Consider the following 57671-nt stretch of genomic DNA (forward strand, 5'->3'; position numbering starts at 1 on the left):
GGCGGCCGCCTCATCCGCGGCTGGGAGGAGGGCTGGCTCGACATGCCGCTCGAGGTCGGCGACGCCCTGGGCTCCGCGGTGCTGGGAGCCGCGGCCGGGCAGACGGTCGTCGCCGACTCCACGACCGTCCTGCTCTACAAGCTCGCCCGCGCGGCGATCGCCCGCCAGGCGGAGCAGGGGCGCGACGAGATCGTCGTGGACACCGACAACTTCCCCACCGACCGGTACGTGCTGGAGGGCATCGCGGCCGAGACCGGCAGCACGCTCCGCTGGATCGACTCCGACCCCGGGAGCGGCGTGGGCCCCGACGACCTCGCCCCGGTGCTCGGCGAGCGGACGGCGCTGGTGCTGCTCAGCCACGTCGCGTACCGCTCCGGGTTCCTCGCCGACGCCGCGGCGATCACCGCGCAGGCGCACGAGGCCGGCGCGCTGGTGCTCTGGGACGCCTCCCACTCCGTCGGCTCGGTGCCGCTCGAGCTCGACGCGTGGGGCGCGGACCTCGCGGTCGGCTGCTCCTACAAGTACCTCAACGGAGGCCCGGGGGCGCCCGCGTGGGCGTACGTCGCCTCCCGGCACCAGGGCTCGCTCGCGCAGCCGGTGCAGGGCTGGATGGGCGTCGCCGACATGTTCGAGATGGGCCCCGGCTACCGTCCGGCCGAGGGGATGCGGCGCTTCCTCAGCGGCACCCCGCCGATCACGGGCATGCTCGCGATGCAGGACATGATCGCGCTGATCGCCTCGGTCGGCATGCCGGCGGTGCGCGCGAAGTCGGAGGCGATGACGGCGTACGCGCTGGAGCTGGCCGACGCGTGGCTGGTGCCGCGCGGGGTGCGGGTGGCGACTCCGCTCGACCCCGCCCGACGCGGATCGCACGTGACGATCGCGCACGAGTCGTTCGCCGGCCTGGTGCCGCGGCTGCAGGCGGAGGGGATCGTGCCCGACTTCCGCCGACCCGACGGCATCCGGATCGGCCTCTCTCCGCTGTCGACAACCTTCGCCGAACTGGAGCTGGGCCTGGCCGCCGTCCGCGACTCCCTCACCTGACCCTGCCCTCCTCCTGCCCCCCCGGCCCGACTGAGGGAACCCCGAACCGTCGAGGGAACCCCGGGCAGCGGGTTCCCTCGACGGCTCAGGGTTCCCTCGGCGGGAGGGGCAGGGGGTCAGCGGGCGGCGCGGGTGCGGCGGGTGTTCTCGCGCTGCAGGGCCTCGACGAGCTCGGCCTTCGTCATGCGCGAGCGGCCGGAGACGTCCAGGCGCTTGGCGAGGTCCATCAGGTGCGCCTTGGTGGCGTTCGCGTCCACTCCGCCCGCCGTCTCGCCCCCGGGGGAGCGGCCGTGGCCCTCGGCGCGGGAGTCGGAGGGGCCGCTCTCGGCCTTGCGCTCCCAGTGGTCGCCGACCTTCTCGTACTCGTGCTTCAGCGCGGCGAAGGCGGTGCGGTGGGCGCGCTCGCCGTCTCCGTAGCTGTCGACGGCCGAGTCGTGCGCGGCCGACCAGAGCTTCTGCGCGTGCTCATCGGAGCGCTCGATCGTGGACGGGATCTGTTCCTCGCGGGGCATGGCGGCCTCCCTCTCGTCCTCCGACGCTACGTCGGGTCGGAGGTGCCGGTCACCCCGTTGACGGCGCGTGGCGGGGCGCCCGGGTCCCCGGAGCGCACTCGGGAGGCCGCTGCCGGTGTTCTCACCGCGACGACGCCGATGATGGGGCGATGTTCATCCCGACCAGAGCCGCCGGTCTCGAGGCGCTCGACGACTTCGTCGCCCGCGCCGGCTCCGCTTACGCCCGCGACCGCAACCACGACCTCGGACCATCCAGGGACAACGTCTCCGGGCTCTCGCCCTACGTCCGCCACCGCCTCGTCACCGAGCGGGAGGTCGTCGCCGCGGTCCTCGCGCGGCACCGCCTGACCGCAGCGGAGAAGTTCGTCCAGGAGGTGTTCTGGCGCACCTACTGGAAGGGCTGGCTCGAGCAGAACCCGGAGGTCTGGCGCCGCTACCGCCGCGAGGTGGCGGAGTCCTCCGCGGGCGATCCTCCGCCCGGGTATCTCGACGCGATCGGCGGACGCAGCGGCATCGACGCGATGGACGCGTGGGTGAGCGAGCTCGTCGAGACCGGGTACCTCCACAACCACGCCCGCATGTGGTTCGCGAGCATCTGGATCTTCACCCTCGGACTGCCCTGGCAGCTCGGCGCCGACTTCTTCTACCGGCACCTGCTCGACGGCGACGCCGCGTCCAACACTCTGTCGTGGCGGTGGGTCGCCGGCCTGCAGACCCCGGGCAAGACCTACCTGGCCTCCGCGTCCAACATCGCCCGCTACACCGAGGGGCGCTTCTCGCCGAGCGGCCTCGCCACCACGGCCCCCGCGCTCACGGAGGAGCCCTTCCCGCCGCGAGCACCGCTCAAGCAGGACGACGTCGTGGGGACCGTCGGCGCCCGCCCGGGCCTCCTGCTGCACGAGGAGGACCTCGAGGCGGAGAGCCTGCTCGCCGAGCAGCCGGGTCTGGCCGAGCGCCTCGTGGCGAGCGCCGTCGCCGGGGACGCGGGCGGGCGCTCGCCCTCCGGAGTCTCGGACGCCGTCGCCGCCTTCACCGCCGCGGCGCTCGCCGACGCCGCCGAGCGCACCTCCGACGCGAGCGGCCGGCCGGCGCGGGTGCTCGCGGACGCGCGTCCCGGGACGGTCGTCGACTGGGCGGTGTCCGAGCGGATCGACACCGTGGTGGTCCCGTACGCGCCGGTCGGGCCCGTCGGAGAGCGAGTGGAGGCGCTCCGCTCGGCTCTCGCCGACGAGGGGATCGCGCTCGTCACCGTGCGCCGCCGCTGGGACGGTGCCGCGTGGCCGTCGGCGTCGCGGGGGTTCTTCCCGTTCCGGAAGCGGATCCCGGCGCTGGTGCGCGACCTGGTCGAGCCCGCCGACGCGGCCCGCCTGTTCTGAGCCCCGTCCCGCGGAACCTGCCTGGTCCCGCGGGACGGGTGCCGCTCAGCCGAGCAGGCGGTCGCGGAGGAAGTCGCTCGCGAAGCGGCCCGCGGGGTCCCACTCGGAGCGGAGGGTCCGCCACTCGTCGAGGTGCGGGTAGAGCGGCGCGATCTCGTCGGCTCCGGCGAGGAAGTGCTTGCCCCAGTGGGGTCGGGCACCGAGCGGCAGCAGCGCGCCCTCGACGGCGGGAAGCACGGCGTCGACGCCGGCGCGGTCCTTCTTGAAGGTGAAGTGCACGCCCACGCTGTCGCGGCCTCCGGCGGGGGAGAGCCACTGGTCGTCGCCGGCCATGGTGCGCAGCTCCGTGATGAGCAGGACGTCGTCGATCCGCTCGCCGATCGCGCGCAGCGCCACGATCGCCTCGCGGACGTTCGCGCGCGGCACCATGTACTCGCTCTGGATCTCGTCGCCCGCGCTCGGCTCGCGGTCGAGGCGGAAGTGCGGCAGGCGCTCGGACCACGGTCCGACGGAGCCGCCGAACGGGTTCAGGTTGGAGTCGACTCCCTCCGAGACGGCGAAGAGGCTCGCGGAGGCGGCGACCGCGCCCAGGTGCGTCGCATCGACGTCGGCGACGGACCCCGCCGCCACCTTGGTCTTCAGCCACAGCTGCTCCACCGTCGGCGACGACCAGTGCGTCATGAGGCTGACGCTGTAGGCGGAGGAGGTGATCGCGTCGAAGTCGTCGAGCACGCGCTCCCAGGGCAGGTCGACGAACGCGTCCTGGCGGACGTCGAAGGTCGGCTGGATGTCGAGGGTCACGCGGGTGACGATGCCGAAGGCGCCGAGGCCGACGACGACGCCCTCGAAGCCCGGCTCCCCGCGGCGGATCGTGCGCAGCGAGCCGTCGGCGGTGACGAGCTCGAGGGCCGAGACGGCGGAGGAGAGGTTCGCGTTGCGGTCGCCCGAGCCGTGGGTGCCGGTCGCGATGGCGCCGGCGACGGAGATGTGCGGGAGCGAGCCCATGTTGTGCAGGGCGTAGCCGTTGCTGTGCAGGTGCGCGGCGACGACTCCGTAGCGGGTGGCGCCGCCGACGGTGACGGTGCTCGCCTCGGCGTCGATCACGGGGTCGGAGGCCAGGCGCCCCAGGTGCAGCAGTGCGCCGGGGGTGTCGGGCAGGGAGTTGAAGGAGTGGCGGCTGCCGAGGGCGCGGACGCGCTCGTTCTCGCGGACGAGGCGCTGCACCTCCTCGACGGACTCCGGCTCGATGATGGCGGCGGCGCGGTACTCGTAGGTGCCCGCCCAGTTGCTCCGTGAGGTCATCGGTCCATTCTGCCGGGGTTCTCGGGGATTTTGTTGTTGATTGCAACGAATGGGGGGAGATGCGAGTGCGGAGGGCGCGGGCGGTGAGGTACTGCTCGGTCCCCCGCGGGCGGGTCGCGGGGTGTGTGCGGGTGGGTGCGGACGGGTCACGTGGGCGTGCCCGGGTGAGGGCGTGGTGCGGCGTGGTCGGGCGCCCCGCTCCGCGAGATGCCACGCCCCAATCCGCGAGATGCCACCTCCCGTGCCGCGAGATGCCACTTGTGCGGGCGACACGCCGAGCCGAGCGGACTCAAGTGGCATCTCGCGGGTAGCCGGGTGGCATCTCGCGGGCGACCTCGTGGCATCTCGCGGGGGGAGAAAGCGCGTACCGGGCGCGCGGAGGGTCGCGTGGGCGTGCCCGGGTGCGCGGAGGGTCGCGTGGGCGTGCCCGGGCGCGTGGAGGGTCGCGTGGGCGTGCCCGGGCGCGGGAGCGGCGCGGAGTGCTCGGAGCGGAGAGAGCCGGAGACCCCACCGATCGCGGTGCGCGAGCCCGCTGTCGCCGGCGCTTCTTCCCTCCACAGGCGGGGTGATGGCTCCGTTGTCCCGATCCTGGTCGTGACCCCCGGCCCGATGTCGGTGGTCGCTGGTTCAATACGAGTATGAGAAGTTCGGGTGACGCGGCGCAGGAGGGTGGGGCGGTGCAGACGCTCGACGCGGTGCGGGCCCTCGCCGGTCTCGCGGCAGGGCTCGCCCGCTCCTCGGCACCGGTGCTGCTCGCGAGTGCCGTCGCCCTGCACACGGCGTACCGGGCGGCACTGCTCGTGCCGGAGTCGTTCGCGCGGGGGAGCGGCCTCTCGCGGAGCGAGGCGGGCGACCTCGTAGAGCGCTCGATCCGAGCCGAGTTCGCGATGGCGCTCGGCATGTCGGAGCGCGCGGCGTCTCGACGACTCGAGCACGCTCGGCTCCTCATCGAGGACCTCCCCGCGACCCGTGCCCTCCTGTCCGAGGCTCGGATCCTCTGGGAGGCCGGCGAGGTCGTCTGCGCTGCCGCCGCGTCCCTTCCCGCTTCGACGCGCGCGGCTTTCGACGAGCGGGCGGCCGCCGCGGCGCTCTCGCAGACGCCGACCCAGCTCCGCCGGACCGTGGCGCGACTGCGCGACGAGCTGCACGAAGAGCCGTTCACCGAGCGCCACGCCCGCGCCCGCGAGGACCGGAGCGTGTGGCTCGGCGCCGAGGCCGACGGCATGGCCACGCTCTGCGCCCTGCTGCCGGCCCCGGTCGCGCTCGGCGCCTACAACCGTCTCGACCGCATCGCCCGCTCTCTCCGCGACGGAGCGGACGCGGCGGGGATCGGGCTCGGGTTCGGCGCGACTGCGAAAGCGAGTGGGAATGCGAGTGCGGGTGCGGGTGCGGGTGCGTGTGCACATGGCGGTGCTGGCGCCGGTGGCGATGTCCGGGTGGCCGTCGGCGCGGGGGCGGACGCTGGTGCTGGTGCTGGTGCCGGGCTCGGCGCGGAGACGGGTGGTGGCGCCGTTGGCAACGCTGGCATCTCCCTCGGCGACGGCCGGACGCTCGCGCAGCTCCGGGCCGACGCCCTCGTCGATCTGCTCATCGACGGCGACATCGCCGGCGACGGATCCACGGGCGAAGGAGCGAGCGGAGTCCCCGCCTCCGTGTGCGGAGTCCGCGCGGACGTGCGCCTGACCCTGGCCGCGAGCACCGCGGTCGGCCTCGACGACGCGCCGGCCGACCTCGACGGGTACGGACTCGTCCCCGCCGACGTCGCCCGGGAGCTCGTGCGCACGGCGGCCTCTTTCACGCGGGTGCTGACCGATCCGGACACGGGAGCGGTCGCGTCGGTCGGCAGGACCGTCCGCGTCCCGCCCCCTCGGATGCGCCTCCAGCTGCAGCTGCGGGACCGGACCTGCCGGTTCCCCGGCTGCACCCGCCCGGCCTCGACGGCCGAGGCCGACCACACCCTCGAGTGGCGGAACGGAGGCGAGACCGCCCTCGGCAACCTGGCCTCGCTCTGCGTCGCGCACCACCACGTCCGCCACGGCGACCGCTGGACCTACGTCCTCCGTCCGGACGGCACCGTCGTCTGGACGACCCCCACCGGCCGGCGGATCACCGACCGACCGCAGGCGCTGCCCGGAGCCCCGCTGATGCCGACGCAACGACCGACGGCGCACTCATCTCGAGAATCGTCGCCGGAACCGCCGCCGCAGCCGCCACGATCCTCATCGTCGCGGTCGTGGTCATCGCGGCCGGGGTCATCGCGGTCGTCGTCACCTCGACCGTCGCCCTCGCTGCTGTCCCCGACGCGGCCGAGATTCGTGGACGCGCCTCCGCCGTTCTGACCCCCAGCCCGACCTGCGGGGCCGATCGACACTCTGCCCGATCCGCGGTGCTGCGACTCTGTGCCTGGTGACGCGCGGGCGCCTCCGCGCAGTCCTGCCTCCAGGGCCGCGGGGCCTGTCGGTGAGCTCGCAATTCGTCGAGCCTCGAGCCCCGCAGCCGGCGTGCCGGCGTGCCGTCGTGCGTCGGTGCCCCCGTTCCGGCTGCCGGACGCCCCCGCCGCACAGGAGAGCCGTCGAACCGAGGACATCGCGACCGAACGACCTCCACATGACTCGCGTTCTCCGGCGTCCGCCGCGTCCGTCGCCCCCTGCCCCGTCCGGTCATGAGCGCCAGGCCGCGGCGACCGCTCCACGCCGCCCGTGCGGCCGCCCGCGCTCAGCGGATGCCGCTGCGAGCGAACCCCTGCACGAAGTAGCGCTGGAAGCACAGGAACAGCAGCACCATCGGCAGCACCGAGACCAGCGCCAGCGCCATGCTCGCGCTGTAGTCCGGCGTCGACTGGCCCTTCAGATAGAGCAGCCCGATCGGCAGCGTGAACAGCTCGTTGTCCTTCAGGGCGATCAGCGGCCAGGCGAAGTCGTTCCAGCTGCCGAGCAGAGTCAGCAGGATCAGGACGGCGATCAGCGGCTTCGAGAGCGGCAGCACGATCTGCAGGAACACGCGCAGGTGGCCGGCGCCGTCAATCCGCGCCGCCTCGATCAGCTCCTCCGGGATGGAGAGGAAGAACTGCCGGGCCAGGAAGATCCCGAAGGCCGCCGCCGCGCCGGGCAGGATCACCGACCAGTAGGTTCCGTAGATCTGCAGCCCGGTCACGAGCTTGAACTGCGCGACCATGATCGCCTGCACCGGGATCATCATCGTGGCCAGTGCGAGCAGGAACAGCAGGTTCCGCCCGGGGAAGCGCAGCCGTGCGAAGCCCCAGCCGGCCAGCAGGTTCACCACGACGGTGAACACCGTGACGAACGCCCCGATCACGACCGAGTTGACGAACCACTCGCCCACGGGGAATCGAGCGAACACCGTCGTGAAGTTCTCGAACGAGATCTCGCTCGGCCAGAAGCGGGGCGGGCCCGGCGCGAACACCTCGCCGCGCGGCGAGAACGCGATGACGAGCATCCAGTACAGCGGGAAGAACACGATCGCCGAGGCGACGATCGCGACGACGAGGCGGACGACGAGTCCGGAGCGGGAGCCGTCGCGGCGGGAGGGGCGCCGGCGAGGGGTCTCGCGGGCGGTGGCCGCGGCGACCGCGGCGGGCGTGGTGACGGTGGAGGACGACATGAGGGCTCCTAGTCGACGAGGTCGCGCGTGCGGCTCGTGCGCCACTGCAGGTAGGTGAAGGCGAGGGAGACCAGCAGGATGACGACACCGAGCGCGGCGCCGTAGCCCTGCTCGCGGACCTGGAAGCCGTTGCGGTACGCGTAGGTGCCGAGCACCGAGGTCGAGAAGCCCGGGCCGCCGCCCGTCATCACGAAGACGATGTCGAAGACCTGGAACGAGGCGATCACGTTCATGATCAGCAGGAAGAAGGTGGACGGGCCGACCAGCGGCACCGTCAGCGCGCGGAACTGCTGCCAGCGCGTCGCTCCGTCGATCCGGGCGGCCTCGTAGAGCTCGGGCGAGACGCTCTGGAGGCCCGCCAGGTAGATCACCATGTTGAAGCCGATCCGCAGCCACACCGCGGTCAGCATCACCGAGATCATCGCCGCGGAGCCGTCCGACTGCCAGGCGACCGGCGAGGCCCCGAGCGAGCTCAGCACCTTGTTCACGATGCCCGAGGACTCGCTGAAGATCGTGACCGCGATCATCCCGGAGGCGACGCCCGAGATCACCAGCGGCAGCACGATCACCGTGCGGAAGATCCCGCGCGCGGGCAGCACGGAGTTGAGCAGCACGGCCAGGCCGAGCCCGCCCGCGAGCTCGAGCGGCACGGTGACCGCGGTGAAGAGGAGCGTGTTGCCCAGGCTCTGCCAGAACACCGGGTCGGCGCCCATCCGCAGGTAGTTCGCGAAGCCGACCCACTCCGGAGTGCCGAAGCCGCGCGACTCCTGGAACGAGAGCTGGATCGCCCAGAGGATCGGCACGAACAGGAACAGCGCCATCAGGAGCAGGTTCGGGCCGACGAAGCCGAGGCCGGCGAGGGCCTCGCGGGTGCGGGCCGACCGCGGCCGGGTGGAGGAGCCCGCCCGGCCGCGGAGGGTGGTGGCGGTCATCAGCTGGTCGCCTGCTGGATGGCCGCGTCGAGGCCGGAGAGGGTCTCCTCGGTGCTGCGTCCGCCGACGAACGCCTCCTCGAGCTGGTCCTGCATCGCGACCGAGATCTTCGCGAGGAACGGCGAGGTGAGCTGCTGCACGTCGCGCGGCGTGATCGTCGCGGCCTGCTCGACGAAGACGGGCATCACGTCCGGGCGCACCGCGAAGTCGATCGACGCGGGGTCGATGTCGGACCGGGTGGGCAGCTCGTTCGTCGCGGCGCAGAACTCGGCCATGGTGTCGGCCTGCGTCATGAACGAGAGGAACTCGGTCGCGAGCTCGGCGTTGTCGGTGTCGGCGGTGGCGACGAGGGCGTTGCCGCCGAGGTCGGTCGCGCCGCGCTCGTCGACGGGCATCGGAGTCGCGGCCCACTCGAAGTCGGCCAGGTTGTCGATGTCGGGGACGAGGAACGAGCCGGCGAAGGCCATCGCCGTCGTCTGCTCGGTGAAGAACGAGTCGGCGTAGGTGGCCGACTTGACCGAGCTGGTCGGCGGGACCCAGGAGTTGTCGAAGAAGCTCTTCGTGAAGTCGAGCGCCTTCGCGCCGGCCTCGGAGTCGATGGCGGGGGTGGTGCCGTCCTCCTCGAGCAGGGTGCCGTCGGCCTCGAACAGCCAGCTCAGCCAGCGGGGCGTGCCGCCGAGCTGCCAGTTGTAGGCGAAGGGGTACTGCTCGGCGGGCAGGCTCGCGCGGAGCTTCGCCGACACGTCGGCGAACTCCTCCCAGGTCCACGCCTCGTCGGCGGTGGTGGGGATGTCGGTGACGCCGGCCGCCGCGAGCAGCTGCGTGTTGACCAGCAGCGCAGAGACGTCTGTCTGGTGCGGGACCCCGTAGGGCTTCCCCTCGAATGAGACGGCCTCCTGGAACGCGGGCGTGAAGGAGTCGAAGTCGTCGATCCGGTCGGTCAGGTCGAGCAGCTGCTCCTGGCTGGAGTAGACGCCGAGGTTGCCGTAGTCGACGCGGAACACGTCGGGTGCCTCGCCCGACGACAGCTGCGCGTCGATGTTGCTGAACATCTGGTCGTAGGGCACGACGTTGAGCTCGACGCTCGCGCCGTCGTTCTCGGCCTCGAAGTCGGCGATGAGCGACTCGAAGGCCGCCTGCTCCGACTCGCTCGCCCAGGTGGTGAAGGTGATGGAGTCGCCGTCGGCGGAACCGCCGCCGCCTCCGCCTCCGAAGCCGCTGCAGCCGGTGAGGGCGGCGGTCGACGCCAGGACGGCGGCGAGGGGGATGAATCGTCTGCGCATGGGTGGTCTCCTGCTGTGAAGGGTCGGACGGGGGCGGGGTCGGGTGGCCGCGTCAGGCGGGGCGGCGGAGGGCGGTCTCGACGAGCGAGACGAGGCCGTGGGGGCCGAGCTGGCCGGCGAGCAGGTCGAGCGGAGTGGGGACGGGCAGCGCGGAGGCGGCGCGGCCGAGGCGGGAGGCGGGCACGGGGGCGGCCTCGCGCTCCTCCGGCCCCGGGTCGGCGAGTGCCAGCGCGACGGTGGCGGCCACGTCCTCGACCGCGCGCACGCAGCCGAAGCGGATGATCCGCTCGTCGTCGATCAGGGCCTCGCCGTAGCCCGAGCGGAACGCCGAGCGCTGTCCGTCGGTGATCGGCCGCGAGTAGATGACGCCCAGCTCGATCAGCAGGAGGTCGACCTCGCGCGGCGCGACCGTGGCCTCGTCGAAGTCGATCAGCCAGGGGCGGCCGGCCTCGTCGATCACGACGTTGCCGGGATGAGGGTCACCGTGGAGGGGTACGCGGGAGGTGGGTGTGCGGGTGCGCTTCAGCCGCCGCTCGGCGAGGGCGAGGGCGTCGAGGCGGGAGCGGTGCTCGTTCCACACCGCGGTGAGGCGCGGATGCGCGTCGTCGGCGGTGAGGCGCTCGTCCGTCTCGGCGAGCAGATCGGCCGGCCGGCGTCGGAGGCGCCGGATCCCCCGCCGGACGGGCGGGGCGACCGCCGGCGGCTCGGCGTCGTGCACGGAGCGCAGCACGGCGCCGAATCCGTGCCAGTCGAGCGCGTCCTCACCGGTCTCGACGGCGTCCTCGCCGAGGATCCACGGCGCGAGCGAGACGCGCTGGCCGGCGTCCTCGGTCCAGGGCAGGCCGTCGGAGGCGCGCCGCGGGCTCGCGATGCCGCGCACGCCCGCCTCCCCGAGGCCTGCGGAGAGCGCAAGGCCGAAACGGCCGTCGCGGCGCGAGGCCTTCACGCTCCAGAGGGCGCCGTCGGCGTCGGAGGCGCACCAGACGCGGGCGCCGTGGTCGAGTCCGCCGACGACCGGCTCGAGGTCGACGAGTCCGACGCCGAACTCGCGGCGCACCAGCGTGCGCGCCCAGGCGCCCGCCTCCTCGATCGTGTCCATCAGCCTCATGCTGGCGGGCCGACGCCCCGCGGACACGTGCTTGCGCGATCGCGTTTCTTGCGTATGCGTGCGCGCAGAGCGCGGGCTGAGACGGGCTCTCAGCCGTGCGAGGTGAGGGAGGAGGGCTCTCTACCGGGCCGGGCGGGCGCTCCGGCGACCGATGCTGCTGCCGGTGACGGCTCGTCCTCCGGACCGTCCGAGGAGGAACCACGCGAGCGATCCCAGGAACGGGGCGAACACGACGGCGACCGTCTACAGGCCCTTCGTGAGCGGGTCGTGGTCGGACCGGAGGATCTGCAGGACCGCGAGGACGGCGACTCCGACGTACGCCGCCCCGCACAGAGCGACGAGGAGGTGGTGGTGAGCAGTGGGATGTCCATCGCTTCACGCTACGCGCGCCTCGGCGCTTCCGGATCCTGCGCGAGGGGAGGCGTCCGCTGCGCCGATGCCAGGGCAGCGGTGGTCAGCGGGGCGGGGCCCCGGTGATCGTCCGCGGACCGTCGGCGGGGAAGAGGGCGATCCGCGCCTCGACTCCCTGCTGCCGGATCGTGAGCACGGGAGCCGTCAGCGCCCGACCGTGGTGGTAGCCCGTCACCGACTCAGGTGTCTCCCCTCCGGTGAGGGGCAGGAACGCGATCGGCGAGAGGTCCGCGTCGGCGCGGAACAGCGAGAGCGCCCTCGCCGTGACGACGGCCAGCAGTACGGCGTCGGACTTCGCCGCCCGCAGCGAGGCGAGGTCGACCGCAGCGCCGGCGATCGCGAGCGTCCGCAGCGAGGACAGAGTCTCCGGAGTGTTCAGCACCGCGGTGACGCCGCCGTCGGGATGCTCGGCGCGCAGCCTCTCGAGGCTCGGCCGGGACCACCGCTCCTCGAGGCGCCGCCGAAGACGGAAGCCCAGCACCGCGACGATCACGGCGACCACCGCGAGCACCACGCCCCAGCCTCCGTAGAGCTCGGAGGCTCTGGCCGCCGACCATGCGGCTGCGACCCCGACGGTCACCGCGAACACCGTCTCGCTCCCGAGCGACCGCAGCCGGGTGGACTGCACCTCCTGCGTCACGAGCGCTCCTCCGGGCCGGGATCCTCGAGCGGGATCACATCAGCGCATGATCGCACCGGCGCCTGCGGGCCGGGCGCGGATCCGCGGCGGTGCGGGGGTGCGGAGGTGCGAGGGTCGGAGACACCGCTCGGGCGATCCGACCCCGGTGAGAGACACCGCCGGTCATCGGTCTCGGGACCGCGGCAGCGTCACGCGGAAGCGAGCGCCGACGGGCCCAGCCTGCGCGACGAGGTCGCCGCCGAGCGCCCGCGCGAGTCCACGCGCGATCGGCAGGCCGAGCCCCGAGCCGCCGTCCGCGCGGTTGCGGGCGTCGTCCAGGCGGACCAGTCGGTCGAACACGCGCTCGCGGTCGGCCTCGGCGATTCCGGGGCCGTCGTCGTCCACGGTGATCGTGACGGAGTCGGCACCGGCCTCGACGGCCACGTCGATCCGGGAGTGGGCGAAGCGGGCGCCGTTCTCGAGGAGATTGCCGAGCACCTGGGCCAGCCGGTCGGCGTCGGCGCTGACCAGGAGCGGCTCGGCCGACCGGTGCAGCTCGATCGCGAGGCCCGGCCGGCGCAGCTCCTGGCGCTCGATCGCGGCCTCCGCGACGCCCGCCGGGTCGAGCGGACGCGTCTCCAGAGCCAGGCCCTCGTCGAGCCGCGCCATCAGCAGCATGTCCTGGATCAGGCGGCCCGCGCGCAGCGACTCCCGCACGACGTGCACCGAGAGGCGCTCGCGCTCCTGCTCGCCGCCGTCGGCGCGGACCAGGGCGTCGGCGGCGGCCTGGATCCCCGCGACCGGCGTCCGCAGCTCGTGCGCGGCGTCCGAGACGAAGGCGCGCATCCGCTGCTCCGCCGCGAGGGCCGTCGCCTCGGCCGCGAGGGCGCTGCGCTCGGCCTGCTCGAGGTCGTCGAGCATCTCGTCGAACGCGGTCGCGGTGCGGCCGAGCTCGGTGCGCGGCCGGGAGGGACGCAACCGCCGCCCGCGGTCGCCGTGCGCGATGTCGCGGGCCACGTCGGTCATCCGCTCGAGGGGCCGGAGGGTCGCGCGGACCACGACGATCAGCGCGAGCGCGGCCAGCAGGAGGAACACGGCCGACGCGGCGAGCAGGATCCCGTTCAGCTGCGCGAGCGTGCTGCCGACCGAGCCGGCCTCGCTGGTGAGCTCGAGCCGGGTGCCGTCGCTGAGGGTCGACTCGAGGGTGATCAGCTCGTCGTCGCCGGTGACGCTGCTCGAGACGACGGTGACGGCGGCGGAGGCGGCCCGGGGCGAGACGGCTCCGGAGGAGGAGCTCGTGCCGGGCGGCGACGGCGGCTCGCCGAGCTGGTCGGCGGCTCCCGGTCCGCGGCGCAGCTCCTCCGGACTCGGGCCGGCCACGACGTCCTCGCCCTCGGGACTCGTGATGCGCACCGAGACGCCCTGCGCCGAGAGCCGGGAGGCGAGGGCGTCGTCGTCGATGGTGCCGACCAGCGCGGCGGCGGCGGAGGCGCGGTCCTGCAGCCGCTCCTCGATCTGGTCGCGCAGGCGCTCGCCGAGCACTGCCTGCACCGTCGCCGAGAGGGCCAGGAGCAGCACGGCCAGCAGTGCGAGCACGGCCAGGACCGTGCGGAGGCGGAGCGAGCCGGTGCGCAGGGCGCCCGGCTGGGCGCGGCTCACGCCTCCACCCGGTAGCCGAGGCCGCGGACGGTGTGCACGAGCCGGTCGCCGTGCGCCTCCATCTTCTTGCGGAGGGAGCTGAGGTGCACCTCGACGAGGTTCGGGTCGACGTGGTCGTAGCCCCAGACCTGCGTGAGGATCTGCGTCTTGGTCAGGGTGCGGCCGCGGTTGCCGGCGAGGAAGGCGAGGAGGCGGAACTCGGTCGCGGTGAGGTCGAGGGCGACGCCGCCGCGGCGGGCGCGGCCCGACTCCGGATCCACGACCAGGTCGCCGATCTCGACGACGGAGGGGATGCGGCCGCGGCGCCGCAGCACGGCGGTCACGCGCTTGACGAGCTCGGCGAGCACGAACGGCTTCACCACGTAGTCGTCGACGCCCTCGTCGAAGCCGCGGAGGCGGTCGTCGACCGCGTCGCGGGCGGTCAGCATGATCACGGCCGCGTCGCTGCTGCGGCGGATCCGCTCGGCGAGCACGATGCCGCTCGGGCCGGGGAGCATCCAGTCGAGGATCACCAGGTCCGGAGCGAAGGTGCTCAGCTCGCGGGCGAGGTCCTCGCCGGAGACGAGACCGCGGACCGTGAAGCGCTCGCTGCGCAGCGCGGTCTCGACGGAGGAGCGGATGGCGTCGTCGTCCTCGATGAGGAGCACACGGGCGGAGGAGGGCATGGGCTCGAACCTAGGGGCCGCGGATCGGGGCGCACCCGGCGTCTGCTGTGGAGGATCTGTTCTTAAGTGCGGCTTCAGATTCGCCTTCGACTCTGAAAGAGAACCGGCCGCAACCGATCCCGAACGGGGTCGGCACCGGGCCGGAACGAGGAGACACCCATGACCGAGTCGACCACCCCCGCCGAGAAGGGCTCGAGCTTCGGGCCGCGCCGTCCGAAGAAGCGCGCCCTGACCATCGGCATCGCCGTCGGCGCCCTCGGACTCGTCGCGCTCGGCTCGACCGCCGCCTTCGCCGCGACGCCGTCGAGCACGCCGACCTCCAGCGCCACCCCGCTGCACTCCACCGCGAGCGCCGCGCCGTCAGCACCGTCGACCGGCACGCCGTCGACCGACGCGCCCGCCGAGGGCACCGCTCCCACCCCGCCCGGCCCCGGCCACTGCGGCCCCGCGGGCCCCGGCGCCGCGACGCTGCCGACCCCGCCCGCCGACGGCTCCGCGCCGACGCCTCCGACCGACGCGCCGACCCCGCCGAGCGACGGCTCCGCGCCGACGCCCCCGACCGACGCGCCCACCCCGCCCACCGACGGCTCGGCGCCCACCCCGCCCACGGATGCGCCGACCCCGCCCGCCGCCCCGACCGACGGCTCGGCGCCCACCCCGCCCACGGACGCGCCGACCCCGCCGACCGACGCGCCCACGCCTCCGGCCGTCGCCCCGACCCCGCCGGCCGATGGCTCGATGCCCACGCCTCCTGCCGCCGCTGACGGCTCGGCCCCGACCCCGCCCACGCCGCCGGCCGCCGCTGACGGCTCGATGCCGACCCCGCCCGCCCCGGGCGAGTGCGGTCCCGCCGGACACCCCGCCCCGCCGGCCCCCGCCGACGGCTCCGCGCCCTCGGCTCCCTCTGGAACCCCCGCGCCCTCCGAGAGCACCGCTCCCGACTCCGAGGACGCACCCACCGGAAGCTGACACTCGCCCCACCCGCCCCGCTCGCCCCGTTCGCGCGGGGGAACGCCGACGGCCCGGAGGACACTGTCCCCCGGGCCGTCGGCGTCGGTCAGCGCGCGTCGCGGCGTCGGCGCGTCACTCCGAGCGCGAGCGCTCCACCGGCGAGCAGGGCGAGGGCCGCCGCGGCGGTCCAGCCCGTCTCGACGCCGGTGCTCGCGAGTCCCGAGCCGTTCCGCGGAGGAACGGCGCCGACCGGAGCGGGAGCCGGCGTGCGGGTCGGCTCGGCCGAGGGCTGCGCGGTCGGCTGTGCGGTCGGCGCCGTGGTCGGTTCAGCCGTCGGCGCCACGGTCGGCGCCACCGTCGGCGCCACGGTCGGCTGCGCAGTCGGCGCAACAGTCGGCTCCGGAGTCGGCACCGTCCCCGCCCCGAACACGGACTCCGCGGAGCCGAGCGACGCGAGCACCGTCTCGCCGTTCGCGTCGTCCACGCCGTCGTTGTCGGTCACCGCGAACACCTCGCCGGAGCCGGTGATCCCGAGGCCCTCGAGCTTCTCCTGGATCCAGCCGTTCCCGGCCTGCAGTGCCGGCAGCACGTCGACCGCGAGGGTCTTTTCGAGCACCGGCAGCGTCTCGCCGACCGCCGCGCCGGCCTCCGTCGGCAGCGGCACCGTGTATACGGCCTTCAGCGCGGCGTCCGGTCCGTTCAGCTTGTCGCGCTCGATCACCGCGAGCGTGCCCGCGGGGGTCAGCGTGATCTCCGAGAGCCCGTTCCAGTCGCCGTCGGCGCCGGACACGGCCTCCAGCGGGTACCCGAAGAAGCTCCAGGTGCCGGCGGCGACGTCGTAGCGCCCGATCCGGACCACTCCGTCGGCGTCGATCGAGGCCTCGCGCTGCAGCGCCGTCCAGACGATCTCGCCGTCGGCGCCGTCCTCGACGGTCACTCCCTCGAAGCCCTGCTTGCCCAGCGCGGAGGCGAGCTCCGCGGGGAGGGCGATCCGCTCGGTCACCGCGGCGTCCGCATCGAGCCGCAGGAGCGCGTTGCCGTCGCCGGTCCCGCCCTCCGTCACGGCCCAGAAGCCGCCGTCGGCGCGGGCGGCGATCCCCTCCAGATCCAGCGCGGCGGGCTCGCCGCCCTCGGTCACCGTGAGCGTCGTGTCGAGCAGCGCCGGCGAGACGGAGGTGTCGATCGAGTGGAGCGTGCTCGGCGCGTACGCGCTGTCGCTCACCGCGTACAGGCGCTCGGGCGCCGACGGGTCGGTCGAGAGGCCCGAGAGCGCGCCCCACGGCAGCGGCGATCCGTCGACATCCGCCGACAGCACGGTCGGGAACGCGGGGGTGGAGGCTCCTAGCGCGTAGAGCTGCACGCTGGCGCGGACGGCGGCCTCGGCGTCGTCGGTCTCGCTCGAGACGACCAGCAGGTCGCGCTCGGGCAGGGCGAGCAGACCCTCCGGGCCGGGAGTCGACGGCAGCGCCTGGACGAAGCGCGGCGCAGTCGGCTCCGACACGTCGTAGACGGCCACGAAGTTGGCACGCTCGGCACCGACGAACACGTAGGGGACGCCGTCGAAGGTGGCCGAGAGCAGGCCCTCGGGCTCGGAGCCCTTGGCGTCGGAGCGCTTGTCCGGGTACAGCCCGAGGCGCACCGCCAGGTGGTCGAACGAGTTGCCGGCGTCCCACTGCACGGCTCCGGTCGCGGCGTCGAGGATCGACCAGCCGCGCGTGCCGCCCTTCCAGTCGCCCTCGTTCGCGATCGCGACGTGGTCGTCGCCGACCCAGCCGATCGCGTCGGGCTCGCGCGGGACGTCGGTGATCGAGCCGGTCAGCGAGATCGAGTCGTCGTCGAGCGTGTCGATGCTGCTGACGGAGGCGGTGCCCGCGGTGTAGGAGGCAGTGACGGAGCGCGTGGCCAGGTCGACGATCGCGACGGCGTTGTTCTCCTGCAGCGTCACGGCGACGGCGGTGTCGGCCGGGTTGATCGAGACGTACTCGGGCTCCGGGTCCGACGGGGTGTCGAGGCCGTCGAGGCCGGTGAGGTCGACGTGCTCCGGCACCCAGGCGGAGGGGTCGCCCGCGAGGTCCATGACCACGAGCTCCCCGGCGGGCGCCTGCGGGAGGTCGCCCTCCTCGCCGCCCTCAGGGGCGAGGTCCTCGTCGCGCTGGTTCTCGATCGCGATGACCGCGGTCGAGCCGTCGGTGGTGACGTCGATGGAGTCGGGCTGGCCGCCGAGCTCGATGCTCGCGACGGGCGCGAGGTCGTCGGCGTGCAGCACGCTGACGTGGCCGGAGGGGTTCGCGAAGTCGCCGTCGCTCGTGTCGACCACCGCGAGCACGTACTCGCCGGTCGCGTAGACCGAGGTCGGCTCGCCGCCCACGCCGACGCCGCCGAGCGGCTCGGGGGAGTCGGGGTCCGAGATGTCGAGGACGTTGATGCGCTGCCCGGCGGAGTCCGTCGAGTAGACCAGGCGGCCGTCGGGCGACGCGCTCGAGATCTCGGCGACGGCGGAGTCGGCGGACGGGTCGGCCGCGTTCAGGTACGCCGGCACCGTGGCGATGCGGGTGAAGAAGGAGTCGCCCGCTGCGGAGGCGGGCAGGGCCGCGGCACCGAGGGTACAGCCGGCGAGGGTGACGGTGAGAGCGAGGGCGGCAGTGCGGGTGCGGGTGCGGGTATGACGAGAGGACACGGGTCTCCTGAGCGGCTTCGAAGGAACCCGCCCACGCTGGCCGCCCCCGGTGAACGCACCGCCGCCCGCAGGTGTCCGCCCGGCGAACGCGCGGTGTCCGCGCCCACCCGGCTGGCCGGCGCGCACGACGTCGGCCGAGAGGTGGGGGCGTCGCCTCCTGCGGGAGGCCGCCTGCTCTCAGCCGACGTCGTGCGGCGTCAGCGCGTGAGCCCCGCCGCGGCCGAGCCCCAGGAGGCCAGCGCGGTCCGTGTGCGCTCGTCGCGCGCGAGCGTCAGCGCCTCCGAGTAGCCTTCCTCCAGTACCTCATCGAGCCGCACCCGCGCGCCCGTCTCGGAGGAGCGGACCGCCGCCTCCACCATCGCCAGGCTCCGCACGTTCGAGTGCACCTCGCCCGAGGGCACCGCCCCCGAGCCCAGCACCCGCACGAACTCCGCGAGCGAGCCCGCGATCTCCTCGGGCACCGGCTCGAGCGAGGCGGTCTGCACCGCCTCCGACTCGCGCGACTGCCACTCCGGAGCGCCGTCGCCGTCCCAGTGCGCCGTGCCGCCGGCGCCGTTCACGCGCCAGTCGCCGTTCCACGAGGTCTCGAGGCCGTCGGCACACCAGCTGCCGGTGTAGCTGAAGCGCACTCCGCCGGCGAACTCGAACACGGCGCTCGCCGCGGCTCCGTCGGCGTACCAGCTCCAGCCCGGGTTGTACTCCTCGCAGTAGACCGCGACCGGGTCGCTGTCGAGCAGGTACCGCGCCGCGTCGAAGGCGTGGATCGCCATGTCGACCAGGAGCACGTGGTCCATCTCGTCGCGGAAGCCGCCGAAGCGGGGCGCCTTCGCGAAGTGCACGGAGGCGGTGCCCAGCTGCCCGAGCCCCGCGATCTGCTCGCGGAAGGCGGTGATCGCCGCGTAGTAGCGGCGCGACTGGCTGGTCATCAGGAGCCGGCCCGAGGCCTCGGCCGTCGCCGCGAGCACCAGCGCCTCGGCGATGGTCGGCGCGATCGGCTTCTCCGAGAGCACGGGCAGCCCGGCGAACAGCGCCTCCGAGCTGACGGGCAGGTGCGCGCGCGGCACGGTCACGTTGACCACGGCGTCGGCGCCGGAGCGCGCGGCGACCTCGGCGACGGAGGTGCCGACCGCGACCGGGCCGACCCCCTCCTCCTCCGCCGCCGCCGTGGCGAGGTCGACGTCGAGGTCGACCAGGCCGACGAGCTCGGCGTCCGGGGAGTCACGGATGGTGCGGATCCAGGCGCGGCCCATCGCGCCGGCGCCGACCTGGACGAGGCGGACCGTCATCGGACGAGCGCTCCCTCGTAGTCCTGGCCGTTGTGGAAGTCCTCGATCTCGTAGCGCTGCAGCACCGGGAGGCGGCGCTCGGGGCGCGAGGAGCGTACCCACTCGACGCCGTTCGCGATCACGCGGCGCACCTCGGCCTGGTGGTAGACGGGGTAGTCCTGGTCGCCGGGCGAGAAGAAGAAGATGCGCCCGTGGCCGCGCTTCCAGGTCATGCCGGAGCGGAAGACCTCGCCGCCCGTGAAGGTCGAGAGGAACACGAGCTCGTCCGGCGCAGGCACGTCGAAGAACTCGCCGTACATCTCCTGCTGCGGGATCACGAAGGGGTGCGGGATCCCCTGGGCGATGGGGTGGGTGGGGTCGACGGTCCAGACCAGCTCGCGGTCCTGCTCCGAGCGCCAGCGCAGGGTGCAGGTGGTGCCCATGAGCTTGCCGAAGATCTTCGACCAGTGGCCGGAGTGCAGGACGACGAGGCCCATGCCCGAGAGGACGTGGCGCTGGACGCGCTCGACGATCTCGTCGGAGACGTCGCCGTGGGCCATGTGGCCCCACCAGACGAGGACGTCGGTGGCGTCGAGGACGTCCTCGGTGAGGCCGTGCTCGGGCTCGTCGAGCGTGGTGGTGGAGACGGTGGCGCGCTCGCCGAGGTTCTCGCGGATCCCGTCGGCGATCGTGCTGTGCATGCCGTCGGGGTAGATCGCGCGGACCTTCTCCTCGATCTGCTCATGGCGGTTCTCGCCCCAGACGAGGACGCGGACGGGGGAGGAGGGTGTGGTCACGGTGTTCCTTCTTCGACGGTGGAGACGGTGCGGCAGTGGGCGGCCCGACACGGGGTTAACCGCTTTACCGGCCGCGTCTCCTAGGATGCGGGAGACGTCCGCCCCGCGTCAACCACGGCCGGGCGGCGCGAGCGGAGGAGGCGCGGTGGCCACGATGAGGGACGTCGCGCGCCTCGCGGGGGTCTCGATCGCGACGGTCTCGTTCGTGGTCAACGACACCAAGCCCGTCTCGCCCGAGACCCGCGAGCGGGTGCGGGCGGCGATGCGCGAGCTCGGCTTCCGGCCGCACGCCCTGGCCCGCGCCCTCGCGCGGCGCCGCTCCGGGATCGTCGCGGTCGTCTATCCGCTCGTCTCGAGCCGACCCCTGAACACCGCCACCTCGTTCCTGCTCGGAGCCGCCGAGGCCGCGGCGGAGCAGGACCACTCGATCGTCCTGTGGCCGACGGTCGGCGGCTCCGACCGCCTCGCCGACCTGCGTGCGGACGGACTGATCGACGGCGTCGTGCTCATGCAGGTCACCAGCGAGGACGAGCGCGTGCCGGTCCTGCGCGACTCCGGCACGCCCTTCGCCCTGATCGGGCGCACCCGCGACCCGTCGGCCCTCGACTGGGTCGACATCGACTTCGAGGGGATGGTCGAGGAGGCGCTCGGCCGGCTCGCCGGTCTGGGGCACGAGCGGGTGGCGCTCGTGCTCGGCCCGGACCGCGACGCCGCGGCCGACTTCGGCCCCTACGCGCGCACCCAGGAGGCGTTCGCGCTCGCCTGCGCGGCCCGCGGGGTCGAGGGCGTGCTGCTGCGCTGCGAGGAGTCGCCCGCCGGCGGCCGCACCCTCGCCCGCTCGTTCGACCCCGGCTCCGCGACCGCCGTGGTGATCGTCAACGGGGGCGCCGCCGTCGGGTTCGCGCACGAGGTGCGGCACCGCGGCCTGCGCGTGCCCGAGGACCTCTCGATCGTGCTGCTCGCCTCCGACCCCGACGTCGCCGACCTGGCCGACCCGGCGCTCGACCTGCTCGTCGCGCCCGGCCGGGAGCTCGGCCGCCGCGGAGTGGAGGCGCTGCTCGCCCGCCTCTCCGACCCCGCCGCGCCGCTCCTCCAGGAGCGCATCGGCGGCCCGTGGCGCCCCGGCGGCTCGGTCGCCCCTCCGCGCTGACGGCCGACGCCCGCTCTCGCCCTCCCTCCACCTCGAGACGCCGCCGTCTGCGCCGAGCCGTCCTTCTGTCGGCGGTGTCTCGGCGAGGGGATGGTGTCTGGGCGGCGTTGGCTTGCCGAGCCGTCGCAACCGATGCCGAGACGTCCCGCTGTCGGGGAGGTGTGGGGGAGGGAGAGGGAGAGGTGACTGGGCGCTGACGGCCCGCCGAGACAGCGCGGTCGACGCCGAGACGTCCCTCCGTCAGCGGCGTCTCGGCCAGGGAGGGGTGTCTCGGCGAGCGAGCGAGCGAGCGGGCGGCAGCCGGTGCTGACGTCCGCCGCATCGCGCTACGGCACGATCGAGTCGATGTAGCCGCCGTCGACGCGCACCGCGGCGCCCGTGGTGGCCGAGGCGAGCGGGGAGGCGAGGTACGCCACCATCTGGGCGATCTCCTCCGGCTCGATGAGGCGCTTCAGCAGCGACTGGGGCCGGTGCAGGCGCATGAACTCGCGCTGCGCCTCCTCCCACGGCAGCTCGCGGTCGACCAGCTCGTAGACGAAGTCCTCGACGCCGCCCGTGTGGGTCGGCCCGGCGAGCACGCTGTTCACCGTCACCCCGGTGCCGGCGGCCGCCTTGGCGAAGCCGCGCGAGACGCCCAGCAGCGCCGTCTTCGACATTCCGTAGTGGATCATCTCGGCGGGCGTGACGACGGCGGAGTCGCTGCCGATGTAGAGGACGCGGCCCCACTCGCGCTCCATCATCCCGGGGAGGTAGGCGCGGGTCAGGCGCACGCCGGTGAGCACGTTGACCTCGAAGTAGCGGCGCCACTCCGCGTCGTCGATGGAGAGCGGATCGGCGGACCCGAAGATCCCGAGGTTGTTGACGAGCACGTCCACGTCGGCGGCCGCGCGCAGGAGGGAGGCGGTGCCCTTCTCCGTCGACACGTCGGCCGCGACTCCGCGCACCCGTGCCTCCGGCACCGCTGCGCCGACGGCCTCGATCGCGCGGCGGATCGACCGCTCGGAGCGGGCGTTCACGATCACCTCGGCCCCCGCCTCCGCGAGCGTCGTCGCGATGGCCAGCCCGATGCCCTGCCCCGACCCCGTGACGAGGGCCGTGCGCCCGGTGAGATCCAACCCGATCATGCTGCTCCGCTCCGCGCCGCCGCCCGCCGGCAGTGCTCGGGGTCGAGCATGCCACCGAGCCCTGACATCCGGTCCACTCCCGGCTGAGGACGCCCGCGGGTCGCCGCCGCGTCGCCCGGCACAGCGGAGACCGTTGCCAACCGGACACTCGTGCGTTACGGTCTTATCAATCGGCAATACGTATTACCCGCGAGTAGTAGACCGATGACCCAGACTGTCGACGAGGACGAGGCGGACGCGTGACCCCGATGCAAGCAGATGTCGCCGTGATCGGCGGCGGCCTCGGAGGAGTGGCGGCGGCGATCGCCCTCGCCCGCAACGGCCTCTCGGTCGTGCTGACCGAGCAGTACCCGTGGCTGGGCGGCCAGCTCACCTCTCAGGGCGTCCCGCCGGACGAGCACACCTGGGTCGAGCAGTTCGGCGTCACCGCCGACTACCGGCGCCTCCGCGACGGCATCCGCGGCTACTACCGCCGCAACTACCCTCTCACCGCCGAGGCGATGCGCGACGAGCGCCTGAACCCCGGCCGCGGACTCGTGAGCCGGCTCTGCGCCGAGCCCCGCGTGGCCGTCGCCGTGCTCGACGAGATGCTCGCCCCCTACCGCTCGAGCGGAGCGATCCGCGTCGTCACGGGCGTCGTCCCCTTCGCCGTCGACGGCGGCCCGGGCCGGATCGAGCGCGTCCTGCTGCGCGACGCGGTCTCGGGCGAGGAGCTCGCCGTCTCCGGGCGGTACGTGGTCGACGCGACCGAGACGGGGGAGCTGCTCCCCCTCGCGGAGGTCGACTACGTCACGGGCTCCGAGTCGCGCGACGAGCACGGCGAGCCCAGCGCTCCCGCCGTCGCCGACCCGATGAACGTGCAGGCCGTCACCTGGTGCTTCGGCTTCGACAGCGCGGACGGCGACCACACCATCGAGCGCCCGGCCGACTACGACTACTGGCACGAGTACGAGGTGCCCTTCTGGGGCGGGAAGCTCCTCTCCTTCACCGCGCCGAACCCGAGGACGCTGCGCCCCGAGACCCGCACGATGCACGTGAACGCCGTGGGCGACACCCGCACGGCCGACCAGCGCGCGCAGGGCGGGGACACCGACCTCTGGATGTTCCGCCGCATCCTCGCGACCGAGACCCTCCGGCCGGGCGCGCTCGACAGCGACATCGTCCTCGCGAACTGGCCGATGCTCGACTACCTCGACAGCTCGATCCTCGACGTGCCGCAGCCGGAGAAGCACCTCGCCGGCGCCCGCGCGCTCTCGCTCTCGTACTTCTACTGGCTCCAGACCGAGGCGCCCCGGCCCGACGGCGGCCGCGGCTGGCCCGGGCTCCGGCTCCGCGGCGACGTGATGGGCACCGCCGACGGCCTCGCGCAGGCCCCCTACATCCGCGAGTCCCGCCGGATCCGCGCGCTCACCACCGTGCGCGAGCAGGACGTCTCCGTCGCCGCCCGTGGGACGGGGAGCCCCGCGCGCTTCGACGACTCCGTCGGCGTGGGCATGTACCGGATCGACCTGCACCCGACCACCGGGGGCGACAACTACCTCGACGTGGAGTGCTCGCCGTTCGAGATCCCGCTCGGCGCGCTCGTCCCGCGCACCCCGACGAACCTGCTGCCCGGGGGCAAGAACATCGGGACGACGCACATCACCAACGGCGCGTACCGCCTGCACCCCGTGGAGTGGAACATCGGCGAGGCCGTCGGCGAGCTGGCGGCCCTCGCCCTCGCCGAGGACCTGTCGCCCCACGAGATCGCCGCTGACCCCGCCCTCGTCGCCCGCCTGCAGGCGCGGCTCGAGTCGCGCGGCGTAGAGACCCACTGGCCCGACGTCGTCGGGTACTGACCGGGAACACCGAGAAGACCATTGGAGAAAGAGAGACGATGAGACCAGCGAAGAAGCTGATGGCCTCGCTCGCCGCAGTCGGAGTGATCGCCGCCCTCTCGGGCTGCGGCGCCGCCGGCGGCGGGGACGACTCAGCACCCGTCGCTCTGAGGATGTCCGTCTGGACCTCCGACGAGAAGCAGCTCGCCCTGTTCGACTCGATGGCCGACGAGTACATCGCCGACCACCCCGAGATCGAGTCCGTGACCTTCGAGTCCCTCCCGTTCGCGGACTACAACTCGACCCTGACCACGCAGGCCGCGGGCGGCAACGCCCCCGACCTCGCCTGGGTCGGCGACATCGCGAAGGACCTGATCGACGCCGGAGCGCTCGCTCCGCTGACCGAGACCTTCGAGGGGACCGAGGGCTACGAGTACGACGACATCCTGCCCAGCGTGGCGCAGTCGTTCAGCCAGGACGGCGAGCTCTACGCGTACCCGTTCTCCAACTCGCCGTTCGCGCTGTACGTGAACCAGGACCTCATCGCGCAGGCCGGGCAGACCGTCGACCCCGCGACGCTCAGCTGGGAGGACGTCGACCGCATCGGCGCTGCCGTGAACGCGTCGACCGGCAAGGCCGGCTACATCATCCGCGACTTCGACTTCTCGGGCTGGCTGAGCCTCGCGAACCTCTGGGCGGGCTGGGGAGCCCAGCCGTGGAGCGACGACGGGACCCAGTGCACGATGGACTCGCCCGAGATGGTGGAGGCGTTCCAGTTCTTCCACGACTCGGTCTACGTCAGCGGCGCGACCCCCGGACCCGGCGTGACGGCGGACTTCTTCGCCGGCGATGCCGCGTTCACGACCGCGCAGGTCTCGCGCGCGAGCCTGCTCGACGGCTCGTTCCCGTTCGAGATCTACCCGCTGCCCGTCGGCCCCGCCGGCGAGTACGGCAACATCGGGCAGGCCGGCATGGCCGTGCTCGCGGGCGGCGACCACGTGGAGGAGGCGACCGGCTTCCTCTCGTTCATGACCGACCCGGAGAACTCCGCCAAGCTCGCGCAGTTCTTCCCGCCGCCCCGCGAGTCGCTGCTGTCCGGTGAGGAGCTGGCGAAGGTCAACACCCGCCTCAGCGCCGAGCAGCTCGACCGCGTCGTGGTCGACGAGCTCGCCGACGTGTCCGCCACCCCTCCGGTGACGAGCCCCGCCGAGATCACCTCGGTCGGCAAGACGGCGCTCGACCGCATGTGGTCGCCCGACGCCGACGTCGCCGAGGTGCTCGGAGGCGTCTGCGACGCCATCGCGCCCGTCCTCCAGGGGAAGTGATCCCGTGACCGCGACCTCGACGGACAGCCGCCGATCCGCTCCCGCCGGCGCCTACTGGAACCTCCGGCGCCGCGACGCGCTCGCCGGCTGGCTCTTCATCGCGCCCCAGCTGCTCGGTGTGATCGTGTTCGTGCTGCTGCCCGTCGGGCTCGCGGTCTGGTTCAGCCTCAACGAGTGGAACGTCTTCACCGGCTCCATGACCTTCGTGGGCGGCGAGAACTACGAGCGGGCGATCAACGACCCGAGCATCGGAGCGGTGCTCGGCACCACCGCGGTCTTCTCCGGGGGAGTGGTCGTCCTGAACCTCGCCCTCGGGCTGGGCCTGGCCGTGCTGCTCAACCGGAGGATCCCGGGCGGCGCCCTGTTCCGCACGCTCTTCTTCTCGCCCGTCGTCATCTCGGTGGTCGCCTGGACCCTCGTCTGGGGCTTCCTCCTCCAGGACAACGGCGCGATCAACGGCCTGCTCTCGCTGGTCGGCCTCGACGGGCCGAACTGGCTCCAGGAGGGGCCCACCGCGATGGCGAGCGTCATCGTCACGCAGGTCATCCGCAGCGTCGGCGTCAACATGGTGCTCTTCCTCGCCGCGCTGCAGGGAGTGCCGGGCGACCTCTACGAGGCGGCCCGCCTCGACGGCGCGAGCCCCCGCGCGATCTTCTTCCGGATCACGCTGCCGCTCATCTCGCCCACCCTGCTCCTCACCGGCATCCTCACGATCGTCGGCTCGCTGCAGGCGTTCGCGCAGGTCGCCGTCCTGACCGAGGGCGGGCCCGAGCTGTCGACGACGGTGCTCGTCTACTACGTGTTCCAACAGGCCTTCGAGTTCAGCGACATCGGCTACGGCGCGACGCTCTCGCTGATGCTGCTCCTCTTCGTCCTGATCCTCACGGTCGTGCAGTGGCAGCTGCGCAAGAAATGGGTCTTCTATGAGAACTGACGCCGTCGTCGAGCAGGGGACCCCGCTCACGCCACGCCTCGAAGCCGTCCCGGAGCCGCCCGTCACGCGCCGCCGCGGCCGCAGCCCGCTGATGACCGCCCTGCTCGTCGTGACGCTGATCCTGCTCGTGCTGCCGTTCGCGGTGCCGACGTTCTGGATGATCGCCTCGTCGTTCAAGCCGGTGAACGAGATCTTCTCGAACCCGCCCACCCTGCTGCCGGACTCGCCGAGCCTGGCGGGCTACGCCGAGGCGTTCCGGTTCCAGCCGTTCGCGCTCCAGTACTGGAACAGCCTCTACATCGCGGTCACGGTCACCGTGGTGACGCTGCTGGTGTCGAGCCTGGCCGGCTACGCCTTCGCCCGGATCCCGTTCCCGGGACGCAACGCGGTGTTCCTCGTCGTCCTGACCGGCCTGCTGGTGCCGACGGAGGTGACGATCATCCCGCTGTTCCAGATCTTCCGGCAGCTCGGCTTCATCGACACCCACGTGCCGCTGCTGCTGGTGCCGATGGTGGGAGCGCCGGCGGTGCTGGGCACGTTCATCATGCGGCAGTACTTCATCGCGATGCCCGGCGAGCTCGAGGAGGCCGCGCGCCTGGACGGACTCGGCCGCTTCGGGATCTGGCGGCGCATCTTCCTGCCGCTGTCCAAGCCGGCGCTGTCGGCCGTCGCGATCCTCACCTTCCTCGGGTCCTGGAACATGTACCTCGAGCCGACGGTCTACCTGACCTCGCCCGAGCTGTTCACCCTGCCCCAGGCGCTCACCCGCTTCACCGACGCCTACGGCGGGGAGATGTGGGACGTGCAGCTCGCCGCGGCGACCATGACGGTCGTGCCCGTGCTGGCCGTGTTCCTCCTCGCTCAGCGGCAGTTCGTGGAAGGGCTCGCGCACTCCGGTCTGAAAGGCTGACCCGGTGTTCACGGATCGCCCCCTCGCCGCCCTCCGCGAGTTCCGGGCGGAGGTCGCGGAGCCCGACGACTTCGACACCTTCTGGCGGGCCACCCTCGCGCTCGGGCGGGAGGGCGGCTCCGCCGTGAGCGCCGCGCCGGTCGACGCGGGCCTCCCGCTGGTCCGGGTGCAGGACGTGCGGTTCCCCGGCTTCGCGGGCGAGCCGATCGCGGCCTGGCTGGTGACCCCCGCGGTCGACCCGGGCGTCCCACTCCCCGTGGTCATCGAGTACCCGGGCTACGGCAGCGGTCGCGGCCGGCCGATCGAGCACCTGTGGGTCGCGGCCGCCGGGTACGCGCACCTGGTCGTCGACGCGCGCGGCCAGGGCGCCGGCCGCCTGGCCCGCTCCGGAGCCACCCCCGACCCCCACGGCAGCGGGCCGGCGTACCCGGGCGTGATGACGCGCGGGATCGAGTCGCCCGAGACCTACTACTACCGCCGCCTGATCGCGGACGCGGCGCTCGCCGTCGACGCCGTGGAGGCGCTCCCCGGGCTCGACCCCGACCGCATGGCGGTCTTCGGCGGCAGCCAGGGCGGAGCACTCGCCACCGCCGCGGCGGCGCTGCGCCCCCGAGTGCGCGCCGCGATCGCCCTGGTGCCGTTCCTCTCCGACGTCCTGCGCGCCACGACGATCACGAACGAGGCGCCCTCCGTGGAGATCGCCCGCTACCTGGCGACCCGCCCCGAGGACCTCGCCGCCGTCGAGCGGACCCTCTCCTACGTCGACGGCGTGCACTTCTCGCGGCGCCTGCACTGCCGGGTCCACCGCTCGGTCGGGCTCATGGATCCGATCTGCCCGCCCTCGACGGTCTTCGCCTCCCACAACGTCTCCGGCGGCGAGACGTCGATCGACGTGTGGCCGTACAGCGGCCACGAGGGCGGCGGGGTCGGCGACCGGGAGCGGGCGCTGGAGGTGCTGCGGGAGGCGCTGGGGTGAGGCGGGCGGCGGCGGGCCGGGTGGCGGCGCACCGGCGAGCGGGTAGGCTCCCGCCGTGCCGAGCCGCGATCAGATCCTGAGCTTCGAGGAGACCCCGCGGCCGCCCGGGAAGAGCCCGTGGGTCGTCCCGCCGACGCCGTCCGCCATCGAGGTCGTCGAGTACGACCCGGAGTGGCCGACGATCGCAGAGCGGGTCGTCCGCGGGCTGAGGGCAGCCCTGGGTCTGCGGGCCCTCCGCATCGAGCACGTCGGGTCGACAGCGGTCCCCGGCCTCGCCGCCAAGCCGGTCATCGATCTCGACCTCACCGTCGCTGATCCCGGCGACGAGCGGGGCTGGCTGCCGCCGCTGCAGGAGGCGGGGTACGTCCTGACCGTCCGCGAGCCGTGGTGGCACGAGCACCGCCTCCTCCAGCGCCGCTCCGGTGAGCATCCCGCGGTCAACCTCCACGTCTTCGGACCGGACAGCCCCGAGTCGGTCAAGCACGCCGTGTTCCGCGAGTGGCTGCGCGCCGACCCGGCCGATCGGGAGCTCTACGCCGAGGCCAAGCGCTCCGCCGCGGCCGGACCCGACCAGCGGGTGATGGACTACAACGCGCGCAAGCAGGCCGCGATCCGGGACATCTACCAGCGGGCCTTCACAGCGGCCGGATTCCTGCCCTGAGGCGCCGGGCGCCGAGGGGTCCGGCGGCCGCTCACGGGACCTCCGCCTCCTCCGTCCCGAGCCGCATCGCCAGCTCCATGGCGCGCAGGCGGGCCGGGGAGACGTCGTAGGGCAGGCTCCGGATGATCTCGCCCGCCCTCCTGCCGGTCGGGCCCTGCACCGCTCCGGGTGCCGGGGCGGGGTCCTCGGGCGGGTGCGCCTCGTCCCAGGCGTCGAAGATCGCGTCGTCCTCCTCGAGCTGGCCGGACTCCTCGATGACGCGCATCAGCCGGGTCTCGAAGGCGTACCGCTCCTGCGCCACCTCCTCCACACGGGGATCGTCGAGGGCGACCGTGTCGTCGAGGGCCTCCTCGGCGGCGTCGACGCGGTCGGCCTCGGCGCGCAGGGCCGGATCGGCGGCCAGGACGACGAAGCGGCCGGCCTGGGAGACGGCGCCCAGCGGGCCGAACATCCGCTCGGTGACCAGCAGGGTGTCGAGGTCCGCCTGGCGCAGCGAGCCCTCGGGTGCGCCCTCGAGGCGGCGCGAGACGATGTCGTCGAGCAGCCCCAGCCGACCGCCGAGCGCCCGCATCCGCCGCACCGAGGCCCGCTTCCGCTGCAGCTCCGCCTCCTGGGCGGCGAGCGCCTCGTCCAGCCGCGCGAGGACGCCTGCGACCTCGTCTTCGCGGTCGGCGCGCTTCTCGGCGCTGCCCGGGGCGCCGACGGCGAAGGCGTCCCGGATGTCCTCGAGCGCGACCCCGGCATCGGCCAGGCGGCGGATCCAGAGCAGCCGGATGATGTCGTCGTACCCGTAGCGCCGGCGGCCGTCGCCGCCCCGCTCGCGCTCGGCGAGCAGGCCGAGCCGGTGGTAGTGGCGGATCGCCCGCGGAGTGACGCCGGCGAACGCGGCGGCGTCGCCGATCTGCACTTCGCGGGGCGGGGCGGGGAACGGGTGCATGAGGGACCTCTCGGATCGGGACGGTGTGCCTCGAGCAGACCACATGACGCAGGGGCAGGAGCAAGCCGACCCGGCCTGCTCCCACCCCTGCGTCCGCGCTCAGCGCGCCAGGCGCACCGTCGCGATCTCGAACGGACGCAGCTCGAGCCGCACATCGGCCGACTCTGCCTCGACGGAGCTCTCGATGCGGACCTGCTCGGTCGGGCGCTCCATCAGGTCGGTGCGGGTGACCGTGCGGACGGCGAAGGCGGCGCGAAGGGTCGCCGTGGCGCGGCGGCCGAGCGACTCGTAGAGCCGCACGATCACGTCGCCGCTCCCGTCGTCCGCCGCCTTCACGGCCTCGACGATCACCGAGGGGTCGTCGATCGACACCAGGGGAGCGACGGGCGAGGCGCCGGTGAGCCTGCGGACCGGGGCGTTCAGCGCGTAGCCGGCCTCGACGGCGTCGGGCAGCTCGGCGCCGACGACGAGCGAGACGGCGAGGCGGTGGCGGCCCTGGTCTGCGTCCGGGTCCGGGAACAGCGGCGCGCGCAGGAGCGAGAGCCGGACCGTGGTCGTCGGGGTGCCGGCCGCGGCGCGGTCGCGGGTGATGTCGTGCCCGTAGGTGGAGTCGTTGACGACGGCGACGCCGAAGCCCGGCTCTCCGACGTGCACCCAGCGGTGCGCGACGGTCTCGAAGCGGGCGGCGTCCCACGTCGTGTTCACGTGGGTCGGGCGGTGCACGTGGCCGAACTGGATCTCGGACGTCGCCCGGTCCGAGAGCAGGTCGAGCGGGAAGGCGAGCTTGAGCAGCTTGCGGCGCTCGTGCCAGTCGATGTCGAGGTCGAGGTCGACGGCCGCCCGGCCGATCTGCAGCGAGACGGTCTGCGCGACCGTGGAGCCGCCGAACGAGCGCGTGATCACGACCGCCGGGACCTCGCGGCCGAGCGGGTCGGTCACGGTGCCGGCGCGGACCGAGTCGACGCCGACGAGGTCCTCCACCGTGCGGCGGTAGTTGTCGTCGAGGTCCCAGGCGTCCCACTTGTTCGGGGTGTCGCGGTGGAGCTGGAGGAGCCCCGCGGCGGCGCCGGCGGGCACGACCTCCCGGCCGCTCGCGAGGTCCACGACCGACTCGAGGAGCCCGGAGGCGCCGATCCGCACGCGGACGAGCCCGTTGTCGAGGACGTGCGCGTCACCGTCGGCGGAGAGCGTCGGAACGGCGGCCGACTCGGAGTCCCCGGCCGGTGCCGCGCCCAGCGCGGGCACTCCTCCGACCGCGAAGGGGGAGGAGTTCACCAGCAGCTCCGCGGAGCCCTCGCCGGCGAGGACGCGGACCGCCTCGGCGATCATCTCCTCGATCCGCTGCGCGATGCGGGCGTAGTTCTCCTCCGCCTCGCGGTGGACCCAGGCGATGGAGGTGCCGGGCAGGATGTCGTGGAACTGCTGCAGGAGGACCGTCCGCCACATCTCGCGCAGCTCGTCGGCCGGGTACGGGACCCCGGCACGGACGAGGGCCGTGGTCGCCCACAGCTCGATCTCGCGGAGCAGGTGCTCGCTGCGGCGGTTGCCCTGCTTGGTGCGCGCCTGCGACGTGTAGGTGCCGCGGTGGAACTCGAGGTAGAGCTCACCGGACCAGGTGGGCGCGTCGGGGTACTCGGCCTGCGCCTCCTCGAAGAAGCGGCGGGGCGTCGACAGCTCGACGGTCGGCGAGCCCTCGAGGCTGCGCGTGCGGCGGGCGGCCGCGATCATCTCGCGGTTGGGGCCTCCGCCTCCGTCGCCGTAGCCGAAGGGCACGAGCGACATCGTGCCGCTGCCCTTCTCGGCGTACTGGCGCTCGGCGCGGGCGAGGTCCTCGCCCGAGAGGTCGGAGTTGTAGAGGTCGACGGGCGGGAAGTGCGTGAACACGCGGGTGCCGTCGATGCCCTCCCACCAGAAGGTGTGGTGGGGCATCGTGTTGGTCTCGTTCCACGAGATCTTCTGCGTGAGGAACCAGCGCCCGCCCGCTCCGGCGATGATCTGCGGCAGCGCGGCGGAGTACCCGAAGGAGTCCGGAAGCCAGACCTCCTCCGTGTCGATCCCGAACTCGTCGAGGAAGAAGCGCTTGCCCTCGAGCAGCTGGCGCACGAGCGCCTCGCCGCCGGGCATGTTCGTGTCCGACTCGACCCACATCCCGCCGACCGGCACGAAGCGGCCCGCGAGCACGTGGCCGCGGACGCGCTCGAACAGCTCCGGGTGGTCGCGCTTCAGCCACGCGTACTGCTGCGCGGAGGAGGCGGCGAAGACGAAGCCCTCCTCGCGCTCGATCAGGTCGCAGACGTTCGAGAACGTGCGGGCCACCTTGCGGGCGGTCTCGCGGGCGGGCCAGAGCCAGGCGGAGTCGATGTGGGCGTGGCCGACGGCGTGCAGGTGGTGCGCGCTGGCCGAGGCGGGGCGCTCGAGGACCGTCCGCAGCCCCTCCCGGCCGGCGGCGGCGGTGCCGGACACGTCGTCAGGATCGAGCAGGTCGACAGCGCGGTCGAGGGCGCGCACGATCTCGGCGCGGCGCTGGGATGACTCGGGCAGCTGCCCGATCAGTCCGACGAGCACGGCCATGTCCTGCTCCAGCTCCCAGACCTCCCGGTCGAGCAGTCCGAGCTCGAGGCGGCGGAGGCGGTAGAGCGGGTCGGACGGCAGGGCGCCGTCGGCGGGGCGGCCGCCGAGCGCCGTGGGAGTGAAGGACCAGTCGCCGGTGATGTTCGGGTTGGCGGCGGCCTCGATGTAGAGCTCGACCGTGCGGTCGCCCGCCTGGCGGCCGGGAAGCCGGTCGAGCGGCACCGACTGGTTGAACGGCTCGACGGCCTTCACGACCGTGCCGGTCGCGGTGAAGACGAGCCCCTCCGCCTCGAAGCCGGACTGGGCGCCGGTGTAGCCGAGGTCGACGACGAGCTCGGGCTCGCAGCCGTCGACGCCGACCCACGACGCGGGGATCTCGCCGCGCACGTGGAACCACACGGTGCCCCACGGGGCGCCCCACGGCTCCCCGATGCGGGCGGGCGCGTAGGACGCGCCGCGCGCCTGGTCGAAGGGGACCGGCTCGCCCGGAGCGGTCCACGACTCGATCCCGAGCGGCTCGACCGCCCGGTAGATCGCCGGCCGGAGGCTCTCGGCGCGGAAGCGGGCGATGCGGGCTTCGATGCGGGTGCTGTCGTCATGCATGCGTTCTGGTGCTCGATCCGTGTGCAGTGGGGGAGGCGGCGGCGCGGAGGGCGCCGCCGCCGGGGGTCAGGAGGCGATGACGACGCGGTGCCCGTCGGGGAAGACGGCCACCTTCCGCCAGGTGTCGCCGGAGCGCTCCCAGCCCTCGTTGACCTGTCCGGCCGGAGGGGTCGGGATGGTCTCGGGGGCGCGGGCGACCGTGGTGTAGCCGGCCGCGCGCTCCACTCGGCCTCGGCCGAGCTCGAACGAGGTCAGGCGTCCGTCGTCGACGATCAGCGAGCCCTCGTCCACTCCCGCGGCGCCGCGCTCGATGAACGGGTTCACGAGGCGCGTCTGCGAGGAGTCGCTGCCCAGCACGATCGCCTTCTGCTGGGGGAAGCGGCCGAGGCTGAGCCCGTAGAAGCCGCCGAGGACGGTGAGGTTGCGCACCTCGAAGTCGGCCCCGCCGTTCGTTAGGCCGACGCCGAGGCAGTTCGCGCCCGAGGTCGGGAAGAAGTTCGGGTTCACGATCATGTGGCTCGTGCCGGCCTCGATCAGCACCTCCCAGCCGTCGCGGGAGCCCTCCGAGCGGAAGTTGATCAGGGTCAGGCCGGAGTTGACCGAGCGCCGGTTCTCGTTGCGGATCGACCGGAGGCCGACCGTGCCGCCGATGGCCTGGCAGTCGAGCAGCGTCATGTTCGTCGGCGCGAGGAGGAAGCCGCCGAGGCCGGGGCTGATCGCCTCGACGTTGGTCATCGAGCCGCCGATGGAGGCCTTGCCCGAGTCCTCCACGCCCCAGCGGCCGGGGGCGACGATCTTGATCTTGTTCCAGGAGTTGGCGTAGGAGTACTCGTCGTCGACGCCCGAGACGAAGGTGGCGCGCTCGCGGAAGATCCCCGACTTGCCGGTCTTCTGGATCCACAGGTTGCGGAACTCGCAGTTGACCAGCGAGCGGAGCGACATGCCGTGGCCGCCGGAGGGCGTGCCCGTCATCTCGAAGTCGGCGAGCACGACGCCGGTCGCCTTGTTGTTGTTGGCGGGACCGGCCGCGTCGCCGGTCTGGCCGGAGACGGTGAAGATGTCGCGGGTCGAGCCCTCGATCTGGATGATCCTCGTCTGGCGCATGCCGGCGCCGACGATCTTCGGCCCGGCGTAGCCGTAGGGCGCGCCGTTCTCGGGCTGCACCGGGTAGCCGCGGTAGTCGACGGCGAGCCCTGTCACCCGGATCTCGCCCGCGGGCAGCGACACCTCGCCGCCCGGAGCGGTCATCGCCTTGTCGATGGCCGCCTGCACGGCGCGGGTGTTGTCGGCGCCGGCCCGGTCGTCCCAGCGGAACTCCTTGTCGAGCGGCGAGATCGGCCCCTCCGTGACGCTCAGGCGCTTCTTCTGCCCGGGGGCGTCGGCCGGAGGAGCTGCGGCGGCCGGAGTGGCGGCGCCGACGGCCCCTGCCGCGCCGGCGAGGGCGGCGGCGCCCCCGGCGAGGAAGAGGCGGCGGGAGTTGTCGGGCCTGCGCGGCTGATCGGGCCCCTGGGGGGCCGTGGTCTGGTTGTCTGGGTCTGCGGGATTCATCATCGTCGACGTTCCGCCCTCTCTCGCCCCGGATGGGCGTACGGCGATCCTTCGTCATCGGTAGCCTGAGGTCAAGACGTAATACCTATTACCAGGATGAAGCGGGGGTGTCCGGGTGGCGCGGATCACGCAGAAGGACATCGCGCGTCTCGCGGGAGTCAGCCAGACGACGGTGTCGTTCGTGCTCAACGACAAGGGCGAGCAGCTCGCCCGGGTCCCGGAGGCGACGCGGGCGCGGATCCTCAAGGCGATCCAGGAGACGGGCTACGTCGCCGACCCCATCGCGCGCCGCCTCAAGCAGGTCGGCACCGGCATGATCGGCGTCTACACCTACGAGAGCCTGTTCCCGCTCGACCGCGAGGACTTCTTCCACCCGTTCCTCGCCGGCATCGAGGAGGAGGCGCAGAACCGCGACATCGACCTCCTCCTGCTGACCAGCGGTCGCGTCGGCGGCCGCCGCGGCGGCCTGAGCGGCGGCACCACCCGGCTGCGCCTGGCCGACTCCTGCATCCTCCTCGGGCAGCGCATGCCCCGCGAGGAGCTCGAGTTCCTGAACGCCAGCGGCTTCTCCTTCGTCAGCATCGGCCGCCGCGACGACGCCGGCGGGCCCGTGCCCTACGTGGCCGCCGACTACGCGTCGATCGTCCGCGAGCTGATCTCCTGCGCGCGCGCTCTCGGCCACACCCGCTTCGCGTACGCCGGCCACGGCGAGGGCGTCGAGTCGTACACCGACCGCATGGCCGGCGCCCGGGCAGAGCTCGGCGACGGCTTCCTCCACCTCGTCCCGGGGCCGGAGGCGTCGGCCCGCGAGTGGATCCGCCGGATCGCCGCCGAGGGCGTCACGGTCGTCCTCGCCGAGCAGGAGGAGCAGTTCGTCCTCCTGCAGGAGGCCGCCGAGGCCGAAGGGGTGCCGGTGCCGGGCGAGCTGTCGCTGGTGTCGCTCTCCGGCTCCGCCGACCGCACCGGGTGGCAGGCCGGCTTCGAGCTGCCCCGGCGCGACATGGGCCGCCGCGCGGTGCAGATCCTGATCGAGGGCGATCCCGCGCGACGGGAGCAGCAGCTCCTGCGCTGCACGCTCGTCGACGGCGCCTCCCTGGCCGCGGCTCCGGCCTGACCGGCCGGGCTCAGCCCGAGTGGTGGCGCCCGATCGGCAGCACCAGCGGCGTCCGCGAGACCGGGTCCTCGATCACGCGCGACTCCATCCCGAACACCGCGCGCACCGTCTCCGGCGTCACCACCTCGGCGGGCGTGCCCGAGGCGTAGAGCGCGCCGTCGCGCACGGCGACGAGGTGGTCGGCGTAGCGGGCGGCGAGGTTCAGGTCGTGCAGCACGATCACGATCGTCGTCCCGCGCGAGCGGTTGAGATCGGTGAGCAGGTCGAGCACCTCGACCTGGTGCGAGACGTCGAGGTAGGTCGTCGGCTCGTCCAGGAGGAGCACGTCGGTCCGCTGGGCGAGAGCCATCGCGATCCACACCCGCTGCCGCTGCCCGCCCGAGAGCTCGTCGACGGGGCGGTCGGCGAGCTCGAGCGTGCCGGTGTCGCGCAGCGCCTCCTCGACGATCGCGTCGTCGTCCGATCCGGAGCCGCGGCCGAACAGGCCCCGGTGCGGGTAGCGGCCGCGGGCGACCAGGTCCGAGACGGCGATCCCCTCCGGAGCGATCGGGGTCTGCGGCAGCAGCCCCACCTGCTGCGCGACCTGGCGCGTCGGGAGCCGGTGGATCGCGCGCCCGTCGAGCAGCACGCTCCCGGAGCGCGGGGTGATCAGCCGCGCCATCGCGCGCAGGAGCGTCGACTTGCCGCAGGCGTTCGCGCCGACGATCACCGTGATCCGGCCGGGCGGCACGGCGAGCGAGAGCCCGTCGACCACGACGCGCTCGTCGTAGGCGAGGGTGACAGCGTCGGCGGAGAGGGTGGGCGGGGCGTCGGTCACAGGGAGCCTCCGGAGCGGTTGCGGCGGGCGAGGAGCCAGAGCAGGAAGGGGGCGCCGAGAGCGCCCGTGACGACGCCGACCGGGAAGCGCGCGCCCGAGAACAGCGCGCCGACGACGTACTGGGCGAGCAGGTCGGCGGCGAGCACCACGACCGCGCCGACCAGGGCGGAGGGGATCAGCAGCGTGCGCGCGCTCGGCAGGATCCGCCGCGCGATCGGCCCCGAGACGAAGGCCACGAACGCGATCGGGCCGGTGGCGGCGGTCGCGACGGCCACGAGACCGACTCCGACCGCGAGCAGGGCCAGTCGGCTGCGCCGCACGTCGAGCCCGAGCGCGGTCGCCGACTCGTCACCGAGCTGCAGCACGCCGAGCCGGCCCGAGAGCAGCAGCGCCAGCGGCACCAGCACGAGCATCGTCAGCGCGAGCGGCGGGACGGAGGGCCAGGCGGCCGAGTTGAGGCTGCCGGTCAGCCAGCGCAGCGATTCCTGGACGTCCTCGAAATCGGCGCGGGTCTGCACGTAGGCGATCACGCTCTGGAACATCGCCGCGACGCCGATCCCGATCAGGATCAGCCGCGCCCCGATCACTCCGCCGCCTTCGGCCAGCCCTGCGATGATCAGGGCCGTCGCGAGCCCGGCCGCGACCGCGATCACCGAGACCGCGCCGCCCGAGAGCCCGAAGAACGCGATCGCGACGACGGCCGCCGCGCTCGCCCCCGAGGTGATGCCGATGATGTCGGGGCTGGCGAGGGCGTTGCGCAGCATCGTCTGGAAGATCACGCCGCCCATCCCGAAGCCGACGCCCACCAGGACGGCGGTGATCGTGCGCGGCAGCCGCAGCGTGCCCACGGTGAAGGAGGCGCCCGGCACGGTCTCGCCGAGGATCACGCGGACGACCTGCGGCACCGAGTAGACGGTGCTGCCGACCGTGAGCGAGACGACGACGAGCGCCAGCGCGAGCACCGCGAGGACCGCGCAGCCGAGGACCGTGCGGCGACGGCGCAGCGAGCGGCCGGCCGCGATGCGGAACGCGGCGGGTGCCTCCGCGGTCCTCACAGCGCCCGCACCTTCGAGCGGCGCACGATCGCGATCAGCACCGGGGCGCCGATCAGCGCGGTCACGATGCCCACCTCGACGTCGCTCGGCCGGGCGACCACGCGGCCGACCACGTCGGCGACGAGCAGCAGCAGGGCGCCGAGCAGAGCGGAGGAGGGCAGCAGCCAGGCGTGCGCGGGGCCGGTGACGCGGCGGGCGAGGTGCGGGACGACCAGGCCGATGAAGCCGATCGGTCCGGCGATCGCGGTCGCGGCGCCGCAGAGCAGCACGGCCGCGAGCCCCGCGACCAGGCGGATGCGCCCCACGCGCCGGCCGAGGCCTGTCGCCAGGTCGTCGCCGAGTGCCAGGGCGTCGAGCCCCCGCGCGCTGGAGAGGGCCAGCACCGCTCCGACCGCGAGGAACGGGAGGACCTGCAGGATGCTCGCGGTCTCGGCGCCGCCGACTCCGCCGACCTGCCAGAAGCGGAAGCGGTTCAGGGTGGTCTCCTGCGTGAGCAGGACGGCGCTGATGAGGGAGGTGAGGGCCGCGGCGGTCGCGGCTCCGGCGAGGGCGAGCTTCAGCGGAGTCGCGCCCTCGCGGCCGAGCGAGGCGACCGCGTAGACGAACGCCCCGGCGGCGGCGGCTCCGAGGAACGCGAGCCAGATGAACTGCGGCAGGCTCGTCGCGCCGACCCCGGCGATCCCGAGCACGACCGCGAGCGAGGCGCCGGAGTTGAGGCCGAGGATGCCCGGATCGGCGAGCGGGTTGCGGGTCAGGCCCTGCATCACGGCTCCGGCGAGCCCGAGTGCCGCGCCGACCAGTATCGCGAGGATCGTCCGCGGCACCCGCCCCTGCACCGCCGCGTCGACGATGGACGCCGCATCGGGCGAGGTCAGCGCCGGCCAGACCTCGCCGAGCGGGATCTCGCGGGAGCCGTACACGAGCGAGAGGACCGACGCGACGGCCAGCGCGACGAGGGCGACCGCCAGCGCGGTCGCCCTCGTCTTCCGGGTGGGTGCGGTGCGGGTCACGACACCTTGTCGGCGGCCGCGGCCAGGCCGGCGGTGTACTCGTCGAGCACCCAAGGGATGCTGAGCAGGTTCGGCGACGAGGTGGCCATGGCGGCGGAGGAGCCGTCCTCCAGCACGTAGACGGAGCCGCGCTCGACGGCGGGGATCTTGGAGAGCAGCGGGTCGGCCTGCAGAGCGGCGAGGGTCGTGTCGTCGCCGTAGACGACGAGCACGTCGGCGTCGAGCTGGTCGGCGTTCTCGGAGCTGATGGTGCCGCTGAACGCCTCCGAGTCGCCGGAGAGCTCGGCGACGCTCGGGGCGACGTCGAGGCCGAGGTCCTCGACGAACTTCACGCGCGCGTCGTTCGGCGTGTAGTAGGTGAAGGTGCTCGCGTCGGTCGGGTCGTACCAGCCGTACATGAACGTGGTGCCCGCGAGCTGCGGGTACGACGCGGTGGTCTGCGTGATGTCGCTCTCGATCTCGCCGACCTTCGCGACGGCCTCGTCCTCGAGGCCCAGCGCGGCTCCGTCGAGCTTCGCGGAGTCCTGCCAGGTGGTGCCCCAGGGCAGGCCCGGGTAGGCGACGGTGGGGGCGATCTGGCTGAGGGTGTCGTAGTCCTGCCGGGTGATGCCGGAGTAGGCCGAGAGGATCACCGTCGGGCTGAGGTCCGAGATCGCCTCGAAGGGCACGCCGTCGGTCTCGTCGAACAGGGTCGGGGTCTCGGCACCGGAGGCGTCGAGCGCCTCCTTCGTCCACACCAGCAGGCCGTCGCCGTCCTCGTCGCCGTAGGAGGCGCGGGTGAAGCCGACCGGGGTCACGCCCAGCGCGAGCGCCACGTCCTGGTTGGTCCAGCTCGTCGCGACGACGCGGTCGGCCGACTCGACGGTGGTGCTGCCGAAGGCGTGGTCGACGGTGACGGGGAAGCCCTCGCTGCTCTCGGCGGCGCTGCTCTCGGACGTGCCCTCGGAGCCGGCGTCGGCTCCTCCCGAGCAGGCGGTGAGCAGCAGCGCGGCGAGGCCGAGCGAGGCGACGGCGGTCAGGCGGAGGGGGGTGCGAGTGGCGGGCACGGCGATCCTTCGAAGGGGGTGGTGGGGGTTGCGAAGGTTAACCTAACCTAACTCGCTGGGTGGAGCCAGTGGCCGGGCGGAACGGGCTGCGCGACCGACGCCGGAAGCGGCGGATCGGGGAGGCGCTGCGCATCCGGGCTTCCGATGCGCAGGGACGGCCCGCCGTCGCCGGGCGGATCAGTGACGGTGCGAGGCGACCAGGCGGCGCAGGTGCTCGCGGGGCGCGTCGACGACCCGGACCGGATCGTCGAGCACGAGGGTCGTGCGCTCGGTCCCGTAGTCGGGCCAGCCCGGGTCGCCGGAGGCGGCGAACGCGGCCCAGCGCGCAGAGACCTCGTCGCTCAGGCGCTGCGGGGCGCCGGGCCCGACCTCGTCGCGGGCCGTGTCGAGGCTGCGGAAGAGGAACGGCAGCTCGAGGGAATGGGTGGCGCCGCGGGTGTCGTCGGCGCGCCAGGCGAACAGGGCGGCGCGCGTCGATCCGGTCGCGGCGGCTCGCGCGTCGAGCAGACGCTGGCTCGGCTGCCGGTAGATCTCGTCGGCGAGGCACGCCTCCAGCGCCTCGGCGTCGGTCGGAGTCCGCTCCAGGTCTGCCGCCAGCGCCCAGCGGTAGGAGCCGGCGCTCCCGCCCGGCAGCAGCGCGCCGAGATGACGATCGAGCTGCGCCCGCAGCTCGGCCGCGTCCGGTGCCCGGAGGTCGACCGCACCCGAACCCTCGTTCACGTTCGTCGTCACGATCAGGTCGACTCCGCTCGACGCCCCCTCCGCGACCGCCGACACCGGATCGCGCGTCAGCAGCCGCCCGTCCAGGCTCGGGCGGAGCACGGCGACCGTGTTCGGACCCGCCGCCGAGCGCTGCGCGAGCAGCCGGTCCTGCGCCTCGATCAGGTGCGGCCACGGCAGGTCGAGGAGCCGTTCCGGCGCCGCGCCCAGCAGCCCCAGCAGCTCCGCGGTCACGTCCTCCCCGTATCGCCGGGAGCCGATCCGCTCCGGGTTCGCGCTCTGCAGCACGGCACGCGAGAAGAGCCCCTCCGCGCGGGGGGCCGCGAGCAGCATCGCCGCCGACGTCGCGCCGGCGGACTGGCCGGCCAGGGTCACCCGCGCGGGATCGCCTCCGAACGCCGCGATCTCGTCGCGGACCCACTCGAGGGCGGCGATCACGTCGTGCAGACCGAGGTTCGCGGAGTCGCGGTACTCCTGGCCGAGGAGGTGGTCGAGGGTGAGGAAGCCGAGCGCGCCGAGCCGGTGGTTCACCGCGACGACGACGGTGCCGGTGCGGGCGGCGAGCCGCGCTCCGTCGCAGAACGGCTCGGCGTTGGAGCCGGCGACGTGCAGACCGCCGTGGATCCAGACGAGCACCGGGCTCCCCGCTGCCGCGTCCGGAGTCCACACGTTCACGGTGAGGCAGCCGCTCTCGCTGCCGCCCGAGGTCTGCGGAGCGCTCGGCCCGCTCCGGACCGCCTCGCGCGATCCGCTCCACGCCTCCACCGGAGGCGCCGGTCGGAACCGCGCGGCGTCGCCCGCGTAGGGGACGCCGAGGAAGGCCCGCGCCACTCCGTCCGGGGTCTCGAGCCTCCGCCCGCGCAGCCGCCCGGAGGAGACGACGGTCCCGGTCATCGCAGGCTCGGCTGCAGCAGCACGGGTCCGTGCCCCGGCGAGAGGGTGCTCTGCAGCACCAGCGAGGAGGCGCCGACGGCGGCTGCGTCGCGCGGATTGCTCGACAGCTCGACGTCGATCGGGTGCGCGCGCCGGGCGAACCGGCGCTCGTCGAGGCGCGCGCGGATCGCGCGGGTGTGGATGGAGCCGGCGATGGCGACTCCCGGGCCGGTGAGGACCAGCTCGTCGAGGTCGAAGAGGTTGGCGAGGATGAGGGCGCCGTCGGCGAGGTGCCCGGCGGCCCGCTCGATCAGAGCGCTGGCCGCGGGGTGCCCGTTGATCGCGGCGAGGCTGAGCACGTCGAAGTCGCGGGCGTGCTCCTCGGGGCGGAAGGCGAGGTCGAGGTCGGCGAAGGCGGTCGGGTCGGCGCGCGCCTCGTCGACGACGACGGTGGGCGCCGCGTAGCGCTCGAGGCAGCCGAGGTTGCCGCAGAAGCACTCCCGGCCGCCGGGGACGATCGTCACGTGGCCGATCTCGACCGCGTTCGAGCTCGCGCCGCGCAGGAGCGCTCCGTCGAGCACGACTCCGGCGCCGATCCCGGTGCCCACGTAGATGCTGCCGAAGGTGCGGTGCCGCGAGACCCCTCGGCTCCAGTACTCGCCGATGCCCGCGGCGGCCGCGTCGTTGTCGAGCAGGATCGGCGCGCCGAGTCCGGCGCCCAGCTCCTCCCGCAGCGGGAAGTCGCGCCAGTGGTGCAGGGTCGGCGGGCCGAGGACCCGGCCCGCGCTCTGGTCGATGGGCCCGGGAGCGACCACCGCGACTCCCGCGATCGAGCGGCGGTCGATGCCCGTGCCGCGCACGAAGTCGTCGTAGGCGGCGACGAGGCGCGCCGTCACCTCCTCGGGAGAGGCGAGGGCGGCGCCGTCGATCTGCTGGCGGGCGATCACGCCTCCGCTCGTGTCGGTGGCGACCAGGGTGATCGACTCGAAGCCGAGCTGCAGGCCGATGGCGATCCGCGCCCGCGCGTTGATCTCGAGGAGCTGGCGCGGCTTGCCGCCGGTGGAGCTCGACCCGGTCTGGCTGATGATGCCGTCGGTGAGGAGCTTCCGCACGATCATCGAGATCGCGGGCTGGGTGAGGCCCGTCGCGGTGGTCAGCTCGACCCGGCTGATCGGTCCGGAGGAGCGGATCAGGTCGACGACGAGGGCGCGGCTGCCGGGTGCCGCCGGTGTCGATTCGCGCCGTGCCATGCCGTCACCTCCCGTTCCGCTCGTCAGCGTACGGGACGGCTCCGGCGCCGATCGGCACCCTACGCTGGAGCGCGACGAAGGGCGGCGGTGATGACGCGGACGAGACCGATAGGCCTGGCGCTGGTGCGGGCGACCGAGATCATGGGCGCCGAGCCGTACTTCCACGAGTTCATCGCGGGCGTCGAACGGGCGGTGCGCCCCTCCGGCTACTCGGTGCTGCTGAACGTGCTGCCCGACGCCGACGCCGAGCTGGCGACCTACCGCCGGTGGAGCGAGGACGGCGAGGTGAGCGGGGTGATCCTGGTCGACCTGGAGAACGAGGATCCGCGGCCGGAGTTCGTGCGGAGCCTCGGCCTGCCCGCCGTCGTCGTCGGCCCCCCGAGCGCGGCGGTCGGCTTCCGCGCGGTGTGGACGGACGACGACAATGCGATGCGCGCGGCCGTCGACTTCCTCGCCGAGCAGGGCCACTCCCTGCTCGGCCACGTCGCCGGACCGGCGGAGCTGCTGCACACGCGCATCCGCCGGCAGACCTTCGCCCAGGAATGCGCGCGGCACGGAGTCGCCGGGCCGACCGCGGGCGGGGACTACTCGCGCGCCTCCGGGGCCCGCGCCCTCGCATCCCTGCTCGACGGCGACGAGCGGCCCACCGCGGTCGTCTTCGACAGCGACCTGATGGCGCTCGGCGGACTCGACGAGGCCCGCGAGCGGGGACTGGCGGTGCCCGGCGAGCTGTCGCTCCTCGCCTGGGACGACTCCGCGCAGTGCCAGCTCAGCGAGCCCCCGCTCTCGGCGGTCTCGCACGACGTGCAGGTGATCGGGATGCTGGCAGGCCGCGAGCTGCTCGCGGGCATCGGTGGTGGCGAGAGCCGGGCGATCAGCAGCCCGGCCGTCGTGATCGTGCCGCGCGGCTCGACGGGCGCACCCGCGGCCTGAGCGCCTGGCGCTCCGGCTCGAGGAGCGGAGTGCGGCCTCCTCGTTCCCGAGCCGCGGTGCGTTCGGTTCGGGCATCCCTGGCTCTCGACTTGTTACATAAATTATTTACTTTTTATATTGACCTGGAGGGGGAGGACAGGGGAGTCTGTCGGAGAACCGGCCGTCGGGCGCGGGGCGTGCAGCCCCTGATCCGAGCGCAGAGCGTCTCGAGCCGGTCGTCCATCCCCGGTCGAAGGAGCCCTGGAACACCCATGACCCGTGCCGCAGCACCGCCCGCCCCGAGGCGCTCCCGCCTCCGCTCGGCCCTCGCCGGCGGAGCGATCGCCGTCGTCGTCGCCTCGACTCTCGTCGCGACCGCCTCCTCCGCCCAGGCCGCCCCTGCCGACTGGACCAGCGCGAACACCGCGTTCGTCCAGCGCGAGGGCACCGCCCTCACCCTCGACGGCGAGCGCTTCCGCGCGAGCGGCACGAACATCTACTGGCTCGGCCTCGACGAGAACGTCGGCGGTGTCGACTACCCGACGTACTTCCGCATCAAGGACGCCCTCGACACGGCCGCGCAGCTCGGGGTCACTGTCGTGCGCTCGCACATGATGACGTCCACGAGCCAGGACGCCGCCGACCCGCTCGCGCTGATGCCGCGGCTCGGCGAGTACAACGAGGAGGCCTTCCGCACCATCGACTTCGCGGTCGCCTACGCGGGGACCCTCGGCATCCGCCTGGTGCTGCCGCTCACCGACCAGTGGGAGTACTACCACGGCGGACACCGCGACTTCACGACTCCGCTGGGCCTGGAGTCGGACGACTTCTACACCGATCCGGCCGCGATCGCCGCCTACCAGGACTACGTCGACCACGTCCTCGACCACACGAACACCATCACCGGGACGCGCTTCGTCGACGACCCGACGATCATGGCGTGGGAGCTGGGCAACGAGCTCGAGGGCATGACCCGCGAGTGGATCGACGCCCAGGTCGCGCACCTGAAGGAGAAGGCCCCGGAGCAGCTCGTCGCCGCCGGCCGCCGCTTCGACATCGACCCCGACACCCTCGCATCGCCGGACCTCGACATCGTCGACGTCCACTACTACCCGCCGACCGCGGAGCGGGTGTCGGCCGACGCGAAGACCGTGACCGACGCGGGCAAGGTCTACATCGCGGGGGAGTACGCCTCCACTGCCGCCTCGGCGACGCTGCTCGACGCGGCCGCCGCCGACTCGAACGTGTCCGGGATGTTCTTCTGGTCGCTGTTCGGGAACAACGACCGCGGCGGCTTCGTGCCCCACGACGACGGCTTCACGCTGCACTACCCCGGGGAGTCGGCCCGCGATCAGGAGAGCGTCGCCGCGATCCAGCGCTACAGCGCCTCCCTCGGCAGCACGCCGGGGCGCATCGAGCTCGGCGCGCCGCTGATCACCGCTCTCGACCAGGTCTTCGGGATCACCGCGGTCTCGTGGCGCGGCTCCGCAGGGGCGGAGGGCTACCTCGTGCAGCGCTCCGTGGACGGCGGCGCCTGGAGCGACGTGACCGACGGAGCCGTGCCGGCCTCCGCCTCGCCTGTCACCGACTACGAGTCGCCGGACGGAGCGCGCTACCGCGTGGTCGCGATCGGCGGGGACGACCGTCCCGGCCCCGCCTCCGACCCGGTCTCCGCGCCGGCTGCCGGCACCGTGCTGGTCGACCCTCTGCAGACCTGGACGCTCGCCTCCGCCCACGAGAACGCCGTGCTCACGCCGACGCCGGCCGGGGGCGTGGTGACCGCCGACGGCGACGCCGGCATCACCTGGCAGCGCGACGGCGTCGCCGCGGCCGAGTTCCTCCTGTCCGACCCCGCCGCCGCCACCGTGTCCACCAGCACGGACGGAGCGACCTGGGCCGAGGCCGCCACCACGATCGACGACGGCGTCCTCCGCGCGGCGGACCTCGACGGCGACGCCGTCCGTCTCTCCTGGAGCGGGTCCGGCACGCTCGAGCGCGCCACGATCACGAGCGCCGCGGCGACGGTGGCGCTCGCCGACCCGCTCGACGACTTCTCGAAGGTCTCGGCCCGCACCGGCAGCCTCTCGCTCGACACCGGCTCGCCCGCGCAGTTCGGCGGCGACGCCTCCCGGGTCAAGCGCGACAGCGCCGATCCGGCGAGCCTCACCTGGAGTCTCGACGACATCAGCGGCGCCGACGTGACGGCCTGGTACTGGCCCGACCAGACGGTGGCGCCGCTCACGATCGAGGGGTCCGCCGACGGCACCGTCTGGACGCCGCTCGCCGTGGACGTCCGCGGCGGGACCGGGAACTGGAAGGAGTACACCTACGCGGTGCGCGGCCTCTCGGACGTGAACCGCCTGCGCGTCTCGTGGCCGCAGGGGGAGGGCGAGGTCTGGACCCCGCAGGTCGGCTCCGTGAACCTGTACTCGCCGAACGCCGCTCCGCTCGGCGCTCCCGGCGTCCCCGCACTCGGGTCGCCCACTGCGGACGCCGACGGGATCACCTCGACCCCGGCGTTCTCGTGGCAGCCTTCCGCCGACGCCGCGTACTACCGCTTCACGCTCTCGACCGCCGACGACCTCACGGACCCGATCGCCGAGCTCACCGGCCTGGGCGGGACGACCGTCCGGCCGGACGTCGACCTCGCCCCCGAGACGCGCTACTCCTGGCGGGTGACCGCCGTGAACGGCGTCGGCTCCACCGCCTCCGAGGTGCGCTCGTTCGAGACCGCCGCCCTGCCCACCGAGCCCGTCGTCGTCGACGACTTCGAGGGCTACGCCGATGACGAGGCCGTTCGCGCCGCCTACGTCCGCAACTCGGGAGGCGGCACCATCGTGCCGACACTGGTCCCGTCGGGCGACGGCAGCGCCGCGCGCTTCGACTACGACCTCGGCACCGCGGGCTACGCGGGCGTCGTCAAGACGTTCGACGCTCCGCAGAACTGGTGGGGCTACTCCGGACTGACGCTCGACGTCGACGCTGCGGCCCCGTTCTCGGTGCAGTTCGTCGCGAACGGCGCCTACTGGGAGGCCTCTGTCACCCCGGCGACGGAGGGGCCGACCGTCGTCCCCTTCTCGGCCTTCGCTCCGCCGTCCTGGGCTCCCGAGGCCGATCTCGACCTCACCTCGGTGACCCAGTACGCCCTCTACGTGAACGGATCGGGAACCGGCAGCCTCGCCGTCGACGACGTGGCGACCGTGGTCGCCGCCGGATCGACGCCCACGACTCCGCCGACCACTCCGCCCACGACGACGCCGACCACTCCGCCCACCGCACCACCGACGACGACGCCCACCGCGCCGCCCACCGCCGGACCCTCGCCCCACCCCCACATGCCGTCGTGGCTGGAGTCGCTGGTCCGCCAGTACCTCCCGACGATCCGGCACTGGTTCCAGGCCCGTCACTGATTTCCGTCCCGCATCCACTGCACTTCCGTCGCACCGCGACGCCCTACCGAGGAGAACACCCGTGCAACGACCCACCAGAACCCGCAGGACCACGCTGATCGGCATCGTCGCCGTCGCCGTCACGTCCTCCCTCGCGCTCGCCGGATGCTCCGGCGGCTCGGCGGGCAACGACTCCGGCGAGCCGGCCGGCGAGATCACCGTGCTGACCAACCGCACCGACCTCGTCGACACGACCTTCGCCGACTACGCGACGACCTTCGAGGGGAAGTACCCCGGGACGACCGTGAAGTTCGAGGCGCTGACCGACTACGAGGGCGACACCAAGATCCGCCTGAACTCGAAGGACTACGGCGACGTGCTGCTCATCCCGAGCTCGAACGTCACCAAGGACGACTACTCCGACTACTTCGAGCCCCTCGGCTCCACCGAGGAGTTGTCGAAGACCTACCGCTTCACCAACGAGGGCTCGTTCGACGGCACCGCCTACGGCGTCTCGACCTTCGGCTCGGCGATGGGCTACGTCTTCAACCGCGACGTCTGGACCGCGGCCGGTGTCACCACTCCGCCGACGACGGAGGAGGAGTACCTCGCCGCGCTCGAGAAGATCAAGGCGAACGGGGTGGTCCCGTACTACACGAACTACAAGGACGGCTGGCCCCTGGCCACCATCGAGGGCAACCTCGGCACGGTGCAGGGCGCCGACGTCCGCACCGAGATGATCGCCGACGACGCCCCGTGGACCGAGGGCAACGACCAGTACAACATCGACGGCCTGCTCTACGACACGGTCGCCCAGGGCCTCAGCGAGGCCGACCCGACCACCACCAACTGGGAGGAGTCGAAGGATCTGCTCGCCAGCGGCGAGATCGGCTCGATGGTGCTCGGCTCCTGGGCCGTCTCGCAGATGCAGGACGCGGCCGAGAAGGCCGGGAAGTCCCGCGACGTCATCGGCTTCTGGCCGATGCCGTGGACCGATGGCGGGACCTTCACCTCGGTGACCGCCTCCGACAAATTCCTCGCGATCAACAAGAACTCCGACAACAAGGCGACGGCGCGCGCCTGGATCGACTGGTTCACGAACGAGTCCGGCTACGCCGAGAGCCAGGGCGCGATCAGCCCCGTGATCAGCGACCCGGCGCCCGACACCCTCTCGGACTTCGACGCGCTCGGCGTGCAGTACCTCGAGCTCGCACCCGACCCGGTCGGCAAGGAGGCGGTCATCAACGACATCGCGAACGAGGCCGAGATCGACCTGTTCGGCAACGCCTACCGCCAGGAGCTGATCGACGCGGCCCGCGGCGCCGGCTCCGGCGACAAGGAGTCCCTCTTCGCCGACCTCAACGAGCGCTGGGCCGCGGCCCGCGCCGACGTCGCGGAGTAGTCCCCGCGGGCGGCCGCACCCCGCGGCCGCCCGCCCCCTCCCCTGACATCCCCCACGACGGAAGGATCGACATGGCGATCACCGACGCCCCGCCCCTCGAGGTCGCGGCGAGCAAGCGGATCCGGCCCGCCCGCCGGCAGCGCCTCACCGGCAGGCGCAGCACACCCTGGCTCTTCCTGGCGGTCCCGCTGGCGTTCCTCGTCGTGCTGACCTACATCCCGGTCGCGAACATGTTCTGGTACAGCGTCACCGACTGGGACGGCCTGGACCCCGACAAGACCTTCGTGGGCCTCGAGAACTACATCGAGATCTTCACGCGGCCCGAGATCTTCCGGGTCTTCTTCGTCAGCCTCTTCTACCTGGCCGGAGCGGTCGCCCAGCTCGGCCTCGCCCTCTTCTTCGCGACGCTGCTCAGCTTCCGCACGCGGTTCCGCAACTTCTTCAAGGGCGTCATCTTCTTCCCCTACCTGATCAACGGCGTCGCGATCGGGCTGATGTTCCTCTACTTCTTCCGCCCCGACGGCACGCTCGACGCGGTCCTCGGCGTCTTCGGCGTGCAGGACACCCCGCAGTGGCTGGGCGACCCCGACGTCGTCAACGTCTCGCTCGCCGCCACCTCGGTCTGGCGCTACATGGGCCTGAACTTCGTCCTCTTCCTCGGCGCCATCCAGTCGGTGCCCGAGGAGCAGTACGAGGCGGCGGACCTGGACGGCGCGACCGCCCTCGACAAGTTCCGCTTCATCATCGTGCCGAGCATCCGCCGGATCCTCGGACTCTCCTTCATCCTCGCGATCGCGGGCGCGCTCTCGGCCTTCGAGATGCCCTACATCATGACCGGCGGTGCGAACGGGTCCGAGACCTTCGTGATCCAGACGGTCGACACCGCCTTCCGCTACTCCAAGGTCGGCCTCGCGTCGGCGATGGCCGTGGTGCTGCTGGCGATCGTGCTGATCATCACGGCCGTGCAGCGGCGCGTGTTCCCCGACGAGAAGGCGAGCCAGGAATGACCAGCACCCAGCAGCGCCCCCCGGCGGTCACCGGGCTGCCGGTGACGCGGCAGGCGGCCGTGAAGGAGCGGCGCACCCGCCGGTCGGCGGGATCCGTCCTCGGCTCGATCGGGAAGTACGGCTCGCTGATCGTCGCCTGCCTCTTCGCTCTCGTGCCGATCGTCACCATCGTCATGCTCGCGTTCAAGACGTCGGCCGAGTACCGCGGCACCGGACCGCTCACCCCGCCCTCGAACTGGTTCAACTTCGAGAACTTCGCGATCGCCTTCACGCAGGGCGGGATGGTGACCGGATTCCTCAACACCGGCATCATCCTGCTGGTGTCGATCGTCGGCACGGTCCTGATCGGCACGATGGCGGCCTACGCGATCGACCGGTTCCGCTTCCGCGGGCGGAGCCTCGTGACCGGGCTCTTCCTGCTCGCGACGCTGGTCCCGTCCGTCACCACGCAGGTGGCGACGTTCCAGGTGATCAACGCGCTCGACCTCTTCAACACCCGGTGGTCGGCGATCCTGCTGTTCACGGGCACCGACATCGTCGCGATCTACATCTTCCTGCAGTTCATGCAGTCGATCCCGGTCTCGCTCGACGAGGCCGCGATGCTCGACGGAGCCAGCCGCTTCACCGTCTACTGGCGGATCGTGCTCCCGCTGCTGAAGCCCGCGATCGCGACAGTCGTGATCATCAAGGGCATCGCAGTCTACAACGAGTTCTACATCCCCTTCCTCTACATGCCCTCTCGCGACCTCGGCGTGATCTCGACCTCCCTCTTCCGCTTCATGGGCCCGTTCGGCGCCCAGTGGGAGGTCATCGCGGCGGGCACGATCCTGGTGATCGTGCCGACCCTCGTCGCCTTCCTCTTCCTCCAGCGCTTCATCTACAACGGACTGACCTCAGGAGCCACGAAGTGACCCACACCATCGACACCGACACCCGGGTGACCGCCGCGACCACCCGCCGCCTGCACGAGGGCTGGAGCGTCCGCGCGACCCGCGGACCCGTCCCCGTCGAGCTCGCCGCCGCCGTCGTCCCCGCGGTCGTTCCCGGCCTGGTGCACACCGACCTGCTCGCCGCGGGTCTGATCCCCGACCCCTATCTCGACCAGAACGAGAAGAAGGTCACCTGGATCGGCGAGACGGACTGGGAGTACTCCTCCTCGTTCGACTGGGCTCCCGACGGCCGCGCCGTGCACGAGCTCGTCTTCGAGGGCCTGGACACGGTGGCCGTCGTCACGCTCAACGGGCACGAGATCGCCCGCACCCGCAACCAGCACCGCACCTACCGGATCCGCGTCGACGAGGTGCTGCGGGAAGGGTCGAACGAGCTGGTCGTCGCCTTCGCCTCGCCCGTCGCCGAGGCCGACCGAGCGAGCCTCGAGATCGGCTATCGGCCCCACACCTACTCCCACCCCTTCAACGCCCTGCGGAAGGCCGCCTGCAACTTCGGCTGGGACTGGGGGCTCGACGCCGCCTCAGCCGGCATCTGGAAGCCGGTGACGCTCCAGGCCTGGAGCGGTGCGCGCCTCGCCTCGGTGCGTCCCGTGGTCACGGTCGACGGGACGACCGGCCGCGTCGAGCTGCACGTGGAGCTCGACCGGGCCTCGGACGCCGAGGTGGAGGTGCGCGCCTCCGTCGCCGGCGTGGAGACCGTGGCGAGCGTCCCCGGTGGCGAGCGCACCGCGGTCCTCCGCCTCGAGGCGGCCGACGTGGCCCTCTGGTGGCCGCGGGGCTTCGGCGGGCAGCCGCTCCACGACCTCGAGGTCGTGCTCCTGCACGATGGCACTGTGATCGACGAGCGCTCCCAGCGGATCGGCTTCCGGACCCTGGAGGTGCAGCTCGACCGCGACGACGAGGGCACCTCGTTCCGCTTCGTCGTCAACGGCGAGCCCGTGTGGATCCGCGGAGCTAACTGGATCCCGGACGACGCCTTCATCACGCGCGTCGACCGCGAGCGCCTCGCCCGCAGGATGGACCAGGCGGAGTCCGCGAACCTGAACCTCCTGCGCATCTGGGGCGGCGGCTACTTCGAGTCCGACGACTTCTACGATCTCTGCGACGAGCGCGGGATCCTCGTCTGGCAGGACTTCCTCTTCGCCTGCGCGGCGTACGCGGAGGAGGAGCCGCTCCGCAGCGAGGTCGAGGCGGAGGTCCGCGACAACGTCACGCGGATCATGCCGCATCCGAGCCTCGCGCTCTGGAACGGCAACAACGAGAACATCTGGGGCTTCGAGGAGTGGGGCTGGGAGAAGCGCCTCCAGGGCCGCACCTGGGGACTGGGCTACTACCTCGACCTCCTCCCGCGCCTGGTCGCCGAGCTCGACCCGGCCCGCTCCTACACGCCCGGCAGCCCCTGGTCGGGCGACCCGCAGATCTTCGCCAACGACCTCGCCCACGGCTCCGTGCACCTCTGGGAGCTGTGGAACCGCGTCGACTACCCCGCCTACCGGGACGCCCACGCCCGGTTCGTCGCCGAGTTCGGCTGGCAGGGTCCGGCGTCGTGGTCGACCATCCAGCGCTCGATCTCGGACTCGCCGCTGACCCCCGAGTCGCCCGGCATGATCCACCACCAGAAGGCGACCGACGGCAACGACAAGCTGACCGACGGTCTCGTCGCGCACCTCCCTCTGCCCGACGACACCGAGGACTGGCACTGGGCGATGTCGCTGAACCAGGCGCTCGCGGTGACGCTCGCGATCGAGCACCAGCGCTCCGAGAGCCCGCGCTGCATGGGATCGATCGTCTGGCAGCTCAACGACTGCTGGCCCGTCACCTCGTGGGCCGCGGTCGACGGCGACGGCACCGCCAAGCCGCTCCTCTACGCGCTCAAGCACGTCTTCGAGGACCGGCTGCTCACCGTGCAGCCGCGCGGGGAGGGCCTCGCCGTGGTCGCCGTCGGCGACTCCCCCGAGGAGTGGGCCGGCGAGTGCGTCGTGCGCCGCCTGGCGTTCGACGGGACGGTGCTGGCGGAGGAGCGGACGGAGCTCGCGGTCGGAGCGCGCTCGACTCGCACTCTGCCGATCGGATCCGACGTCGCGACGCCGGGGGACGCCTCCTCCGAGCTGCTCGTCGTCGACTTCGCCGGGGCGCGCGCGTTCTGGTTCTTCGCCGAGTACCGCGACTCCGCGCTGGAGGCGGCGCGCCTGCGCACGAGCGTCGCTCTCGTCGAGGGCGGAGTGGAGGTGACCGTCACCGCGGAGAACCTCGTGCGCGACGTCACCCTCCTGGTCGACAAGGTCGACCCGTCCGCCGTCGTCGACGACCAGATGGTCACGCTGCTGCCGGGTGAGAGCGTCGTCTTCACGGTGCGCGGCTCCGGTCTCGACGCCGAGGCGCTGGTATCGCCGAGCGTGCTGCGCACAGCGAACCAGCTCGTCGCCGACTGGGCCTGATCCGCGGTGAGCACGCAGCCCGCCCTGGCCGTCGATGTCGGCGGCACGAAGATCGAGACCGCTCTCGTCGACGCCGGGGGCGGGCTCGTGCCCGGCACGCGGCACCGGCGCGCGACCGGCTCCGCCCTGACTCCTGAGGAGTTCGAGCGGGCGCTCGCGGAGTGCGTCGCCGCCTCGACCTCCGGAGCGGACGTCGTCGGCGTCGGCGCCGGATCCGCGGGGCCGATCGACCTCGCCGGCGGCCGGATCCGACCGAAGAACCTTCCGCTGCTCCACGGCGTTCCGCTCCGGGAGTCGCTCGAGCGGCTCGTGCCCGGCCGGCCGGTCGAGCTGCGCCTCGACGGGACCTGCATCGCCCTCGCCGAGCACTGGTACGGCGCCAACCGGGGCGCCGTCTCCTCGGTGAGCCTCGTCGTGTCGACCGGGGTCGGCGGCGGGATCGTCCTCGACGGCCGGGTGCTGGCGGGCCGCTCCGGCAACGCCGGCCACCTGGGCCAGGTGCACGTCGCCGATGCCGACCCCGAGGAGGGGAGCGACGGGACGCTCGAGAGCATCGCCTCAGGACCGAGCACCGTCGCCTGGGCCCGGCGCCGGGGCTTCGTCGGGCGCACGGGGGAGGAGCTCGGGCGCGCGGCCGCGGGTGGTGACGCCGTGGCCCTCGCCGCGGTCCGCCGCTCCGCCGAGGCCGTCGGCACGGCGATCGCGGGAACGGCGACCCTTCTCGACGTGCACGACTTCGCCGTCGGCGGCGGATTCGCGGGCGTGACCGACGACTACCTCGACCTCGTGCTGGCGAGCGCCCGGGAGCACGCGGTCCTGGACTACGCCCGCGATCTCTCCGTCCGCCCGTCCGGGCTCGGCGGGGAGGGGCCGCTGGTCGGCGCGGCCGCCCTGATCCTCCGGTCGACAGCGGCGGGGCGCGAGCCCGCCCTCGTGCCGTGAGCGGCATCTCCTCCGAGCATCCGCTGCGCTCGGCCCTGCGCCCGTCGCGGCACCGCGTCGTCGGGGCGGCGCTCGCCTACGTCGTCAAGGACAGCCCGCTGTGGATCCTGCCGCTCGTCACCGCCGCCGTGGTCGACGCCCTCGTCGACGGCCTGTCGCCGGCGGCGCTCGTCGTGCCGGCCGCGGCGGCCGCGACGACGATCCTCGCCAACATCGGGGCGAACGCGGTCTACGTCCGGCTCTCCTCCTCCGCCGTGCGCTCGCTGGGGCTGCGGCTGCGGGAGGCGCTCGCCGAGCGGCTGCAGAGCCTCTCGCTCGACTACCACTCGCGCGGAAGCGCCTCCATCGCCCAGACGAAGGTGGTTCGGGACGTCGAGAACCTCGAGCTGATGCTGCAGCAGGCCTTCGGGCCGGTGCTGACCGCGCTGGTGGTGCTCGTCGGAGCCGGAGTGGCGACGGGCACGCGGGTGCCGCAGTTCCTGCTGGTGTTCGCGCTGACCGTCCCGCTCGCGGCCGCACTCGTGCTCTGGCTCCGACGGCGCACGGCGGCCGGCAACGAGGCGTTCCGGCGCCACGTCGAGACGATGTCCGGCACCGTCGGCGAGATGTCCGCGCTCCTCGAGGTCACCCGCGCCCACGGCCTCGAGAAGGTCTCGGTGGAGCGGGTGGTGGAGGCCGCCCGCCGCGTCGAGCGGGCCGGCGTCGCCCTCGACCGCCTGAACGGGCGCTTCGGGGCGCTGTCGTGGAGCAGCTACCAGCTCATCACGCTCGGCTCGCTCTTCGGCGCCGCCGTCATCGCGATGACGGGCGTCCTGCCGGTGACGGTCGGCGAGGTCGTGCTGCTGAGCTCCTACTTCGCGCTGCTCACCGGAACGATCACGGCGGCGTTCCAGACGGCTCCGCTGGTCACCCGCGGCCTCGAGTCGCGCCGCTCGATCGCCGAGGTCCTGGCCGACCCGGATGTCGAGCACAACGAGGGGAAGCCGGTCGTCGACGCCCTCGCCGGCGGAGTCGAGCTCGACCGGGTGAGCGTCGACTACGGCGACCGGCGCGTGCTGCACGACGTGTCGCTCCGGATCGCTCCGGGGGAGACCGTGGCCTTCGTCGGCCCCTCCGGCTCGGGGAAGTCGACGCTGACCCGGGTGGTCCTCGGCTTCGTCCGCCCCGTGCAGGGCCGAGTGCTGCTCGACGGCCGCGACATCGCCGCCCTCGACATGCGCACGGCCCGCCGCTTCGTCTCGGTGGTGCCTCAGGAGTCGGTGCTCTTCCGTGGCAGCATCCGCGACAACGTGCTCTACGGGACCGTGGACGCCGACGACCAGCGGCTCGAGGCGGCGCTGCGGGCGGCGAACGCGGAGTTCGTCCTCGAGCTGCCCGACGGCTGGGACACGGTCGTGGGGGAGCGGGGTGCGCTGCTGTCGGGAGGCCAGCGCCAGCGCCTCGCAATCGCGCGGGCCCTGATCCGCGACCCCCGCCTGCTCGTGCTCGACGAGGCGACCGCCGCGCTCGATCCGCGCACCGAGCGCGAGGTCCGGCTCGCCCTCGACCGGCTGCGCGAGGGGCGCACGACGCTGATCGTCGCTCATCGTCTGAGCACCGTCCGCACGGCCGATCGGATCGTGGTGCTCAGCGAGGGGCGGATCGTGGAGCAGGGGACGCACGACGAGCTGCTCGCGACGGGCGGCGCCTACGCCGCGCTGCACGCGACGGCCTGAGCGGACCGCGGATCGATCGCGGGTGCGGCCGAGCGGGAGCCTCGTTAGCGTGGAGGTCCGCGCCGATCGCCGGCGCCGAGGGGAGCCGCATGGACCAGACCGCCGAGATCGATGCCCGGGCCGACGCCCTGCGCGCCGACCCCGAGAGCTTCGCCGCGATGGACGCGCTCTGGCGCAGCGTCTACGCCCTGCCGATGTGGTGCTTCATCGCCCGGGGCCCGGACGACGCGCCCACCCCCTTCGTCGGCGGCCTGGAGTCGGGGCCGATGGTCTTCGCGTTCACCACGGGGGAGCGCACCCGCGCCGGGGCGCTGCACGCCGGCCTCTCCGACGAGGACGCGTCGCGCGTGCTGAAGGTGCCGATGCCGGCCGCGCTCGAGTGGATCGCGGCGATGGGCGCCTCCGGAGTCGCGGGCGTCGTGTTCGACCTGCCCCGGTTCGGGTACTTCGCGCCCCTGCAGAACCTGCTGCCGATGCGCGACTTCATGGCGGCGAACCCGCCGGCCTGAGTCCCGGCCCGACGGAGCCGGGCGCACCGGCCTCGGTCTCAGTAACCGGCGTCGGCGGCGCCCGCGTCGAGCGCCGCCGCGGTGCCGAGCGCGATCAGCGACTGGTCCGTCGCGACGGCGACCCTCGGGAAGCCGAGCGCCCGCAGCAGCCGGGCGCGCTCCCGGTCGCCCGCGTACGCCCCCGCGCCTTTGCCCGCGCGTCGGGCCGCCGCGGCGATCCTCGGCAGCGGGTCGTCGGGTCCGTCGGCGGCGAGCAGGTCGGCCAGGTCCCGTCCGAGGCCGATCGCGAGGTCGAACGGGCCGACGAAGACTCCGCTCACTCCCGGCACCGCGAGGATCCGCTCGACGGCGTCGAGGCCGGCCCGCGTCTCGATCATGACCCAGAGCGCGGTGCGCGCCTCGGCGGCCGACGGCGGCGCGGCGCCCCAGAGGTCGGTCATCGGTCCCCAGCTGCGGCGGCCGAGCGGCGGGTAGTGCGCGGCGCGGACGGCCGCGAGCGCCTCGTCGACCGTCTCGATCATCGGGACGACGACGATGTCCGCGCCGGCGTCGAGCGCCCGGCCGATCAGGGCGTCGGAGAGCCCGGCGACCCGGACGCCGACGGGCGGCCTCCCGCTCACGGCGTCGAGCGCGCGCAGGGCGGCGAGGACCGCGGCGTCGTCGAACGCGCCGTGCTGCGCGTCCAGGCACAGCCAGGCGGGTCCGCCGCGCGCGATCTCCGCGACCGTCAGCGGCTCCCCGAGCCGGCACCACACCCCGTCGGCCCGACCGTCACCGAGAACCCGTTCCGCATCCACGGGTCCGATCCTGGCGCACGGAGCGCCGCCTAGGCGAGGATCGCCAGCGCCGTCGACAGGATCCCGAGGACGACGCCCGCCCCGAGCAGGATCAGGCCGGTCAGGCGCAGCGCCCGCACCGCGTCGCTCCACCGGTGCAGGCGGATGCGCTCCGGATCCTCCTCGCGGTAGTACACCTCGCGCTGGTCCGACCGCGCCGGCGTCAGCGGGTCTCCGGGTGACAGCGGACGCGAGCGGACCTCGCCCGCCCGGGTCACCCAGTGCAGTGCGAGGGGCGGACCCTCCTCGAGGTAGGCGGTCGTCGTCAGCCAGCGTCCGTCGATCAGCGCCGCGACGAACGCGGCGAGCAGGAACAGCACTCCGAGAGGAAGGGTGATCAGCGAGAGCGCCTCGGAGATCGTCTCCAGCATGCAGCGTCCCTCCGACCGGATCAGGTGCTGAGCGTACCGAGTCGGCGGCGGACGCGTCCGCAGCGGGACGCGCCCGGCCGCCGAGCCCGCGAACCTCAGCCCCAGGCGACCTCGAGGTCGACGACGAAGGTCACTCCGAAGCGGTCGCGCAGCATCCCGTAGAGGGGCGACCAGGCCGCCGGGGCCAGGGGCGCGACGACCACCGCCCCCTCCGAGAGCGCGTCCCAGAGGCGGTGCAGCTCGTCGGCGTCGGAGCCGCGCAGCGACACGAACACCGGGATCGTGCCCGGGTCGTAGGCGGTGTGCGCGGGGACGTCGTAGGCCATGACGCGGAAGCCGGCCTCGGAGACGACCTGGCCCCACATCAGCTGGTCGGCCTCGTCGGGCGCGGTGACGGCGTTCGCGTCCGCGTAGGTCATCGCGTCGAGCCGGCCGCCCGTGACCGAGGCGTAGAACTCCAGCGCCTCGCGGGCCTGTCCGCGGAAGTTGAGGTGGGTCGTGGTGGTGATGCTCATGGTGCGCTCCTCGCAGTCGTAC

The 57671-nt window shown here is 73.2% G+C and carries 46 protein-coding genes (1 of these 46 cut by a window edge); 21 read left to right on the forward strand and 25 right to left on the reverse strand.

The window, feature by feature from the left end:
* Positions 1-1044 carry the 3' portion of an aminotransferase class V-fold PLP-dependent enzyme gene (locus tag GSU45_RS01550; protein WP_159912128.1) on the forward strand. It extends 153 nt beyond the left edge of the window, so 1044 of the gene's 1197 nt are visible here — the last part of the coding sequence; the start codon falls outside the window, past its left edge; it ends in the stop codon at positions 1042-1044.
* A gap of 116 nt (positions 1045-1160) precedes the next feature.
* On the opposite strand, the gene GSU45_RS01555 is transcribed toward GSU45_RS01550, so the two are convergent.
* Positions 1161-1556, reverse strand: a complete 396-nt coding sequence (locus GSU45_RS01555; protein ID WP_159912130.1) for a ChaB family protein — start codon at positions 1554-1556, stop codon at positions 1161-1163.
* 149 nt (positions 1557-1705) lie between these two features.
* Here GSU45_RS01555 and GSU45_RS01560 point away from each other — a divergent pair, with 149 nt between their 5' ends.
* On the forward strand, positions 1706-2932 hold the full coding sequence (locus tag GSU45_RS01560; RefSeq protein ID WP_159912132.1) for an FAD-binding domain-containing protein: 1227 nt from the start codon (positions 1706-1708) through the stop codon (positions 2930-2932).
* A gap of 45 nt (positions 2933-2977) precedes the next feature.
* On the opposite strand, the gene GSU45_RS01565 is transcribed toward GSU45_RS01560, so the two are convergent.
* The gene (locus GSU45_RS01565) at positions 2978-4234 is read right to left on the reverse strand and encodes an FAD-binding protein (RefSeq protein ID WP_159912134.1); all 1257 of its coding nucleotides are present in this window, start codon (positions 4232-4234) and stop codon (positions 2978-2980) included.
* A gap of 677 nt (positions 4235-4911) precedes the next feature.
* Here GSU45_RS01565 and GSU45_RS01570 point away from each other — a divergent pair.
* Complete coding sequence (locus tag GSU45_RS01570; protein ID WP_159912136.1) at positions 4912-6573, forward strand: HNH endonuclease signature motif containing protein; 1662 nt, start codon at positions 4912-4914, stop codon at positions 6571-6573.
* 376 nt (positions 6574-6949) lie between these two features.
* Here the strand turns inward: GSU45_RS01570 and GSU45_RS01575 are convergent, their stop codons facing one another.
* The 7 genes from GSU45_RS01575 to GSU45_RS01605 form a co-directional block, all read right to left on the reverse strand.
* Complete coding sequence (locus tag GSU45_RS01575) at positions 6950-7855, reverse strand: carbohydrate ABC transporter permease (protein WP_159912138.1); 906 nt, start codon at positions 7853-7855, stop codon at positions 6950-6952.
* 8 nt (positions 7856-7863) lie between these two features.
* Complete coding sequence (locus GSU45_RS01580; protein ID WP_159912140.1) at positions 7864-8787, reverse strand: sugar ABC transporter permease; 924 nt, start codon at positions 8785-8787, stop codon at positions 7864-7866.
* Positions 8787-10070 carry a sugar ABC transporter substrate-binding protein gene (locus GSU45_RS01585; protein ID WP_244248175.1) on the reverse strand — a complete coding sequence of 428 codons (1284 nt, stop codon included), beginning with the start codon at positions 10068-10070 and terminating at the stop codon, positions 8787-8789. Before GSU45_RS01585 ends, GSU45_RS01580 begins: the two co-directional genes overlap by 1 nt.
* A gap of 52 nt (positions 10071-10122) precedes the next feature.
* A complete protein-coding gene (locus GSU45_RS01590) occupies positions 10123-11169 on the reverse strand; it encodes an aminoglycoside phosphotransferase family protein (protein ID WP_159912142.1) in 1047 nt (348 codons plus the stop codon).
* Between the two features lie 463 nt (positions 11170-11632).
* Entirely contained in the window at positions 11633-12229 is a 597-nt protein-coding gene (locus tag GSU45_RS01595) for a hypothetical protein (protein WP_159912144.1), read from the reverse strand.
* Positions 12230-12391: 162 nt separating this feature from the next.
* The gene (locus GSU45_RS01600) at positions 12392-13867 is read right to left on the reverse strand and encodes a HAMP domain-containing sensor histidine kinase (RefSeq protein ID WP_159912146.1); all 1476 of its coding nucleotides are present in this window, start codon (positions 13865-13867) and stop codon (positions 12392-12394) included.
* Positions 13864-14532, reverse strand: coding sequence for a response regulator transcription factor (locus GSU45_RS01605; protein ID WP_104225192.1), 669 nt, complete (start codon positions 14530-14532; stop codon positions 13864-13866). Before GSU45_RS01605 ends, GSU45_RS01600 begins: the two co-directional genes overlap by 4 nt.
* A gap of 159 nt (positions 14533-14691) precedes the next feature.
* On the opposite strand from GSU45_RS01605, the gene GSU45_RS01610 reads away from it, so the two are divergent.
* Positions 14692-15501 (forward strand): hypothetical protein, encoded by an 810-nt coding sequence (locus GSU45_RS01610; protein WP_159912148.1) that lies wholly within the window; start codon positions 14692-14694, stop codon positions 15499-15501.
* Positions 15502-15589: 88 nt separating this feature from the next.
* Here GSU45_RS01610 and GSU45_RS01615 read toward each other — a convergent pair whose 3' ends face one another.
* From GSU45_RS01615 to GSU45_RS01625, 3 genes are all read right to left on the reverse strand, one after another.
* Positions 15590-18160 (reverse strand): esterase-like activity of phytase family protein, encoded by a 2571-nt coding sequence (locus GSU45_RS01615; RefSeq protein WP_208543474.1) that lies wholly within the window; start codon positions 18158-18160, stop codon positions 15590-15592.
* Positions 18161-18357: 197 nt separating this feature from the next.
* Positions 18358-19446 carry a Gfo/Idh/MocA family oxidoreductase gene (locus tag GSU45_RS01620; RefSeq protein ID WP_159912150.1) on the reverse strand — a complete coding sequence of 363 codons (1089 nt, stop codon included), beginning with the start codon at positions 19444-19446 and terminating at the stop codon, positions 18358-18360.
* Positions 19443-20222 carry a ThuA domain-containing protein gene (locus tag GSU45_RS01625; protein ID WP_159912152.1) on the reverse strand — a complete coding sequence of 260 codons (780 nt, stop codon included), beginning with the start codon at positions 20220-20222 and terminating at the stop codon, positions 19443-19445. The genes GSU45_RS01620 and GSU45_RS01625 overlap by 4 nt, the downstream gene beginning before the upstream one ends.
* 154 nt (positions 20223-20376) lie before the next feature.
* Between GSU45_RS01625 and GSU45_RS01630 the strand changes: the two genes are divergently transcribed.
* The gene (locus GSU45_RS01630; protein WP_244248266.1) at positions 20377-21372 is read left to right on the forward strand and encodes a LacI family DNA-binding transcriptional regulator; all 996 of its coding nucleotides are present in this window, start codon (positions 20377-20379) and stop codon (positions 21370-21372) included.
* A gap of 326 nt (positions 21373-21698) precedes the next feature.
* Here the strand turns inward: GSU45_RS01630 and GSU45_RS01635 are convergent, their stop codons facing one another.
* Positions 21699-22493, reverse strand: a complete 795-nt coding sequence (locus tag GSU45_RS01635) for an SDR family oxidoreductase (protein ID WP_159916774.1) — start codon at positions 22491-22493, stop codon at positions 21699-21701.
* A 251-nt stretch (positions 22494-22744) separates the two neighbouring features.
* On the opposite strand from GSU45_RS01635, the gene GSU45_RS01640 reads away from it, so the two are divergent.
* From GSU45_RS01640 to GSU45_RS01665, 6 genes are read left to right on the forward strand one after another with little or no spacing between them, the layout of a single operon-like run.
* Entirely contained in the window at positions 22745-24334 is a 1590-nt protein-coding gene (locus GSU45_RS01640; protein WP_159916777.1) for an FAD-dependent oxidoreductase, read from the forward strand.
* Between the two features lie 38 nt (positions 24335-24372).
* Positions 24373-25638 (forward strand): sugar ABC transporter substrate-binding protein, encoded by a 1266-nt coding sequence (locus tag GSU45_RS01645; RefSeq protein ID WP_159912156.1) that lies wholly within the window; start codon positions 24373-24375, stop codon positions 25636-25638.
* Positions 25639-25642: 4 nt separating this feature from the next.
* Complete coding sequence (locus GSU45_RS01650; protein ID WP_159912158.1) at positions 25643-26572, forward strand: sugar ABC transporter permease; 930 nt, start codon at positions 25643-25645, stop codon at positions 26570-26572.
* On the forward strand, positions 26562-27482 hold the full coding sequence (locus GSU45_RS01655; protein ID WP_244248176.1) for a carbohydrate ABC transporter permease: 921 nt from the start codon (positions 26562-26564) through the stop codon (positions 27480-27482). Before GSU45_RS01650 ends, GSU45_RS01655 begins: the two co-directional genes overlap by 11 nt.
* Before the next feature lie 4 nt (positions 27483-27486).
* Positions 27487-28458: an acetylxylan esterase gene (locus tag GSU45_RS01660; RefSeq protein WP_159912160.1), complete on the forward strand. Its 972-nt coding sequence runs from the start codon at positions 27487-27489 to the stop codon at positions 28456-28458.
* A 55-nt stretch (positions 28459-28513) separates the two neighbouring features.
* Positions 28514-29119 carry a GrpB family protein gene (locus GSU45_RS01665; protein WP_159912162.1) on the forward strand — a complete coding sequence of 202 codons (606 nt, stop codon included), beginning with the start codon at positions 28514-28516 and terminating at the stop codon, positions 29117-29119.
* A gap of 31 nt (positions 29120-29150) precedes the next feature.
* Here the strand turns inward: GSU45_RS01665 and GSU45_RS01670 are convergent, their stop codons facing one another.
* From GSU45_RS01670 to GSU45_RS01680, 3 genes are all read right to left on the reverse strand, one after another.
* Positions 29151-30056 carry a MerR family transcriptional regulator gene (locus tag GSU45_RS01670; protein WP_159912164.1) on the reverse strand — a complete coding sequence of 302 codons (906 nt, stop codon included), beginning with the start codon at positions 30054-30056 and terminating at the stop codon, positions 29151-29153.
* 99 nt (positions 30057-30155) lie between these two features.
* The gene (locus tag GSU45_RS01675) at positions 30156-33230 is read right to left on the reverse strand and encodes a glycoside hydrolase family 38 C-terminal domain-containing protein (protein ID WP_159912166.1); all 3075 of its coding nucleotides are present in this window, start codon (positions 33228-33230) and stop codon (positions 30156-30158) included.
* Positions 33231-33296: 66 nt separating this feature from the next.
* On the reverse strand, positions 33297-34778 hold the full coding sequence (locus GSU45_RS01680; protein WP_159912168.1) for a hypothetical protein: 1482 nt from the start codon (positions 34776-34778) through the stop codon (positions 33297-33299).
* Between the two features lie 115 nt (positions 34779-34893).
* Here GSU45_RS01680 and GSU45_RS01685 point away from each other — a divergent pair, with 115 nt between their 5' ends.
* Positions 34894-35892, forward strand: a complete 999-nt coding sequence (locus GSU45_RS01685) for a LacI family DNA-binding transcriptional regulator (protein WP_159912170.1) — start codon at positions 34894-34896, stop codon at positions 35890-35892.
* A 10-nt stretch (positions 35893-35902) separates the two neighbouring features.
* On the opposite strand, the gene GSU45_RS01690 is transcribed toward GSU45_RS01685, so the two are convergent.
* From GSU45_RS01690 to GSU45_RS01715, 6 genes are all read right to left on the reverse strand, one after another.
* On the reverse strand, positions 35903-36709 hold the full coding sequence (locus GSU45_RS01690; protein ID WP_104297731.1) for an ABC transporter ATP-binding protein: 807 nt from the start codon (positions 36707-36709) through the stop codon (positions 35903-35905).
* On the reverse strand, positions 36706-37764 hold the full coding sequence (locus GSU45_RS01695; protein WP_159912172.1) for an iron chelate uptake ABC transporter family permease subunit: 1059 nt from the start codon (positions 37762-37764) through the stop codon (positions 36706-36708). Before GSU45_RS01695 ends, GSU45_RS01690 begins: the two co-directional genes overlap by 4 nt.
* Positions 37761-38774 (reverse strand): iron ABC transporter permease, encoded by a 1014-nt coding sequence (locus GSU45_RS01700; protein WP_159912174.1) that lies wholly within the window; start codon positions 38772-38774, stop codon positions 37761-37763. The genes GSU45_RS01695 and GSU45_RS01700 overlap by 4 nt, the downstream gene beginning before the upstream one ends.
* On the reverse strand, positions 38771-39820 hold the full coding sequence (locus GSU45_RS01705) for an iron-siderophore ABC transporter substrate-binding protein (protein WP_181027213.1): 1050 nt from the start codon (positions 39818-39820) through the stop codon (positions 38771-38773). Before GSU45_RS01705 ends, GSU45_RS01700 begins: the two co-directional genes overlap by 4 nt.
* Before the next feature lie 177 nt (positions 39821-39997).
* Entirely contained in the window at positions 39998-41434 is a 1437-nt protein-coding gene (locus tag GSU45_RS01710) for a carboxylesterase family protein (RefSeq protein WP_159912176.1), read from the reverse strand.
* A complete protein-coding gene (locus GSU45_RS01715) occupies positions 41431-42663 on the reverse strand; it encodes an ROK family protein (RefSeq protein ID WP_159912178.1) in 1233 nt (410 codons plus the stop codon). Before GSU45_RS01715 ends, GSU45_RS01710 begins: the two co-directional genes overlap by 4 nt.
* Positions 42664-42753: 90 nt before the next feature.
* On the opposite strand from GSU45_RS01715, the gene GSU45_RS01720 reads away from it, so the two are divergent.
* The 9 genes from GSU45_RS01720 to GSU45_RS01760 all read left to right on the forward strand — a co-directional run bounded on the left by GSU45_RS01720 (position 42754) and on the right by GSU45_RS01760 (position 55927).
* Positions 42754-43596 carry a substrate-binding domain-containing protein gene (locus GSU45_RS01720; RefSeq protein ID WP_208543476.1) on the forward strand — a complete coding sequence of 281 codons (843 nt, stop codon included), beginning with the start codon at positions 42754-42756 and terminating at the stop codon, positions 43594-43596.
* Positions 43597-43847: 251 nt separating this feature from the next.
* Positions 43848-46985, forward strand: coding sequence for a carbohydrate binding domain-containing protein (locus GSU45_RS01725; RefSeq protein ID WP_159912180.1), 3138 nt, complete (start codon positions 43848-43850; stop codon positions 46983-46985).
* 61 nt (positions 46986-47046) lie between these two features.
* The gene (locus GSU45_RS01730; RefSeq protein ID WP_159912182.1) at positions 47047-48366 is read left to right on the forward strand and encodes an ABC transporter substrate-binding protein; all 1320 of its coding nucleotides are present in this window, start codon (positions 47047-47049) and stop codon (positions 48364-48366) included.
* Between the two features lie 71 nt (positions 48367-48437).
* On the forward strand, positions 48438-49373 hold the full coding sequence (locus tag GSU45_RS01735; RefSeq protein ID WP_159912184.1) for a sugar ABC transporter permease: 936 nt from the start codon (positions 48438-48440) through the stop codon (positions 49371-49373).
* Entirely contained in the window at positions 49370-50284 is a 915-nt protein-coding gene (locus GSU45_RS01740; protein ID WP_159912186.1) for a carbohydrate ABC transporter permease, read from the forward strand. Before GSU45_RS01735 ends, GSU45_RS01740 begins: the two co-directional genes overlap by 4 nt.
* Entirely contained in the window at positions 50281-52761 is a 2481-nt protein-coding gene (locus GSU45_RS01745; protein ID WP_244248177.1) for a glycoside hydrolase family 2 protein, read from the forward strand. The genes GSU45_RS01740 and GSU45_RS01745 overlap by 4 nt, the downstream gene beginning before the upstream one ends.
* A gap of 6 nt (positions 52762-52767) precedes the next feature.
* Positions 52768-53703, forward strand: coding sequence for an ROK family protein (locus GSU45_RS01750; RefSeq protein WP_159912188.1), 936 nt, complete (start codon positions 52768-52770; stop codon positions 53701-53703).
* Positions 53700-55418: an ABC transporter ATP-binding protein gene (locus tag GSU45_RS01755; protein WP_159912190.1), complete on the forward strand. Its 1719-nt coding sequence runs from the start codon at positions 53700-53702 to the stop codon at positions 55416-55418. Before GSU45_RS01750 ends, GSU45_RS01755 begins: the two co-directional genes overlap by 4 nt.
* Before the next feature lie 89 nt (positions 55419-55507).
* Complete coding sequence (locus GSU45_RS01760) at positions 55508-55927, forward strand: hypothetical protein (RefSeq protein WP_159912192.1); 420 nt, start codon at positions 55508-55510, stop codon at positions 55925-55927.
* A gap of 38 nt (positions 55928-55965) precedes the next feature.
* On the opposite strand, the gene GSU45_RS01765 is transcribed toward GSU45_RS01760, so the two are convergent.
* The 3 genes from GSU45_RS01765 to GSU45_RS01775 all read right to left on the reverse strand — a co-directional run bounded on the left by GSU45_RS01765 (position 55966) and on the right by GSU45_RS01775 (position 57649).
* Entirely contained in the window at positions 55966-56724 is a 759-nt protein-coding gene (locus tag GSU45_RS01765; protein WP_159912194.1) for an aldolase/citrate lyase family protein, read from the reverse strand.
* A 29-nt stretch (positions 56725-56753) separates the two neighbouring features.
* Positions 56754-57134, reverse strand: a complete 381-nt coding sequence (locus GSU45_RS01770; RefSeq protein WP_159912196.1) for a hypothetical protein — start codon at positions 57132-57134, stop codon at positions 56754-56756.
* Between the two features lie 95 nt (positions 57135-57229).
* On the reverse strand, positions 57230-57649 hold the full coding sequence (locus tag GSU45_RS01775) for a VOC family protein (protein ID WP_159912198.1): 420 nt from the start codon (positions 57647-57649) through the stop codon (positions 57230-57232).
* Positions 57650-57671 lie beyond the last annotated feature (22 nt).

The sequence above is a fragment of the Rathayibacter sp. VKM Ac-2801 genome, assembly GCF_009834245.1.
In the GTDB taxonomy this organism is placed as follows: Bacteria; Actinomycetota; Actinomycetes; order Actinomycetales; family Microbacteriaceae; genus Rathayibacter.

Bases quoted from the DNA above. Each gene is read 5' to 3' on its own strand.
- GSU45_RS01555 (WP_159912130.1), bottom strand. From the start codon at position 1,556: ATGCCCCGCGAGGAACAGATCCCGTCCACGATCGAGCGCTCCGATGAG.
- GSU45_RS01560 (WP_159912132.1), top strand. From the start codon at position 1,706: ATGTTCATCCCGACCAGAGCCGCCGGTCTCGAGGCGCTCGACGACTTC.
- GSU45_RS01565 (WP_159912134.1), bottom strand. From the start codon at position 4,234: ATGACCTCACGGAGCAACTGGGCGGGCACCTACGAGTACCGCGCCGCC.
- GSU45_RS01575 (WP_159912138.1), bottom strand. From the start codon at position 7,855: ATGTCGTCCTCCACCGTCACCACGCCCGCCGCGGTCGCCGCGGCCACC.
- GSU45_RS01580 (WP_159912140.1), bottom strand. From the start codon at position 8,787: ATGACCGCCACCACCCTCCGCGGCCGGGCGGGCTCCTCCACCCGGCCG.
- GSU45_RS01585 (WP_244248175.1), bottom strand. From the start codon at position 10,070: ATGCGCAGACGATTCATCCCCCTCGCCGCCGTCCTGGCGTCGACCGCC.
- GSU45_RS01590 (WP_159912142.1), bottom strand. From the start codon at position 11,169: ATGGACACGATCGAGGAGGCGGGCGCCTGGGCGCGCACGCTGGTGCGC.
- GSU45_RS01605 (WP_104225192.1), bottom strand. From the start codon at position 14,532: ATGCCCTCCTCCGCCCGTGTGCTCCTCATCGAGGACGACGACGCCATC.
- GSU45_RS01610 (WP_159912148.1), top strand. From the start codon at position 14,692: ATGACCGAGTCGACCACCCCCGCCGAGAAGGGCTCGAGCTTCGGGCCG.
- GSU45_RS01620 (WP_159912150.1), bottom strand. From the start codon at position 19,446: ATGACGGTCCGCCTCGTCCAGGTCGGCGCCGGCGCGATGGGCCGCGCC.
- GSU45_RS01630 (WP_244248266.1), top strand. From the start codon at position 20,377: ATGAGGGACGTCGCGCGCCTCGCGGGGGTCTCGATCGCGACGGTCTCG.
- GSU45_RS01640 (WP_159916777.1), top strand. From the start codon at position 22,745: ATGCAAGCAGATGTCGCCGTGATCGGCGGCGGCCTCGGAGGAGTGGCG.
- GSU45_RS01645 (WP_159912156.1), top strand. From the start codon at position 24,373: ATGAGACCAGCGAAGAAGCTGATGGCCTCGCTCGCCGCAGTCGGAGTG.
- GSU45_RS01655 (WP_244248176.1), top strand. From the start codon at position 26,562: ATGAGAACTGACGCCGTCGTCGAGCAGGGGACCCCGCTCACGCCACGC.
- GSU45_RS01670 (WP_159912164.1), bottom strand. From the start codon at position 30,056: ATGCACCCGTTCCCCGCCCCGCCCCGCGAAGTGCAGATCGGCGACGCC.
- GSU45_RS01675 (WP_159912166.1), bottom strand. From the start codon at position 33,230: ATGCATGACGACAGCACCCGCATCGAAGCCCGCATCGCCCGCTTCCGC.
- GSU45_RS01680 (WP_159912168.1), bottom strand. From the start codon at position 34,778: ATGAATCCCGCAGACCCAGACAACCAGACCACGGCCCCCCAGGGGCCC.
- GSU45_RS01710 (WP_159912176.1), bottom strand. From the start codon at position 41,434: ATGACCGGGACCGTCGTCTCCTCCGGGCGGCTGCGCGGGCGGAGGCTC.
- GSU45_RS01715 (WP_159912178.1), bottom strand. From the start codon at position 42,663: ATGGCACGGCGCGAATCGACACCGGCGGCACCCGGCAGCCGCGCCCTC.
- GSU45_RS01720 (WP_208543476.1), top strand. From the start codon at position 42,754: ATGACGCGGACGAGACCGATAGGCCTGGCGCTGGTGCGGGCGACCGAG.
- GSU45_RS01725 (WP_159912180.1), top strand. From the start codon at position 43,848: ATGACCCGTGCCGCAGCACCGCCCGCCCCGAGGCGCTCCCGCCTCCGC.
- GSU45_RS01735 (WP_159912184.1), top strand. From the start codon at position 48,438: ATGGCGATCACCGACGCCCCGCCCCTCGAGGTCGCGGCGAGCAAGCGG.
- GSU45_RS01740 (WP_159912186.1), top strand. From the start codon at position 49,370: ATGACCAGCACCCAGCAGCGCCCCCCGGCGGTCACCGGGCTGCCGGTG.
- GSU45_RS01760 (WP_159912192.1), top strand. From the start codon at position 55,508: ATGGACCAGACCGCCGAGATCGATGCCCGGGCCGACGCCCTGCGCGCC.
- GSU45_RS01770 (WP_159912196.1), bottom strand. From the start codon at position 57,134: ATGCTGGAGACGATCTCCGAGGCGCTCTCGCTGATCACCCTTCCTCTC.
- GSU45_RS01775 (WP_159912198.1), bottom strand. From the start codon at position 57,649: ATGAGCATCACCACCACGACCCACCTCAACTTCCGCGGACAGGCCCGC.